Annotated in this window: 63 protein-coding genes and 1 pseudogene (2 of these 64 only partly in view); 32 read left to right on the top strand and 32 right to left on the bottom strand. The window is 72.7% G+C overall.

The features are described from left to right. Positions 1–1326 carry the 5' portion of a hypothetical protein gene (locus AB0N27_RS14595; RefSeq protein WP_364368574.1) on the bottom strand. 33 nt of this gene lie to the left of the window's left edge, so the window shows 1326 of its 1359 coding nt (coding positions 1–1326); its start codon is at positions 1324–1326; its stop codon lies beyond the left edge, outside the window. 191 nt (positions 1327–1517) lie between these two features. Here AB0N27_RS14595 and ndhC point away from each other — a divergent pair, with 191 nt between their 5' ends. Beyond that, positions 1518–1895: an NADH-quinone oxidoreductase subunit A gene (ndhC, locus tag AB0N27_RS14590; RefSeq protein ID WP_364368571.1), complete on the top strand. Its 378-nt coding sequence runs from the start codon at positions 1518–1520 to the stop codon at positions 1893–1895. A gap of 67 nt (positions 1896–1962) precedes the next feature. Here the strand turns inward: ndhC and folP are convergent, their stop codons facing one another. Further along, positions 1963–2832, bottom strand: a complete 870-nt coding sequence (gene folP, locus AB0N27_RS14585) for a dihydropteroate synthase (RefSeq protein WP_364368568.1) — start codon at positions 2830–2832, stop codon at positions 1963–1965. Positions 2833–2985: 153 nt separating this feature from the next. Between folP and AB0N27_RS14580 the strand changes: the two genes are divergently transcribed. Together AB0N27_RS14580 and AB0N27_RS14575 are read left to right on the top strand one after the other, a co-directional pair. Beyond that, positions 2986–3573 (top strand): DivIVA domain-containing protein, encoded by a 588-nt coding sequence (locus tag AB0N27_RS14580; RefSeq protein ID WP_364368565.1) that lies wholly within the window; start codon positions 2986–2988, stop codon positions 3571–3573. After that, positions 3570–4067: an SRPBCC family protein gene (locus tag AB0N27_RS14575; RefSeq protein WP_364368562.1), complete on the top strand. Its 498-nt coding sequence runs from the start codon at positions 3570–3572 to the stop codon at positions 4065–4067. The genes AB0N27_RS14580 and AB0N27_RS14575 overlap by 4 nt, the downstream gene beginning before the upstream one ends. On the opposite strand, the gene AB0N27_RS14570 is transcribed toward AB0N27_RS14575, so the two are convergent. Beyond that, positions 4012–4905: a sterol desaturase family protein gene (locus AB0N27_RS14570; protein ID WP_364368559.1), complete on the bottom strand. Its 894-nt coding sequence runs from the start codon at positions 4903–4905 to the stop codon at positions 4012–4014. The genes AB0N27_RS14575 and AB0N27_RS14570 overlap by 56 nt on opposite strands. A 135-nt stretch (positions 4906–5040) precedes the next feature. On the opposite strand from AB0N27_RS14570, the gene AB0N27_RS14565 reads away from it, so the two are divergent. Beyond that, complete coding sequence (locus AB0N27_RS14565) at positions 5041–5622, top strand: DNA-3-methyladenine glycosylase I (RefSeq protein WP_364368556.1); 582 nt, start codon at positions 5041–5043, stop codon at positions 5620–5622. Between the two features lie 13 nt (positions 5623–5635). After that, the gene (locus AB0N27_RS14560; RefSeq protein ID WP_364368552.1) at positions 5636–6259 is read left to right on the top strand and encodes a hypothetical protein; all 624 of its coding nucleotides are present in this window, start codon (positions 5636–5638) and stop codon (positions 6257–6259) included. Here the strand turns inward: AB0N27_RS14560 and AB0N27_RS14555 are convergent. The 4 genes from AB0N27_RS14555 to AB0N27_RS14540 are packed head-to-tail and all read right to left on the bottom strand — an operon-like array spanning position 6256 to position 10486. Next, positions 6256–7497 (bottom strand): DUF1501 domain-containing protein, encoded by a 1242-nt coding sequence (locus tag AB0N27_RS14555; protein WP_364368549.1) that lies wholly within the window; start codon positions 7495–7497, stop codon positions 6256–6258. The two genes, AB0N27_RS14560 and AB0N27_RS14555, sit on opposite strands and share 4 nt — an antisense overlap. Positions 7498–7513: 16 nt before the next feature. Beyond that, on the bottom strand, positions 7514–8812 hold the full coding sequence (locus AB0N27_RS14550) for a DUF1800 domain-containing protein (protein WP_364368546.1): 1299 nt from the start codon (positions 8810–8812) through the stop codon (positions 7514–7516). 59 nt (positions 8813–8871) lie between these two features. Next, positions 8872–9663: an enoyl-CoA hydratase-related protein gene (locus AB0N27_RS14545; RefSeq protein WP_364368544.1), complete on the bottom strand. Its 792-nt coding sequence runs from the start codon at positions 9661–9663 to the stop codon at positions 8872–8874. A gap of 4 nt (positions 9664–9667) precedes the next feature. Continuing rightward, positions 9668–10486 (bottom strand): PaaX family transcriptional regulator C-terminal domain-containing protein, encoded by an 819-nt coding sequence (locus AB0N27_RS14540; protein ID WP_364368541.1) that lies wholly within the window; start codon positions 10484–10486, stop codon positions 9668–9670. A gap of 190 nt (positions 10487–10676) precedes the next feature. Between AB0N27_RS14540 and AB0N27_RS14535 the strand changes: the two genes are divergently transcribed. After that, complete coding sequence (locus AB0N27_RS14535) at positions 10677–10844, top strand: DUF3117 domain-containing protein (protein WP_007455245.1); 168 nt, start codon at positions 10677–10679, stop codon at positions 10842–10844. 146 nt (positions 10845–10990) lie between these two features. Further along, complete coding sequence (locus AB0N27_RS14530) at positions 10991–12466, top strand: leucyl aminopeptidase family protein (protein WP_364368538.1); 1476 nt, start codon at positions 10991–10993, stop codon at positions 12464–12466. Between the two features lie 3 nt (positions 12467–12469). On the opposite strand, the gene AB0N27_RS14525 is transcribed toward AB0N27_RS14530, so the two are convergent. Beyond that, a complete protein-coding gene (locus tag AB0N27_RS14525; protein ID WP_364370719.1) occupies positions 12470–13120 on the bottom strand; it encodes an O-methyltransferase in 651 nt (216 codons plus the stop codon). A 235-nt stretch (positions 13121–13355) separates the two neighbouring features. Here AB0N27_RS14525 and AB0N27_RS14520 point away from each other — a divergent pair, with 235 nt between their 5' ends. Continuing rightward, a complete protein-coding gene (locus AB0N27_RS14520; RefSeq protein WP_364368535.1) occupies positions 13356–14771 on the top strand; it encodes a trypsin-like peptidase domain-containing protein in 1416 nt (471 codons plus the stop codon). Positions 14772–14847: 76 nt separating this feature from the next. Then, complete coding sequence (locus AB0N27_RS14515) at positions 14848–15270, top strand: preprotein translocase subunit TatB (protein ID WP_364368532.1); 423 nt, start codon at positions 14848–14850, stop codon at positions 15268–15270. 72 nt (positions 15271–15342) lie between these two features. Here the strand turns inward: AB0N27_RS14515 and AB0N27_RS14510 are convergent, their stop codons facing one another. The 3 genes from AB0N27_RS14510 to AB0N27_RS14500 all read right to left on the bottom strand — a co-directional run bounded on the left by AB0N27_RS14510 (position 15343) and on the right by AB0N27_RS14500 (position 18497). Further along, a complete protein-coding gene (locus tag AB0N27_RS14510; protein ID WP_364368529.1) occupies positions 15343–16491 on the bottom strand; it encodes an Mrp/NBP35 family ATP-binding protein in 1149 nt (382 codons plus the stop codon). 76 nt (positions 16492–16567) lie between these two features. After that, positions 16568–17218 carry a DUF1003 domain-containing protein gene (locus AB0N27_RS14505; RefSeq protein WP_364368526.1) on the bottom strand — a complete coding sequence of 217 codons (651 nt, stop codon included), beginning with the start codon at positions 17216–17218 and terminating at the stop codon, positions 16568–16570. Next, on the bottom strand, positions 17211–18497 hold the full coding sequence (locus AB0N27_RS14500; RefSeq protein ID WP_364368523.1) for a CBS domain-containing protein: 1287 nt from the start codon (positions 18495–18497) through the stop codon (positions 17211–17213). Before AB0N27_RS14500 ends, AB0N27_RS14505 begins: the two co-directional genes overlap by 8 nt. 33 nt (positions 18498–18530) lie before the next feature. Between AB0N27_RS14500 and AB0N27_RS14495 the strand changes: the two genes are divergently transcribed. Continuing rightward, positions 18531–19400 carry a PhzF family phenazine biosynthesis protein gene (locus tag AB0N27_RS14495; RefSeq protein WP_139587002.1) on the top strand — a complete coding sequence of 290 codons (870 nt, stop codon included), beginning with the start codon at positions 18531–18533 and terminating at the stop codon, positions 19398–19400. Between the two features lie 17 nt (positions 19401–19417). After that, positions 19418–19948: a hypothetical protein gene (locus AB0N27_RS14490; protein ID WP_364368519.1), complete on the top strand. Its 531-nt coding sequence runs from the start codon at positions 19418–19420 to the stop codon at positions 19946–19948. A gap of 17 nt (positions 19949–19965) precedes the next feature. Here the strand turns inward: AB0N27_RS14490 and AB0N27_RS14485 are convergent, their stop codons facing one another. Beyond that, a complete protein-coding gene (locus AB0N27_RS14485; RefSeq protein WP_364368516.1) occupies positions 19966–20673 on the bottom strand; it encodes an HAD family hydrolase in 708 nt (235 codons plus the stop codon). A gap of 95 nt (positions 20674–20768) precedes the next feature. Here AB0N27_RS14485 and AB0N27_RS14480 point away from each other — a divergent pair, with 95 nt between their 5' ends. Next, a complete protein-coding gene (locus AB0N27_RS14480) occupies positions 20769–21737 on the top strand; it encodes a DMT family transporter (RefSeq protein ID WP_364368513.1) in 969 nt (322 codons plus the stop codon). Positions 21738–21743: 6 nt separating this feature from the next. Here the strand turns inward: AB0N27_RS14480 and AB0N27_RS14475 are convergent, their stop codons facing one another. The 7 genes from AB0N27_RS14475 to AB0N27_RS14445 all read right to left on the bottom strand — a co-directional run bounded on the left by AB0N27_RS14475 (position 21744) and on the right by AB0N27_RS14445 (position 28000). Next, a complete protein-coding gene (locus tag AB0N27_RS14475; RefSeq protein WP_364368510.1) occupies positions 21744–22388 on the bottom strand; it encodes a hypothetical protein in 645 nt (214 codons plus the stop codon). 96 nt (positions 22389–22484) lie between these two features. Then, a complete protein-coding gene (locus tag AB0N27_RS14470) occupies positions 22485–22760 on the bottom strand; it encodes a hypothetical protein (protein ID WP_364368507.1) in 276 nt (91 codons plus the stop codon). A 116-nt stretch (positions 22761–22876) separates the two neighbouring features. After that, positions 22877–23620: a class I SAM-dependent methyltransferase gene (locus AB0N27_RS14465; protein WP_364368503.1), complete on the bottom strand. Its 744-nt coding sequence runs from the start codon at positions 23618–23620 to the stop codon at positions 22877–22879. Then, positions 23604–24881: an MFS transporter gene (locus AB0N27_RS14460; RefSeq protein ID WP_364368500.1), complete on the bottom strand. Its 1278-nt coding sequence runs from the start codon at positions 24879–24881 to the stop codon at positions 23604–23606. The genes AB0N27_RS14465 and AB0N27_RS14460 overlap by 17 nt, the downstream gene beginning before the upstream one ends. Then, a complete protein-coding gene (locus AB0N27_RS14455) occupies positions 24878–25897 on the bottom strand; it encodes an alanine racemase (RefSeq protein ID WP_364368497.1) in 1020 nt (339 codons plus the stop codon). The genes AB0N27_RS14460 and AB0N27_RS14455 overlap by 4 nt, the downstream gene beginning before the upstream one ends. Further along, positions 25894–26988 carry a SagB/ThcOx family dehydrogenase gene (locus AB0N27_RS14450; RefSeq protein WP_364368494.1) on the bottom strand — a complete coding sequence of 365 codons (1095 nt, stop codon included), beginning with the start codon at positions 26986–26988 and terminating at the stop codon, positions 25894–25896. The genes AB0N27_RS14455 and AB0N27_RS14450 overlap by 4 nt, the downstream gene beginning before the upstream one ends. A gap of 187 nt (positions 26989–27175) precedes the next feature. After that, positions 27176–28000 (bottom strand): SDR family NAD(P)-dependent oxidoreductase, encoded by an 825-nt coding sequence (locus AB0N27_RS14445; protein WP_364370716.1) that lies wholly within the window; start codon positions 27998–28000, stop codon positions 27176–27178. 129 nt (positions 28001–28129) lie between these two features. On the opposite strand from AB0N27_RS14445, the gene AB0N27_RS14440 reads away from it, so the two are divergent. Beyond that, the gene (locus AB0N27_RS14440) at positions 28130–29083 is read left to right on the top strand and encodes a CoA ester lyase (RefSeq protein ID WP_357984091.1); all 954 of its coding nucleotides are present in this window, start codon (positions 28130–28132) and stop codon (positions 29081–29083) included. A gap of 57 nt (positions 29084–29140) precedes the next feature. Here AB0N27_RS14440 and AB0N27_RS14435 read toward each other — a convergent pair whose 3' ends face one another. Beyond that, a complete protein-coding gene (locus AB0N27_RS14435) occupies positions 29141–29665 on the bottom strand; it encodes a DUF4190 domain-containing protein (protein ID WP_364368489.1) in 525 nt (174 codons plus the stop codon). Between the two features lie 187 nt (positions 29666–29852). On the opposite strand from AB0N27_RS14435, the gene AB0N27_RS14430 reads away from it, so the two are divergent. Beyond that, positions 29853–30689 carry an SDR family NAD(P)-dependent oxidoreductase gene (locus tag AB0N27_RS14430; RefSeq protein ID WP_208760839.1) on the top strand — a complete coding sequence of 279 codons (837 nt, stop codon included), beginning with the start codon at positions 29853–29855 and terminating at the stop codon, positions 30687–30689. A gap of 13 nt (positions 30690–30702) precedes the next feature. Here the strand turns inward: AB0N27_RS14430 and AB0N27_RS14425 are convergent, their stop codons facing one another. Further along, entirely contained in the window at positions 30703–31203 is a 501-nt protein-coding gene (locus AB0N27_RS14425) for a DUF4190 domain-containing protein (protein ID WP_364368486.1), read from the bottom strand. A gap of 175 nt (positions 31204–31378) precedes the next feature. Between AB0N27_RS14425 and AB0N27_RS14420 the strand changes: the two genes are divergently transcribed. Continuing rightward, positions 31379–32575, top strand: coding sequence for an acyl-CoA dehydrogenase family protein (locus AB0N27_RS14420; RefSeq protein WP_364368483.1), 1197 nt, complete (start codon positions 31379–31381; stop codon positions 32573–32575). Positions 32576–32679: 104 nt separating this feature from the next. On the opposite strand, the gene AB0N27_RS14415 is transcribed toward AB0N27_RS14420, so the two are convergent. Continuing rightward, entirely contained in the window at positions 32680–33087 is a 408-nt protein-coding gene (locus tag AB0N27_RS14415) for a CoA-binding protein (RefSeq protein ID WP_364368480.1), read from the bottom strand. A gap of 26 nt (positions 33088–33113) precedes the next feature. Beyond that, entirely contained in the window at positions 33114–35180 is a 2067-nt protein-coding gene (locus tag AB0N27_RS14410) for an intein-containing Rv2578c family radical SAM protein (RefSeq protein ID WP_364368477.1), read from the bottom strand. Between the two features lie 92 nt (positions 35181–35272). Here AB0N27_RS14410 and AB0N27_RS14405 point away from each other — a divergent pair, with 92 nt between their 5' ends. Continuing rightward, a complete protein-coding gene (locus AB0N27_RS14405; RefSeq protein WP_364368474.1) occupies positions 35273–35692 on the top strand; it encodes a DUF393 domain-containing protein in 420 nt (139 codons plus the stop codon). Here AB0N27_RS14405 and AB0N27_RS14400 read toward each other — a convergent pair. From AB0N27_RS14400 to trxA, 3 genes are all read right to left on the bottom strand, one after another. Next, complete coding sequence (locus AB0N27_RS14400) at positions 35656–36594, bottom strand: HTTM domain-containing protein (RefSeq protein ID WP_364368471.1); 939 nt, start codon at positions 36592–36594, stop codon at positions 35656–35658. The genes AB0N27_RS14405 and AB0N27_RS14400 overlap by 37 nt on opposite strands. Continuing rightward, positions 36591–37031, bottom strand: a complete 441-nt coding sequence (locus AB0N27_RS14395) for a hypothetical protein (protein ID WP_364368468.1) — start codon at positions 37029–37031, stop codon at positions 36591–36593. The genes AB0N27_RS14400 and AB0N27_RS14395 overlap by 4 nt, the downstream gene beginning before the upstream one ends. 154 nt (positions 37032–37185) lie before the next feature. After that, on the bottom strand, positions 37186–37548 hold the full coding sequence (trxA, locus tag AB0N27_RS14390) for a thioredoxin (protein WP_030329190.1): 363 nt from the start codon (positions 37546–37548) through the stop codon (positions 37186–37188). 549 nt (positions 37549–38097) lie between these two features. Here trxA and AB0N27_RS14385 point away from each other — a divergent pair. The 11 genes from AB0N27_RS14385 to AB0N27_RS14335 all read left to right on the top strand — a co-directional run bounded on the left by AB0N27_RS14385 (position 38098) and on the right by AB0N27_RS14335 (position 46469). Then, a complete protein-coding gene (locus AB0N27_RS14385) occupies positions 38098–38613 on the top strand; it encodes a MaoC family dehydratase (protein ID WP_139582462.1) in 516 nt (171 codons plus the stop codon). A gap of 91 nt (positions 38614–38704) precedes the next feature. After that, positions 38705–39229 (top strand): hypothetical protein, encoded by a 525-nt coding sequence (locus tag AB0N27_RS14380; protein WP_364368463.1) that lies wholly within the window; start codon positions 38705–38707, stop codon positions 39227–39229. A gap of 53 nt (positions 39230–39282) precedes the next feature. Further along, entirely contained in the window at positions 39283–39906 is a 624-nt protein-coding gene (locus tag AB0N27_RS14375; RefSeq protein ID WP_364368460.1) for an RNA methyltransferase, read from the top strand. Positions 39907–39976: 70 nt separating this feature from the next. After that, positions 39977–40666, top strand: coding sequence for a DUF6758 family protein (locus AB0N27_RS14370; RefSeq protein WP_364368457.1), 690 nt, complete (start codon positions 39977–39979; stop codon positions 40664–40666). 116 nt (positions 40667–40782) lie between these two features. After that, positions 40783–40941 carry a hypothetical protein gene (locus AB0N27_RS14365; RefSeq protein ID WP_165942702.1) on the top strand — a complete coding sequence of 53 codons (159 nt, stop codon included), beginning with the start codon at positions 40783–40785 and terminating at the stop codon, positions 40939–40941. A 6-nt stretch (positions 40942–40947) separates the two neighbouring features. Then, complete coding sequence (locus tag AB0N27_RS14360; protein WP_364368454.1) at positions 40948–41823, top strand: PH domain-containing protein; 876 nt, start codon at positions 40948–40950, stop codon at positions 41821–41823. 104 nt (positions 41824–41927) lie between these two features. Next, on the top strand, positions 41928–42683 hold the full coding sequence (locus AB0N27_RS14355) for a SigE family RNA polymerase sigma factor (protein ID WP_364368451.1): 756 nt from the start codon (positions 41928–41930) through the stop codon (positions 42681–42683). Then, positions 42680–43942 carry a hypothetical protein gene (locus AB0N27_RS14350; RefSeq protein ID WP_364368448.1) on the top strand — a complete coding sequence of 421 codons (1263 nt, stop codon included), beginning with the start codon at positions 42680–42682 and terminating at the stop codon, positions 43940–43942. The genes AB0N27_RS14355 and AB0N27_RS14350 overlap by 4 nt, the downstream gene beginning before the upstream one ends. A gap of 70 nt (positions 43943–44012) precedes the next feature. Next, complete coding sequence (locus tag AB0N27_RS14345) at positions 44013–44849, top strand: PHP domain-containing protein (protein WP_364370713.1); 837 nt, start codon at positions 44013–44015, stop codon at positions 44847–44849. 41 nt (positions 44850–44890) lie between these two features. Next, positions 44891–45505, top strand: coding sequence for a MarC family protein (locus AB0N27_RS14340; RefSeq protein ID WP_091394729.1), 615 nt, complete (start codon positions 44891–44893; stop codon positions 45503–45505). Between the two features lie 43 nt (positions 45506–45548). Further along, the gene (locus tag AB0N27_RS14335) at positions 45549–46469 is read left to right on the top strand and encodes a PD-(D/E)XK nuclease family protein (RefSeq protein ID WP_364368444.1); all 921 of its coding nucleotides are present in this window, start codon (positions 45549–45551) and stop codon (positions 46467–46469) included. Between the two features lie 21 nt (positions 46470–46490). On the opposite strand, the gene AB0N27_RS14330 is transcribed toward AB0N27_RS14335, so the two are convergent. Further along, a complete protein-coding gene (locus AB0N27_RS14330; RefSeq protein WP_364368442.1) occupies positions 46491–47408 on the bottom strand; it encodes an oxygenase MpaB family protein in 918 nt (305 codons plus the stop codon). A gap of 53 nt (positions 47409–47461) precedes the next feature. Continuing rightward, positions 47462–47890, bottom strand: coding sequence for a Fur family transcriptional regulator (locus AB0N27_RS14325; RefSeq protein ID WP_364368439.1), 429 nt, complete (start codon positions 47888–47890; stop codon positions 47462–47464). 193 nt (positions 47891–48083) lie between these two features. Here AB0N27_RS14325 and AB0N27_RS14320 point away from each other — a divergent pair, with 193 nt between their 5' ends. Further along, the gene (locus AB0N27_RS14320) at positions 48084–48566 is read left to right on the top strand and encodes a DUF2231 domain-containing protein (protein WP_364368436.1); all 483 of its coding nucleotides are present in this window, start codon (positions 48084–48086) and stop codon (positions 48564–48566) included. A gap of 10 nt (positions 48567–48576) precedes the next feature. On the opposite strand, the gene AB0N27_RS14315 is transcribed toward AB0N27_RS14320, so the two are convergent. Then, complete coding sequence (locus AB0N27_RS14315; protein ID WP_364368433.1) at positions 48577–48894, bottom strand: hypothetical protein; 318 nt, start codon at positions 48892–48894, stop codon at positions 48577–48579. 84 nt (positions 48895–48978) lie between these two features. Between AB0N27_RS14315 and AB0N27_RS14310 the strand changes: the two genes are divergently transcribed. Then, positions 48979–49161 carry a hypothetical protein gene (locus AB0N27_RS14310; RefSeq protein ID WP_364368430.1) on the top strand — a complete coding sequence of 61 codons (183 nt, stop codon included), beginning with the start codon at positions 48979–48981 and terminating at the stop codon, positions 49159–49161. Between the two features lie 6 nt (positions 49162–49167). Here the strand turns inward: AB0N27_RS14310 and AB0N27_RS14305 are convergent, their stop codons facing one another. Then, a complete protein-coding gene (locus AB0N27_RS14305; protein ID WP_364368427.1) occupies positions 49168–49722 on the bottom strand; it encodes a flagellar biosynthesis protein FlgA in 555 nt (184 codons plus the stop codon). Positions 49723–49931: 209 nt separating this feature from the next. Here AB0N27_RS14305 and AB0N27_RS14300 point away from each other — a divergent pair, with 209 nt between their 5' ends. After that, positions 49932–50147 carry a hypothetical protein gene (locus tag AB0N27_RS14300; RefSeq protein ID WP_364370856.1) on the top strand — a complete coding sequence of 72 codons (216 nt, stop codon included), beginning with the start codon at positions 49932–49934 and terminating at the stop codon, positions 50145–50147. A gap of 14 nt (positions 50148–50161) precedes the next feature. Here AB0N27_RS14300 and AB0N27_RS14295 read toward each other — a convergent pair. Together AB0N27_RS14295 and AB0N27_RS14290 are read right to left on the bottom strand one after the other, a co-directional pair. Further along, positions 50162–50302: pseudogene (locus AB0N27_RS14295) on the bottom strand (FmdB family zinc ribbon protein); the annotation flags it as partial. A gap of 62 nt (positions 50303–50364) precedes the next feature. Beyond that, on the bottom strand, positions 50365–51042 hold the full coding sequence (locus tag AB0N27_RS14290; RefSeq protein ID WP_364368424.1) for a 5-formyltetrahydrofolate cyclo-ligase: 678 nt from the start codon (positions 51040–51042) through the stop codon (positions 50365–50367). A gap of 85 nt (positions 51043–51127) precedes the next feature. Here AB0N27_RS14290 and AB0N27_RS14285 point away from each other — a divergent pair, with 85 nt between their 5' ends. Together AB0N27_RS14285 and AB0N27_RS14280 are read left to right on the top strand one after the other, a co-directional pair. Further along, the gene (locus AB0N27_RS14285) at positions 51128–53449 is read left to right on the top strand and encodes a diguanylate cyclase (protein ID WP_364368421.1); all 2322 of its coding nucleotides are present in this window, start codon (positions 51128–51130) and stop codon (positions 53447–53449) included. Between the two features lie 9 nt (positions 53450–53458). Continuing rightward, a protein-coding gene (locus AB0N27_RS14280) for a UTP--glucose-1-phosphate uridylyltransferase (protein ID WP_364368418.1) crosses the window boundary here: on the top strand, positions 53459–54296 show its 5' portion. 125 nt of this gene lie beyond the right edge of the window; only the first 838 of its 963 coding nucleotides appear in the window; the start codon lies at positions 53459–53461; its stop codon lies off the right edge, out of view.

Below are 54296 nucleotides of genomic sequence, written 5' to 3'. Positions count from 1 at the left end.
CGGGTCGCGCAGCCGGCGCCGCAGCGAGGCGGTGGCGAGCGTGAGGGCCAGCACCACGAGCAGCGCGGAGACCACGATCAGGATGATCGCGGTGCGCTGCACCGAGGACATCCCGCCGTCACCGGCGGCCCCTCCGGCCGGGAGTACGCCCTGGGAGCCGGTCGGTGCGGGCGGCGACACCACGGGGGTGGCCAGGGCCGCCGCGGCGGTGATCCGGAAGCTCATCTGCACCTGACGCGTCGGGCCGCTGCGCGGGTCGAGCTGGCCGATCACCGCGCCGGACAGCGGCGCCTCGCGCTGCGCCTCGGGCGTCGCCTCCACCGGGAGCCGCAGCTCGGTGGTCCCGTCCGCCGGCACCGTGCCGGCGTCGCAGCGGACCCGCGTGGGGCCGACCGCCACGCAGCCGGCAGGTGGGGCCGGAACGCTCACCCCGGCCGGCAGGACCACCTCGATCCGGCCGGCGGCGTCCACCGTGCCGGTGTTGCCGAGCTGGACCGCGAGGGTGCTCGCCGCGCCACTGATGTCGAAGGCCACCTCGTCGGCGTCGAGCGAGATCCCGGGGACCGGCGGGCCGGGCGGGAAGAGCACCGCGAAGCCCTGGTTGTCGGTCACCTCGCCGGTCACCCCCGGCGCGCTCGCGGTGACCCGAACGGTCCCGCTCAGCGGCATCTGCTTCCACGCGTCGCCGGTCACCCGGAGCCGCAGGAGGCTGCTGAACCGCGCGCCCACGCCTGCCGTCCAGGCCCCGCACCGGTAGGTGCCGCCACCGACTGCGGTGCATCCCTTCGTCCCGGCGTCGCTCAGGCCGGGGGGCACGGTGTAGGAGAGCCGTACCCGCTGCGCGGTGGTGCCGGTGTTCGTCACCGTGACGCGCAGCGTCGCGGTCGTGCTCGCCGCGTTCCAGTACGCCCTGGTCAAGGTGATGTCCCCGGTGGTGACCTGTACGCCCAGCGGGCTCGGCGGCGTTCCCGGGGGCGCTGGTGGGGCCGGCGGCCGGGGGGTGGACGGCCCGGTCGTGCCGCCTGGCGCGGGAGCGGTGGTCGTCTGCGCCGGGGGCACCTCCGGAGCGGTGGTCACCGCTGCCGGCGGGGTCGTCTCGGGCGGCGGCGCGGTGGTCTCCGGGGCCGGTTCGGTGGGCGACGGGTCGCCTCCCGGGTCCTCGGTCGGGGTGGGCTCCTGCGCCGGTGTGGTCTCGGGGTCCGTCTCCGGTTCGGTCGCCGGGTCGGTCGCCGCGGCGGCCACCGGGTACGCGTGCGGCACCGCCGCGCTGGCGAACGTCGGGGCCACGGCGAGCGCCGCCGCCAGGCCGAGCGCCAGCGAGGTCACCAGCAGAACTGTCGGGCGCGGCCCTGCGGCCCGGCGATCGGGCGAGACCTTCACGCGGGCCATCTGTCCTCCGGTGACATGAGTGGGATTCCAATATTCGGTAACAGTTGCCCCAGTGCACTAGTCCCGTCCGGAAACAAATCCGTAACGTGTTCGGATCGGCCGCCCCGCTTGGGCGCTAGGCTGCCCATGTGACCGGTTACCTGGGCTCTTACGCGACGCTCGGGCTTCTCCTGCTCGCGAGCGTCCTGTTCTTCGTAGTGGCGTTCTCGGCCAACCGGGTGTTACGTCCCGCGCGTCCGGCCGACCCGCCCGGCAAGCGGACCAGCTACGAGTGCGGGCTCGACCCGGTCGGCGCGGACTGGGCGCAGATGCAGATCCGCTACTACGTGTACGCGTACCTGTACGTGCTGTTCGCGGTCGAGGCGGTGTTCCTCTTCCCGTGGGCTGTGGTCTTCGACCGCCCGGAGTTCGGCCTGGTGACGGTGGTGGAGATGGCGGTGTTCGTGGCGGTGCTGGCGCTGGGCATCCTCTACGCCTGGCGTAGGAACATCCTGCGCTGGACGTGACCGCCGAGGGCACCGGCGATCGTGCCGGTCCGCCGGACCGTTCGCGGCCGGCTACGGCGACGACCGGTCAGGCCAGACCCCGACGGGTCGCCGCGGGCGGGCGGTCACCGCGGATCGAGGCCACCATGTCCAGCACCCGACGGGTGGGCGCCACCTGATGGGCCCGGAACACCCGGGCACCCAGCCAGGCGGAGACCGCAGTGGCGGCGAGCGTCCCCTCCAGCCGCTCGGTCACCGGCAGGTCGAGAGTCTCGCCGATGAAGTCCTTGTTGGAGAGCGCCACCAGCACCGGCCAACCCGTCCCGGTCAGCTCGTCCAGCCGACGGGTGATCTGCAGCGAGTGCCTGGTGTTCTTGCCGAAGTCGTGCGCCGGGTCGATGAGGATGCCGTCGGGGCGTACCCCCGCCGCCACCGCGCCCTCGGCGAGCCCGGTCACCGTCGCGACCACGTCGGCCACCACGTCGTCGAACGCGGCCCGGTGCGGACGGGTCCGCGGGACCAGCCCGCCCGCGTGTGAGCAGACCAGGCCCGCGCCGGTCTGCGCGGCCACCCGGGCCAGCGCCGGGTCGGCGCCCGACCAGGTGTCGTTGAGCAGGTCCGCGCCGGCGGCCACGGCCTCCGTCGCCACCTCGGCGCGCCAGGTGTCGATGGAGATCACCACCTCCGGGAACGCGGCCCGGACGGCGGCGATGGTGTCCACCGTGCGCCTGATCTCCTCGGCGACGTCCACCTCGGCGCCGGGGCCGGCCTTCACCCCGCCGATGTCGATGATGGCCGCGCCCTCGTCCACCGCTCGCTCGACGGCGCGCAGCGCGCTGTCGGCGGCGAAGGTGGCACCCCTGTCGAAGAACGAGTCCGGTGTGCGGTTGACGATCGCCATCACCACCAGATCGTCCGGGGCGAACGTCCGCCCGCCCAGCCGAAGCGCCCCGGCCATGCCCGCCTCCTGAGGATCCGCACCCGGCGCCGCCGCGTCGGTGCGTCCCGACGCTAGCCGGTCGGACTGCCGCGCCGCAGTGCGGCCGTGGGTGCCGATCGTGATCGGGGTGGTGGGGTCGCTACCGGCCGGCCGTCGTGCCACGATCAGTGCATGGGTCAGCTTCTGCTCCTCCTGGTCGTCGCGTTGACCGTCGCGGCTGTCGTCTTCGGTGTGACGGTGCTGGTCAGCGGTCGTGACCCCGGCCTGGTGCCGGTCGAGCCGGATTCCCAGGCCGTGCCGCTGCCCGGCACCCGGCCGCTGCGCGAATCCGATGTGGGAGCTGTCCGTTTCGACACAGGCCTGCGCGGGTACCGGATGGCCCAGGTCGACCAGGCGATGCGCCGCGCGGCGTACGACATCGGCTACAAGTCGGAGCTGATCGGCGTACTGGAGTCGGAGGTCATCGCGTTGCGTGAGGGCCGTACCGCCGACGCGGACGTGCTGCGCAAGGCCCGCGAGCAGTCGGCGAGCGCGGCCGAGCAGCCGGACGCCACCTCCTCCCCGGCGGACGCCGACGGCGTGGCTCCCGTCGACCTGGCGACTTCCGCCGACGACGCCGAGCCGGCGGCCCCGCTCGGCTCGCCCGAGGCCGACGAGCGGTCCGACGCCACCTCCTCGGCCGCGGACGCGGACGGCGTGGCCCCGGCCGACGACGACACCAGCAGGAACGACGCGGTGGTCCGGTCGGAGTCGGCGTGACCGGCCCGGAGGGCGCCGACGATCTGCGGGAGGCGGCCCAACCCGGTGCCGGCGAGGTGACCGCCACCGTGATCGTCGACGCCCCGGCGGAACGGGTCTTCGCCGCGTTGCTGGCCTGGGAGCGCCAGTCCGACTGGATCCCCTTCACCCGGGTGCGCGTCGTCGAGGGCGACGGTCGCGAGGGCAGCCGGATCGAGGCGGTGACCGCGATCGGCCGGGCGACCCTGCGGGACGAGATGCGGGTCGTCCGGGTCGACGAGCCGTACGAGATCGGCGTGGTGCACTACGGCCAGTTGCTGCGCGGCCCGGGTGTGCTGCGCTGCACCCAACTGGACCGGGCCCGCACCCAGGTCGTCTGGCACGAGTGGTTCCACCTGCCGGGCGGCCCGGCCGGCCGGCTGGCGTGGCCGGTGCTGTGGCCCGGCTCCAAGCTCGGCCTCACCCAGGCGCTGAAGAGGTTCGCCCGTCTGGTCGAGCAGGGCCGGCTGCCCTGAGCACGCCCGGCGTCGGCTGCCATCCCGGCGCCCGGAACAGGTGGCCGGCGCGGTGCCGCCAACTCGCCGCGGAACGCACGTCCCGGCCGATCGACGCGTACTCGTGGAAGGCCACCCGGACCGGGTTGTAGCTGCCGACGTTCTTGGTGAGCCCGTACACGCAGCGTTCCCGCTCCGGCGCGAACGAGCCGAACAGCCGGTCCCAGACGATCAGGATGCCGCCGAAGTTGCGGTCCAGGTAGCCGCCCTGCGAGGCGTGGTGCACCCGATGGTGCGACGGGGTGTTGAACACGAACTCGTACCAGCGCGGCATCTTGTCGATGCGCTCGGTGTGGATCCAGAACTGGTAGAGCAGGTTGACCGACCCGCAGAACGCCACCACCGCCGGGTGTACGCCCGCCAGGACCAGCGGGATGTAGAAGATCCAGCTGGTGAGGCCGGTCCACGGTTGGCGCAGCGCGGTGGAGAGGTTGAACCGCTGCGACGAGTGGTGCACCACGTGCGACGCCCAGAGGATCCGGATCACGTGGTGTCCCCGGTGCGACCAGTAGTAGAAGAAGTCCTGCGCGAGCAGGACCAGTGGCCAGGTCCACCAGACCTCGGCCACCCGCAGCGGGGTGAGCGCGTAGAGCAGCGCGTACGCGGCGGCGATCGGCACCTTCCAGAGCAGGTCGGTGAAGACGCTGCCGAGCCCCATCGCGAGGCTGGTGGCGGTGTCCGCGCCGCCGTAGCCGACCTCGTCGTCGTCACGGTGCAGCAGGTAGGACACCCGCTCCAGCACGATGAGCAGCAGGAAGGCCGGGATCGACCAGGCGATGACGTCCGGGAACTCCTTCATCGCGCCACCTCCAGTGCCGTCGGCGGTGGGGGAGCACCGGTGGGTGACCCGTCCTACCGGTCGGTAACAAGCACCATAGGCAGCCGGACGGCAGGTGGCAATGGGCTGTCGGTGCGATGCCCTAGCGTGGTCGAGGTGACTGACCTGGTGATCGGCGCCGACGGGCTGGCCCGCTGCGCCTGGGGGGCGAGCACCCCGGACTACGCCGTCTACCACGACACCGAGTGGGGGCGGCCGCTGCGCGGCGACGACGCCCTCTACGAGCGGATGACACTTGAGGCGTTCCAGTCCGGCCTGTCCTGGCTGACCATCCTGCGCAAGCGTCAGGCGTTCCGGCTCGCCTTCGACGACTTCCACATCCCGACCGTCGCCCGGTACGACGACGCCGACGTGACCCGACTGCTCGCCGACGCCGGCATCGTCCGCAACCGGGCCAAGATCGAGGCGGCGGTCGCCAACGCCCGCGCCGCGCTGGACTTGCCCGAGGGGCTGTCCACGCTGCTCTGGTCGTTCGCCCCGGAGCAGCGGCCGGCCCGTCCCTCCTCGTTCGCCGAGCTGGCGCCGATCACCCCGGAGTCGACGGCGATGGCCAAGGCACTCAAGAAGCGGGGCTTCCGGTTCGTCGGCCCCACCACCGCGTACGCGCTCATGCAGGCCACCGGAATGGTCGACGATCACATCGTCGGCTGTCACGTCACAGTCGGCCCGGCGGCGTGATGAGATGGCAGGCATGACGACCGAGACCGCACAGCGGGCCGGTGCGGCCGGCAACGCCGACGGGACGGGCACCTGGGCCGTGTTGCTGCCCGCCGAGCGGTACGAGGCCGAGCGGCTCGTGCACCACGACACGCTGGAGCTGACCGGGCTGACCGACGTCGGCAGGCCGAGGCCGGGTGACCGGGTGGCCGTGCTCGCCGACGCGCCGCCCCGGCTTGTCGCGCTCGGGCGGGTCAGCATGCCGGCGCAGCGGCACTCGGAAGACCCGGACGACCCGCAGGCCACGCTGGAGCCGGCGACGCTCGTCGTCGCGTACACCCGGCGGGCCTTCGACGAGCCGGTGCCGGCCGACCTGCTCACCCTCGACGGGCCGGTCACCGCCCTGGAGCCGGCGGCCTTCCGGGCGCTTGCCGACCAGCTCGGCCCGCCACCGGCGCGACGCACCTGGCTGGTCAGCCTCGACCTGCCCATCGAGGCCGACACCCCGGCCGAGGCGGTCCGCCTGTTCTGGTCCTACGTGCAGGAGCTGGGCCCGCGCGAGCTGCCCGCGTTCGTGTCACCGTCCGGCGACGAGCTGGCCATGCAGGCGTTCGTGCTGGGCGCCGAGGCCAACCAGGACCCGGAAGAGGACGACTAGAAGAGCTTGTCCAGGCGTCCCCGCCAGTCGGCGAGCACCGGGCCCGGGTCGGCGCCCAGCACCCGTTCCAGAAGCGTCGCGTAGACGTCCCGGAAGTCGGTTGTGTATTTCAGGTCGCCGTCGTCGAGGTCGGTGAGGCTGGGCGCCTCGCCGTGCCAGCCGCCGCGTACCCCGGCGCCGAGCAGCAGCATGTCCGACGCGGTGCCGTGGTCGGTGCCGTCCGAGGCGTTGGCCTTCACCCGGCGACCGAACTCGGAGTAGACCGCCACCACCACCCTGCGGCCCGCCTCGGTGCGGGCCATCCGGTCGGCGAACCCGGTCAACGCCCGGTCCACCTGTCCCAGCAGGACGGCCTGCAACTGCTTCTCGTCGGCGTGCGTGTCGAAGCCGCCAAGCGACACCGAGAAGACCCGGGTGGACACCCCCGCCTCGACGCACCGGCCCACCAGGTCCAGCTGCGCGTCGAGCGGTGTGCGGGCCCCGCCGGTGGCGGTGGCGGGCGCCTGCTCGCCGTCCGGGTCCGCCGCGTCCGGGTCGGCCGAGTCGCGTACCTGGCGGATCATCTCGTCCACCGAGCGCAGGTCGGCGAAGCAGGCGGCGGCGCGTCCCCGGGCCGCCGACTCGCCCGCCTCGGGGGCGGCGAACGCGGCAAGCGTCTCCGCCGACAACCCCTTGGCGGCCTTGCGGTCGGTCACCGGCACGGCGGCGCCGGCGCTACGCTCCCCGGCCAGCAGCGGCGGAAGCGCCGGCTCGAAGGAGACCGCCAGCCGGGGGTCGCCACCCGCCCGGTCCAGCCAACGGCCCAGCCAACCGGTGGTGCCCGGCCGGTCCGGTTGCGCCGTGTGCCAGATGTCCATCGAGCGGAAGTGGCTGCGGTCCGGCTTCGGGTAGCCGACGCCGCGCACGATCGCCAGCCCACCGTCGGACCAGCGCTGGTGCAGGCCCTCCAGGGCCGGGTTCAGGCCGAAGTCGTCGTCCAGGCGCCGCACCTCCGAGTCCGGGTACGCCAGCTCCGGGCGGGCCGCCCGGTAGGCCGGGTCGCCGTACGGGATGACCGTGTTCAGGCCGTCGTTGCCGCCGTACAGGGTGACCAGCACCAGCGTGTGTGACTGCGGATCGCGGTCGCCCGCGGTGTCCAGCAGGTCCCGCAGGCTGTACGCGCCGGCCCCGGCGGCCAGCGCGCCCGCGCCCATCACTGCGCTGGTGAGCAGGAACCTCCGTCGGGTCAGGGTGTCCATCTCTCGACTCCTCCGCTCAGCTGACTGTGTACTCGGGGCTGACCAGGCCGGCGGCCAGCAGCTTGCGGGGCTCGCCGGCCAGTGGGGTCAGGGCGGCCCGGGTGCGGGCGCCCCAGCCGTCGACGACGAGCAGCCGGGCCAGCGCGTCGGGTCGGCCGGTGGCGGGCGCGGCGGTCAGCCGGTCCAGCACCGCCGGTGCCGCGGCGGCGGCCAGCATCCCGGCCAGCCGCAGTCGGGCCTGCAACGACGAGGTGGTCAGCCAGGCCGCCCCGGCCGGCCAGCCGCCCACGCTGGGCGGGCGCAGCGGCACCTGGTCCAGTGCGTTCAGCCCGCCCAGCAGTTGTTTGCGCTGCTGCTCGGGCAGCGCGGACGGGCGCATGCCGAGCTGGCGCAGCGCGCCGACCAGCCACTCCACCGGCTGCTTCACCAGGGTGCCCCGGCTCTGGGCGAAGGCCGGCGCGGACAGGACCGCGCGCAGGGTCGCGTCGGTGTCCGCACCGGCCAGGCCGTCCGGCGCCGGGACGTCCGCGCCGGCGTAGCGGAACCACAGCCGCCCGGCCACGAACGTCGCGGCCGCGGGCTGAGCGGCCAGCAGTTCGGCGTACGCCTCGGCGTCGAACCGGCCGCTGCGCCCGAGGATCGTCTTCTCCCCGGGGTCGTGCCGGCGCGCCTCGAATCGGGCGGTGCCGGCCCGCCGGTCCACCACCCAGCCGGTCAGCGCCCGCGCGCCGGCCTTCACGTCGGCCTCGGTGTAGCCGCCGATGCCGAGGGTGAACAGCTCCATCAGCTCGCGGGCCAGGTTCTCGTTCGGCGCCTTCCGGGTGTTCTTCTGCCCGTCCAACCAGATGATCAGGGCCGGGTCGCGCACCATCGCGGCGACCAGTGGACCGAGCGGCCCCCGGCCGTGCCGGCGCAGCGTGGCCAACTGCCCGAGCATCATCGAGGCCGAGCGCACCTTCTGCGCGCTCGTGGCCCAGTGCCCGTGCCAGAAGAAGAGCAGCTTCTCGCTCAGCCCGTCCTCGGCGGCCACCATCCGGTCCAGCCACCACTCGGTGACCTGCTGGAGCTGCCTGCGGCGCTCCGCGTTGGCCTTCTGCCGCTGCTCGCGGGTGGACTCCCTGGTCAGCGCGGCGTACGGGTCGGCGGGCAGCGCCGGCGGCGGTGTGGCCGCCGCGCCCCGGTCGGCCCGACCCGGGGCGAGCAGCCGATCCAGCGTCGCCGCCGGCCCGGCGCGCTCGGCCGCGTCCACCTCGTCGGCGGTCGGCCCGAAGGTGGCCCGGCGCAGCAGGTGTGCCACCGCTTCACGATCGCTCATGGGAGCCGACGCTAGGCGGCAGGTGTTCGAGGACGGTAAGGCCGAGGTGCGAATCGCGTTCAGTGTCCCTCGAAGACCGGTTTCTGCTTGGCGACGAAGGCGAGGGTGGCCGCCCGGTGGTCGTCGGTGGCACCGCAGATCGCCTGCGCCTGCGCCTCGGCCGCGAGGGCGTCGGCGAGGGTGCCGGCGTCGGCGATGGAGAGCTGCCTCTTGATGGCCCCGTACGCGACAGTGGGGCCGGCCGCCAGTCGGGCGGCCAGCTCCTGCGCGACGGGCAGCACCTGCTCGTCGTCGTCCGTCAGCCGGTTGAGCAGGCCCAGCTGGCAGGCCTCCTGGGCGCGTACCGGCTCGGCGAGCAGCAGCAGTTCCACCGCCTTGGCGTGGCCGACGAGCCGGGGCAGCGTCCAGGACGCGCCGGTGTCGGCGGCGAGGCCGACCTTGGCGAAGGCCATCAGGAAGCTCGTGCTCGGGCCGCCGATCCGGATGTCGGCGAGGAACGCCAGGGAGGCCCCGGCTCCGGCGGCCATCCCCCGGACGGCGGCGACGACAGGCTTGGGCAGGTTGGCCAGCCGCGCGGCGATCGGGTTGTAGTGCGCCCGGACGGTGCCCAGCGGGTCGGCGGAGCTGTTCTCCAGGGTCGACACGTGCTCGCGCAGGTCCTGACCGGCGCTGAACGACCCGCCCGCCCCGGCCAGCACGACCGCCCGGCAGGACCTGTCGGTCTCCAGCTCCGCCAGCGTGTCCCGCAGCGCCTCTTTCAGCGCCACGTCGAGCGCGTTCATCGCGTTCGGCCGGTTCAGCGTGAGGGTGACGACGGCGTCGGTCCGGTCGACGAGCAACGGCTCGGTCACGTGTCTAACGACCCTTCTGTCTGACGATGCGGTTGCCGGCGTCGAGGCAGTGCTCGACGTACCGGTCGGCGGCCGGACGCAGGCGGGCCGCGTGCCGGTCGAAGAAGCTGGCCGCGGCGGTCCCGGGCCAGCGCTCGGGCAGCAGCGCCGGGGGCAGCTGCGGGTCCCGGAACAGGAAGGTACGCCACGCGTGCACGAGTCTGAACCGGGCCGCGTACGCCTCCTCGTCGCTGCTGCGCACGGTGACCGCGGCGAGCAGGGGGCGCTGGTCGGCGACGAAGCGTTCGTACGCGTGGCCGATCTCGGTGAGGTCCCACGCCCGGCGGACCACGCCCATCGCCCCGGGCGTGCCTGAGTAGTGCGAGGCGGTGAACCGCTCGAACCGGATGCCGGCCTCGGCGAGCAGCAGGTCGACGTCCTCGCCGGGCCGGGTGGCCACCCAGGTCTGCTCGTCGAGGGTGCCGTAGCCGAGGAAGCTCAGGGTGGCGGCGAGCCGCTGCCGGTCCCGGCGGGAGCCGGGCGCCTCCAGGACGAGCAGATCGAACCGTCCGTCCCACGTGACCCGGCCGGTCCGGTAGATCCGGGCGGCCGCCTCGTCGAGTCGGCGGGCGGCTTTTGGCGTGATCGAATATCCCGGTCCGGATGCCAGACGGAGCGGGTCGAGCCAGCCCTGTCGCACCATCCGGGACACGGCGGTGCGAACTGCCGGCGGTGCGATTCCCAACGGTGCCAGTAGCTTGACCAGGGCGGCGACGGGTGCCCGGCCACCCCGGGGCCTGAGGTGGTCGCCGTACAGGTCGAAGAGTGCCGACCGTGCCTGCATGACCGCACATTGTGACAGGCCTTCTCAAGATAAGCTAGATGCTGTTACATCAATGCTGCTCCGGTTTGGGTCCGGCGGTGTTTATCAGGGAAAATCGTTGGTCGACACCTCCGCGACGGTTGCGGGCGGTCGAGACGAAGTGGCTGTGGGGCAACCCACCGACCCTGGTGTAGGTCTGAGGGGAGACAACATGGCGGCGATGAAGCCGCGGACGGGCGACGGTCCGCTGGAAGTCACCAAGGAGGGTCGGGGCATCGTCATGCGGGTCCCGCTGGAGGGCGGTGGCCGGCTCGTCGTCGAGATGACTCCCGACGAGGCCAACGCGCTCGGTGACGCGTTGAAGGCGGCCGCCGGCTGAGTGAGGAGTGGCCCGGGCGGTGCACGCCGCCCGGATCGTTCCCCAGACCCTGAGCCACCGGTACCACCGGTGGCTCAGGGTCTTCATCGGTGCGGGCCGGCAGGTCCGGTCCCGCTCCGCGACAGTTCCTGGAGGTGCGGTTCCGCGTGCTCGACATCCGTCTCGTCGCCGAGTCCGATCGGCTCGACGTCCTCGTCCTGCCCGTCCGTCCAGCCGGCCAGGCCAGCGGGGGTGAGGCGTCGGCAGTGCCGGCGCCGACCGCCGTGGCACCCCCGGACGGCACCGCCGACGAGGCGGACGCACTGACGCCTGTGGCCCGGCTGACCGGTCGTGCCGGCGAGATCCGCACCCAGCTCCGACCCGGGCGTACCCCCGGACGACTGCTGCTGCTCGGCATCGGCGACGGCGACGAGGCGGCCTGGCGTACCGCCGGGGCCGCTCTGGCGCGCTCCTGCGCCGATGAGACGCACATCACCATCGCGCTGCCGACCGAGGTGACCCCGGCGGTCGTCCGTGGCCTGTCCGAGGGCCTGCTGCTCGCCTCGTACCGGTTCCGGCTCACCGAGGCCGGCGACACACCAGTGCTCGGCGGCGTCGACCTGCTGCTCACCGACCCGGCCGCGTACGAGTCGACGGTCGCCACCGCCCGGACCACAGCGGCGATGACCCGCCTCGCCCGCGACCTGACCAACATGCCGTCCTCGGAGAAGAACCCGCAGTGGTTCGCCGAGCAGGTGGCGGCCGCCGCAGCCGACCTTCCGGGCCTGGGACTGCGGGTCCGTGGCCCGGCCGAGCTGGCCGCCGAGGGCTTCGGTGGGATCCTCGCCGTGGGCGGCGGCTCGGCGAGCGGTCCCCGCCTCGTCGAGCTGGACTGGCACCCCGCCGGCGCGCGCACCCACGTGGTGCTGATCGGCAAGGGCATCACGTTCGACACCGGCGGCATCTCGATCAAGCCGGTCCCGGCGATGAAGCTCATGCGCAAGGACATGGCGGGCGCGGCTGCCGTCGTCGCGGCCACCCTCGGTGCCGCCGAGCTGGGACTGCCGATCCGGATCACCACGCTGGCCCCGCTCGCGGAGAACATGGTCAGCGGCTCGGCGTTCCGCCCCGGCGACATCGTCCGGCACTACGGCGGCATCACCAGCGAGACGACCAACTCCGACGCGGAGGGCCGGCTCGTCCTGGCCGACGCGATGGCGTACGCGGTGCAGCAGCTCAAGCCCGACCTGCTGCTCGACCTGGCGACGCTCACCGGCGCCAACGCCGTGGCGTTGGGCAAGCGCACCGCAGCCCTCTACAGCGACAACGACGAGCTGGCCGCCGACGTGCTGGCTGCCGTCGAGGCGGCCGGCGAGTCCGCGTGGCGGATGCCGCTGCACACCGACTACGTCGAGTACCTGGGCAGCGAGATCGCCGACCTGTACAGCGCGCCCGCCCAGGGCGCCGGCTCGGTGCTTGCCGCGCTCTACCTGCGCGAGTTCACAGGCGACCTGCGGGACCGCTGGCTGCACCTGGACATGTCGGCTCCGTCCTGGGCGGACGGCGACCAGGCCGAGGTCAGCCGCGGCGCCACCGGCTGGGGTGTGCGCTCGCTGCTGCGCTGGCTGGCCAGCGTCGCCTGACGGTCAGCACTTCACCGCGGCGAGCACCCCGTGCCCGACCGGGAGCAGCGCCGGAATCCAGTGCTCCGACTCCCGGACCGCCTTGATCGTCTCGCGGACCGTCACCGTCTCGGCGTCCCGGGCGGCCGGGTCACCGATCCGGCCGCCGGCCAGCATGCCGTTGAGCGCGAGCACGCCACCCGGGCGCAGCAGTCGCAAGGCGGCCTCCACGCAGGCGTGGAATCCCGTCGCCTCGGCGTCCACGAAGACCAGGTCGTACGCGCCGTCGGCGAGCCGGGGGAGCACGTCCAGAGCGCGACCGGTGATGATCCGGGTACGGCCGGCGGCGAAGCCCGCCTCGGCGAAGATCCGCCTGGCGATCCGCTGATGCTCCACCTCCAGGTCGATGGTGGTGAGCACACCGTCGGCGCGCATGCCGCGCAGCAACCACACACCGCTCACCCCGGTGCCGGTGCCGATCTCCACCACCGCCCGGGCGTTGCCGGCGGCGGCGAGCAGCCGCAGCGCCGCGCCGGCGCCGGGGGTGACCGCGTCGAGGCCCACCTCGTGGGCCAGGCTGCGGGCGGTACGCAGGACGAGATCCTCGGTGACGTACGACTCGGCGAACTGCTGAGCCTGGGTCGTCGAATTGCCGGAACCGGCGACCGTGGCGATGGGGCACCTCCGGGGGCGGTGCGTGGTGCGGGGGCGGGTTGGCACTGTGAGCGTAGAGGCGACCGTTCCGGGACGCAGCCGCGGCTTCCGTCGTACGCGATCACCGGGGGCAACCGCTGACTCCACCGCGCGCATCCGTGCAATCCTGGAGGCGGTATCCCGTCAGCCGCGCCCACACCGGACCGTGGCCGGGCGACGCGGCGTGGGATCCGGGGACGGACTGGGAGGCACCGACGTGACCGACGGCTGGGACTGGCGCCGGGGCGGTGAGACTCCGGCGCCGGTGCGACCGACCGGGGCAGGGGTCCCGCCTGCGTGGCCACCGGGCGCGCCGGGGGCCGGCAGCGCCCCTGTGGCGGCGCCGGGCGGCGTACCGGCGGCAGGGGGCCCGCCGCCGGCGGCTGCCCCGTACGCCGGGTCGCCGGCACCTGGTGGGTCCGGCGTCGGCCCGTCGCCCTGGTGGTCGGACGCGCTCGCCGATCCGTGGCGGGATCCGGCGGCACCTGCCGCGGTGGTGGTGCCCGCGGTGGTGGCCGCCGGCACCGAACCGGAGCCGGTCACCGATCCGGACGCGTCGCCGGGCCGCCCGGCGCTGCGTCATCTGCTGCTCATCCCGCTGATCACCGCTCTGCTCGCGGGCGCCCTCGGCGGCGCCCTGGGGTACGCGTTCGCGGTGCGTGGCGGGGCGGCCGCGACGGTCCTCGGTCAGGAGGCGGCGCAGCCGCCCGCGCTGGCCCAGCGCAAGCCGGAGTCGCTGGCCGGGGTCGCCGAACGGGTGCTGCCCAGCGTGGTCACGGTGCGGGTGAGCAGCCTCGGCGGCACGAGTGAGGGTTCCGGGTTCATCGCCAGCGCCGACGGCCACGTGATCACCAACGACCACGTGCTGGCCGGAGGCAGCGGCAAGGCCTCGGTGGTCTTCAACGACGGCAGCACCGCGCCGGCGACAGTGGTCGGTCAGGACCCGGAATCGGACATCGCGGTGATCAAGGTGAGTCGGACGGGACTGCGGCCTGTGGAGTTCGGCAACTCCGACGCGTTGGCCGTGGGCGACCCGGTGCTCGCCGTCGGCTCGCCGCTCTCGTTGGCAAACACGGTCACCGCGGGCATCGTGAGCGCCCTGGACCGCACGATGCAGGCCGGGGAGCCGGGTGGGCCGGTGCGCTACTACGCGGCGATCCAGACCGACGCGGCGGTCAACCACGGCAACTCGGGCGGCCCGCTTGTCGACGGGGCCGGGCGGGTGGTCGGGGTGAACTCGACGATCAAGTCGCTGGTCGCCGAGGGGCAGGAGGCCGGCAACATCGGCCTCGCGTTCGCCATCCCGATCAACCAGGCCAAGCGGGTGACCCAGGACATCATCGGCACCGGCAAGGCCCGGCGTACGGTGATCGGCGCCCAGGTGGGTGGCCCGGGCGCGGGTGCCGGCGGTGGCGTACGGCTGGCGGCGGTCGAGCCGTCCGGGCCGGCGGCCGGCGCCGGGCTGCGGGTCGGTGACGTGATCCTGAAGCTCAACGGCCGGCCGATGACCGAGCCGACCGATCTGATCGCCCTGGTTCGCAAGTTCGCGCCCGGTTCGGTGGTGACTGTCGAGTTCCGGCGTGGGTCCGATCGGCAGAACACGTCGGTCACCCTCGCCGCGGACGCCAAGTGAACAGCGGCGCACCCCCTGCCCGAAAGCGGCCTCACGTGCGTAGTCTTGCTGCTGACGCCGAGAGGAGGCCCGCGGGATGCTCGACAACCTGAACTGGTGGGAGATCGGTGCGCTGCTGCTCCTGGCGCTGTTGATCTTCGGCGACCGGTTGCCCGCCGTGATCACCGACGGCCTGCGGTTGGTGCGTAACCTGCGCAACATGGCGCGCAACGCCACCGGCGACCTCAGCCGCGAGCTGGGCACCGACATCCAGCTGGAAGACCTGCATCCCAAGGCGTTCATCCGCAAGCACCTCCTCAGCGAGGAGGACGAGGCGGCGATCCGCAAGCCGTTGCAGGGTGTCTACGACAACCTGCGCGCGGACGTCAGCGGCGTGCACAACGACCTGAAGGACGTGGCGAACGCCGCAGACATCAGGTCCACCGGCACGCGTCCCGGCACGGCCACCGGCACCCCCTCGGCGCCGGCCCCCCGGGTCAGCTACGACGACGCCACCTGACCGACAGGGCACCTCGACGAACGCGCCCCGCAGGCCCGAGTGGCCGGCGGGGCATCGTCGATCAGGGGGTGCTCAGCGCCCGGCGGGCTTGAGGCCGAGCGGCTTGCCGAGCAGCGACTCGCGGCGCAGCGCCAGCCGGTCGGCGACCGTGCCGAGCGCCCGCGCGGCAGGCGACTCCGGCTCGGCCAGCACGATCGGGTTACCGGCGTCGCCGGCCTCCCGCACGCGGGTGTCCAGCGGGATCTGCCCGAGCAGCGGCACCTGCGCGCCGATGGTCTTGGTCAGCGACTCGGCGACCTGCGCGCCACCGCCGGCGCCGAAGATCTCCATCCGGGAGCCGTCCGGCAGCTCCAGCCAGGACATGTTCTCGATGACGCCGACCACCCGCTGGTGGGTCTGCAGGGCGATCGCGCCGGCCCGCTCGGCCACCTCGGCGGCGGCGGCCTGCGGGGTGGTGACCACCAGGATCTCCGAGTTGGGCAGCAGCTGGGCAAGCGAGATGGCCACGTCACCGGTGCCCGGCGGCAGGTCGAGCAGGAGCACGTCCAGGTCGCCCCAGTAGACGTCGGCGAGGAACTGCTGCAACGCCCGGTGCAGCATCGGGCCACGCCACACCACAGCGGCGTTGCCGGAGGTGAACATGCCGATCGAGATCACCTTCACGCCGTGCGACTGCGGCGGCATGATCATGTCTTCGACCCGGGTCGGGCGGGCGTCCGCGCCCAGCATCCGGGGCACCGAGTGGCCGTAGATGTCGGCGTCGACCACACCGACGGAGAGCCCCCGGGCGGCGAGCGCAGCGGCCAGGTTGACAGTCACGCTGGACTTGCCGACGCCGCCCTTGCCGCTGGCCACCGCGTACACCCTGGTCCGTGAGCCGGGCTGGGCGAACGGGATGACCGGCTCCTCGCTGGCACCGCCACCGCGCAGCTGCGACTGCAACGACTGCCGCTGCTCAGGGGTCATCACACCGAAGTCGATCTCCACACCGGTCACCCCGGGCACCGCGGCGACCGCAGCGGTGATGTCCGTACGCAGCTTGTCCTTCAGCGGGCAGCCGGCGACGGTGAGCAGCAGCTCGACACGTACGACCCCGCTGTCGGCGATCGTGGCCGAGCGGACCATGCCCAGCTCGGTGATGGGCCGGCGGATCTCCGGGTCGTTGACGGTGGCCAGGGCGGCCTGGATCGCGTCCTCGACGGTGCTGACGGGTGCTGACATGCCCGCAATGCTACGTCGAGGGGCATCCGCTGCCGCCTCTGCCCGGCGCGGTGTGAGCCAATCGATTACCTGCCGGTCAGCCCTCCGACCGGCGCGGGCCGGTGCCGTCCGGCCGGGTGTCAGGGGCGAAGTCGCCGTCCAGGTCGTCGCGCGGCTCGTCCAGCCCCACGCCGTCGTCCGCCCGCTGGGCACGCCGCTCCTGCCGGCCGTCCCTCTCCTGCTGGCGGCGCTCCAGCCGCTGCCGGCGCTGCCCCGCCTCGTCCAGCTCCTCGGCGAGCCGGGTCAGCTCGGAGCGCAGGAAGTCGCGGGTGGCGACCTCGCCGAGCGCGATCCGCAGCGCGGCGATCTCCCGGGCCAGGTACTCGGTGTCCGCCTTCTGCGCGGTGGCCCGCCGCCGGTCCTCCTCCAGCGCCAGCCGGTCCCGGTCGGCCTGCCGGTTCTGCGCCAGCAGGATCAGCGGCGCCGCGTAGCTGGCCTGCAACGACAGCACCAGGGTGAGGAACGTGAAGGTGTACGGGTCGAAGCGCAGATCCGCCGGGGCCAGCGTGTTCCACAGGAACCAGATCGTGATGACCACTGTCATGATCACGATGAAGTTCGCGGTGCCCATGCCCCGGGCGATGCCCTCCGACCACCTGCCGAACGCCTCCGCGTCGAACCGGGGCAGCTTGACTCCCCGGGGCTCGCGCGGCTGGTCGAGCCGCTCGGCCCGCCGCTGCTCAGCCATCCGCGCCGTCCAACGCCGCGTCGGTGACGCCCGGCGCGGTCAAAGTGTCCCGGTCGCGCCAGTCCCGGGGCAGCGAGTGGTCCAGCACGTCGTCCACGGTCACGGCGCCGACCAGCCGGTTGTTCCTGTCGATCACCGGCATGGCGACCAGGTCGTACGTGGCCATCCGGCGGGTGATCTCCGGCAGTGGGGTGGTGGGCCGCAGCGGGTCGATGTCGTTGACCACCACCTTGCCGAGCAGGTCGGCAGGGGGTTCGCGCAGCAGCGCCTGGAAGTGCACCATGCCCAGGTAGCGGCCGGTAGGAGTGTTCTGCGGGGCGCGGGTCACGAAGACCTGCGCGGCGACGGCGGGGGAGAGCTGCGGTTCCCGGATCCGGGCGAGCGCCTCGGCGACAGTGGCGTCCGGCGGCATGATCACCGGTTCCGAGGTCATCACGCTGCCCGCCGTGCCAGGCGTGTACTTGAGCAGCTGACGCACCGGGTCGGCCTCGTCCGGCTCCATCAGGTCCAGCAGGACGTCCTGCTCCGGCGGGGGCAGTTCGTTGAGCAGGTCCGCCGCGTCGTCCGGGTCCATCTCCTCCAGGACGTCGGCGGCCCGTTCCCGGTCCAGCGCGGCGAGGATCTCCACCTGGTCGTGTTCCGGCAGCTCGCTGAGCACGTCTGCCAGCCGCTCGTCGTTGAGGGCCGCCGCTACCTCGTTCCGTCGCGAGTCGGGCAGGTCCTGAAGGGCGTTGGCCAGGTCGGCCGGGCGCATGTCCTCCAGGACGGCGAGCAGGTTCGCCGTACCCCTGTTGTCGGCGATGCCGCTGAGGCCGCGCACCCGGTCCCACTCGACCTGGTGCAGGTGGCCTCTGCGGCTGAGCCGGCTGGTCTGCTCGCGGACGGCGACCCGGCTCAGCGACCACTCACCGCCCCGGCTGCACTCCATCGCGACGTCCACCACCGCGCCGGGCTGGCCGCCCGGATCGAGGTTCACCCGCCGGTCCAGCAGCTCCTGGAGCACGAGCAGCTCGCTGGGACGCTTCTCGAACCGGCGCAGGTTGAGGGTGCCGGAGCCGAGCACCACGGCGTCCGCGTCGATGGACGTGATCCGGTTGATGGACAGGAAGATCCGTCGACGCATCGGCATCTCGGCGACGAGACCCACCACCTCCGGGGGACGTTTGGTCGCTCGAAGCCGCGCCACGGCGTCACGAATCCGGCCCACCTGGTCACCGTTCGGATCGAAGACGGCGACTCCGGCGAGGCGGGCGATGTAGACCCGGGTCGGCGTGCTCACGGGCACCAGCCTAAGCGCCTAGTGTTTATCAACATGTCGACCTTGGCGTACGAGATCGTGGACGTCTTCACCGACCGCCCCTTCGCCGGCAACCCGCTGGCCGTGGTGTTCGGCGCGGAGGCGCTGGCGACGGAGCAGATGCAGGCGCTGGCGCTGGAGTTCAACCTTTCCGAGACGGTGTTCGTGCTGCCCCCGACGCAGGTCGGCGCCACCTACCGGGCCCGGATCTTCACCCCGGTCGAGGAGTTGCCGTTCGCCGGGCATCCCAGCGTCGGCGCGGCGGTGACCGCGAGCCGGCGCGGAATGTTCGGTGTGGGGCGGATCACCCAGGAGTGCGGTGCCGGGGTGCTGCCGATCGAGGTGACGGCGTCCGGCGCGACGCTCACCGGTGGCACCCCCACCCTCGGCCCCGAGTTGGACGCCGAGCCGTTGCTGGAGATCGCCGGCCTGGACGCCGACGACCACGCCGGACCGGCACCTCGGGTGGCCGGCTGCGGGTTGGAGTTCCCCTATCTGCCGGTGCGGCCGGAGGCGCTGGCCCGGGCACGGGTGAACCCGGCTGCGGCGGAGCGGTACGGGGTGGCGCACGTCAGCGTCTTCTCCTGGGACGCCGCCGCGCAAACCGCGCACGCCCGGGTCTTCGTGCCGGGGCTCGGCGTACCGGAGGATCCGGCGACCGGTTCGGCGGCGCTCGGGCTCGGTGTCTGGTTGGTGGCGAGTGGCCTGCTGCCCGGTGAGGGCATGTCGGAGTACGCCGTCCGCCAGGGTGTGGAGATGAACCGTCCGTCCGCGCTGGCCTGCACGGTCACCGCCGCGGGTGGTGTGGTGGTCGGCGCGACGGTCTCCGGCCAGGTGATGCCCGTGGCCCGTGGCGAGATCGCCGTGCCGCCCTTCGTGGGCTGACCGGCGGGCAGCCGTCCATGCGGGAGAATGCCTGTGTGACGGACGAGGATGCCCACGGCGGCACGCCGCTGGTCGACGAGGCGATGAAGAAGGCCGCGGTGGCCTGGGTCAGCGTGGCCGGTGGGCCGGCGCTGGCGCTCTGGTGCGCCCCGCTGGAGGGGGCGCTCTTCGTGGTAAGCGGTCCCGGTGAGCAGGCCGCGCCGGGCCTCGCCGACGCGACCGAGGCGCAGGTGACGCTGCGCGGTGACCACGGTGGCCGGATCGTCACCTGGCCGGCCCGGGTTTCCCGGGTGCGCCCGGGCACCGAGGCGTGGGACACCACCGCGCCGCTGGTGGCGGCCAAGCGCCTGAACGCTCCGGGCCCGACCGCTGACCTGGTCGCACGGTGGGCCGCCGACGGCTGCGCGGTGAACCGGCTCGCCCCGGCCGGTACGCTGCTGGCCGGCGCGGACCTGCCGTCCGACGCGCAGTCGGAGTCGCCCCGCGCCACACCTGCGGTGCGGGCCACCCGCAAGCCGTTCCGCCTGCACCGGGTCCGCCGCCGCTGAGACCGGTGGCCGGGCCGTCAGGCCACACCCACCACCTCGACGTCGGAGTCGACGAGGTCGAGCACCTCGCGCAGGGTGCCGAGCACCGGCCCGCGCCAGTCCCGGTCGGCGTTGAACACCATGTGTTCGCCGAGGTCGGGCGCGGCGAGCCGGACGGCCGTCATCCCGGCCCGCTCGGCCCCGGTCAGCTCCTGACTGCCGCCGTCGCCGACGTAGAGGCAGTCCGCCGGCGCCAGCCCGAGCCGGCGACAGGCGGCCAGGTAGAGCGCCGGATCCGGTTTGCACTGTCCGACCTGCACGGAGAAGACCCGCACGTCGACAAGCGGGTCGACCGCGAGCTGCGGAAAGAACGCCGGCAGTTCGTGCGTACAGTCGCTGATCACCCCGGTGCCCAGGCCGCGCCCGCGCAGGGCCGTGAGCACCGGCACCGCGTCGGGGCGCAGCCGGGTGTCCGCGCGGACGGCCCGGTGCCGGGACGCCACGGCCGCGCGCAGCGCATGGTCGCTGGGGTGTACGCCCACCTGGGCGCACACCCACCGTAGGGTCGCCTCCGCGTCGCCGAGCCGGCCGGTGGCCCGCTCGTAGTAGGTGCGGTCCAGCACCTCGGTCAACGTGTCGGTGGGGCATCCGAGCAGTTCGGCGGTGCCGAGGTGGGCCACGCCGCGCTGCACCGAACGGGTGAGCGTGCCGAAGAAGTCGAACAGAACCGCCTGGTAGCTGGGCATGGGGGAACGCCTCCGGGCGGTCAGGGGTCGCCGACGGGACTGCGTGATCGTAACGGAGTGCTGACCGTCCGTGTTGGCGGTCATACGTGTGAGGATTGCTCCCCGTGGCCCCACAGTCATCCCGCCCGTCCCTGGACCCGCTGACCACGGGCGCGGTCGGCCTGGCCGTCGTCGCCGTGTCGTCGTCCGGGCCCCTGATCGCGTACGCCGCCGCTCCCGCGCTTGCCATCGCGTTCTGGCGCAACCTGCTCGCGGTCGCCGTGCTGAGCCCCTTCTCCCTGGCCCGGCGCCGGGCCGAGTTCCGCAGGCTGACCGTCGGCGCTGGCCGGCGCGAGGGCCTGTTCTGTGTCCTGTCCGGTGTCGCGTTGGCCGGGCACTTCGCCACCTGGGTGCCGAGCGCGCAGCTCACCTCGGTCGCCGCGGCCACCGCCCTGGGTGCCACCCAGCCCATCTGGCAGGGGTTGATCGCCCGCGCCCAGGGGCGGCGGCTGCCGCTGGTGGTGTGGATCGGCGTCGCGGTGGCGGCCGGTGGCGCGGTGATCGCCACCGGCGCCGACGTGGGCGTGTCCGGCAGGGCCGTCGTCGGTGACCTGCTGGCGGTGACCGGTGGCATCTTCGCCGCCGTCTACACCGCCTTCGGTGAACGCGCCCGGGCGAGCATCAGCACCACCACGTACACCACCATCTGCTACGGCATCTGCGCGCTCATCCTGCTGGTGGTCTGCCTTCTCGGTGGCGTACGACTTGTCGGCTTCGACCCGCGCACCTGGCTGGCCATCCTGGCCCTGGTGGCCGGCGCCCAACTACTCGGGCATTCGATGTTCAACTACGCCCTGCACAAGATCTCGGCGACCACCGTGAGCGTGCTGATCCTGCTGGAGGTGCCCGGCGCGGCGCTGCTCGGCTGGGCGTGGCTGGGCCAGTCGCCCCGCCCGTACGCGCTGCTGGGGATGGCGCTGCTGCTGGTCGGGGTGGCGGTGGTGGTGCTGGGTGGCGCCCGGGCCGGCCGTCGCGTCACACCACCCACCCCGCTGCCGGCCGACCCGGCCCCGCTGGACGGCTGACGACGTTCAGAGGTACGCGGCGAAGTGTTCGGCGACCAGGTCGGTCAACTGGTCGCCGTCGAGCGTCCCGTCGACCCGGATCACCCGTACGCCCAGCCGCTCGGCCTGGGCGACCGCGTCGGCCGTCACCAGTTCGTCCCGCGCCCAGCGGTTACGCAGGGCCCGTTCGGGATCACTGAGGCCCGGTACGGCGAAGCTGGCCCGTGGCAGCCGTGCCATCTGGTGGGCGCGGAACTCGGCGGTGGGTGTGAGCACCACCATCTGCCGTACCGAATCGACGACGGGTGCCACCAGCTCCGGCCGTAGTCCCCACCCCTCGGCCACCACGCGGCGGCCGGCCACCAGCGCGCTCAGGTCGTCCAGCACCCAGGTGAAGCGACTGGGGAAGGCCGCCACCGTGTCGGCCGCCATCCGGGCCGGATCGGTGCGGACCCAGGTGGTCTCCGGGTCGGGCCCTGCTGGCGGTTCGCCCCGCCGGACCCGGTCGGCGATGCGCCTGTCGTCGTGGCCGCGCGCGTCGTGCCTGTCGTACAGGTACGCGGTGAGCCCGTGCCGTAGGGCGAGCGTGACGGCGACAGTGGACTTGCCGGCCCACTGTCCGCCGCCGATCCACAGGGCCCGCCGGGCGGTGGCTGTCGCATCGAATTCCATGCACCGACCCTGGCCTCGGCACGACCCAAGATCAAGTCTCGTTTCTGCTGGTGAGCCGTGATGAAGTAGGGGAAGAGAGGCGACCTCGACCAGTGCCTAGACCTCGTGCGCCTCGATGACCCTGGTGTTCGGCGCGGCTTCTCCGAGGGCCGCGCGCAGGGCGGCCCGCTCCGGGTCGACGAGGAACGACTCGTACCCGGCCCGGTCCGCGAAACGGATCACGTGCACCTCGCACTGCCCGTCGACGCTGCGCAGCCGCCGCTCCAACCCGCCGCCGTGCCGGCCGAGCAGGGCCAGCACCGTGTCCTCGTAGCGTTGCCCGGCGGCCTCGGCCCCGGTGGGATACTCCACGACTGCGACGAGAGTGAGCATGGCGGTCACGCTACCCATCGATGCCGACGGGCCGTGGTGCCGTGGACGGGCCGTGCTGGTGGCGGCGGGCCGGGCTCGTGGCGGCGGGCCGTGCTGGTGGCGGCGGGGGCGGGGCGTCAGGCGCGCTGGGCCATCACCGCCACCCGGGGCAGCGCCTCCGGATCCGGCACGTCGGTGAGCAGGTCGTCGACGGCGGTGACGTGCTTCGGCACCCAGCCGGCGTCCGTCAGCGCGGCGAGCACGTCGGCGACCCGGTGTGCCGTGTTGGTGATCGTCGTGGCGAAGGGGGTCGTACGCCCGTCGTCGGTGCGCAGCTCACCTGTGATGTGCAGCGGGCGGCGCTCGCCGTCGAGCGGGCCACGGGCCGCCACGACGGATGCCGTGCCATCTTCCCGACTGACAGGTGGGACGTCGGCGCTGAGCCCTCTGATCGTGGACATGTCGAAGCCGAACCAGCCGCCCGGGGTGACCGCCGCGTGGACGCGACGCAGGTAGGCGCTGACCCGGTCGAGCTCACCAACGTGGTTGACGATGTCGTACGTGGAGAGCGCGAAAGCGCAGGGGCGCGGCACCTCGAAGTCCGTGGCGTCCGCGGTCAGCAGCACCGCGTCGGTGCCGGCCAGCCGCTCGCGGGCGCGGGCGATCATGGCCGCCGACACGTCGACCCCGACGACCCGGTAGCCGGCGGCGGCGAACCGGGCGGCCACGATGCCCGTGCCGCAGCCGACGTCGAGCAGGCTCCGTTCGGCTCCCGGTGCCAGGTGCGCGTGCAGGCGCAGCCACGCCTCGCCCATCCGCTCCGGGTACGGCGCCCAGAAGCGGTCGTACGCCGTGGCGAAGGCGTCAATGTACTCGGCCATCGGGTTGCCTTTCGTAGTGCCGGACGGAGGAACTGACCAACGGGACGAGCGCGGCTACGAAGATCACCCCGGCCAGGCAGAGCAGTGCCGGCCGTACGCCGATCTCGGGTACGACGAAGCCGGCGGCGATCATGACCGGTGGTCCGAGACCCACCGCCCCCAGCCACTCGTACGCGCTCACGCGGGACATCGCCTCGACCGGCACCTCGGACTGGACTGTCGTCTCCCACAGCACCCCGAAGACATCGAACGCCACGCCGGCCAGTACTGCGGCGAGCACCACGGCTGGCAGCGCGGCACCGGAGCCGAGCAACAGCGCCGGCAGTCCCAGCATCGACACGGCGAGCACTGCCACGCGCAGCGGCCGGGTCGTCCGGACCCGCATCGCGACAAGCACCCCGGCGAACATGCCCACCGCGTACCCGGCGAGGACTGCCGACCACGCGCCCGCGCCACCGAGGTGGGTCCGGGCGACCAGCGGGCCCGCGAGCCCGAAGGTGACCCCGACGGCGGCGTTGACCACCGCCGCGGCGAGCACGATCTGCCACAGCCAGCGCCGCCTGACGAACTCGCGCCAACCGTCCCGGAGCTGGGCGGGCAGGTTCCGGCCGGTCGTCCGGCGGGCCCGGTCGAGGCGGAGCCGCGCGAGGAGCCCGGCGGCGACGGCGAACGTCGCGGTGTCCAGGGCCAGCGCCCAGCCCGGCCCCAGCCAGGCGATCAGGGTGCCGCCGGCGGCGAAGCCCGCCACCGTCGCGGTGTTCGTGCCCAGCCGCAGCACGGCGTTGCCACGTTGCCGTGCCCCGGGCGCGACCAGTTCGGCGGTCAGCCCGTTCAGCGAGGGCAGCAGCAGCGCCGAGGCGGTGCCGGCGACGGCCGCGCAGAGGGCGAGGGTGGCGACGCCCGCCCGCCCGGTCAGGACGAGGACAGTCATCGCGGCGTACGCCGTGCCGCACATCAGCTCCGCCGCCACGAGTACGAGGTGGCGCGGCAGCCGGTCGCCGATGACGCCGCCGAGCAGCATCAACGCGATCCTGGGCACCGAGATCGCGGCGAGCACGAGGGACAGCGCCGGAGCCGACCCGTCGGGCAGGTCGAGCACGGCGAAGGTCAGCGCGAGCGGGCCCATGGCGTTGCCGAAGACGGAGATCGTCCGGGCGGCGGCGAACTGGACGAACCGGCGCTCGCGCAGGGGATCCGTGACCCCCACCGTGTCGGTCACGTCCGGTGCCGGCGGACCGGCGCCCGCCACCGTGTCGGTCATGCCCGGTCCGGGCGGACCAGCGCCTGCCACCGCGCCACCGGCTCGCCCGAGTCGAGCACGTGCAGCAGCGGCTGGCGGGCCACCACCGGGCAGACGTGCCCGGGCAGCACCCGCACCTCGTCGCCCACGCTCACCGAGTCGGCGTGGACCGGCGTGCCGTCCGGGCCCGTCATCACGACACCGCTCATCCAGGTCTGGTCGGCGCCCGTGAGCAGCTCGTCGGCGTCGGTGCGCGGCACCGGACCGTCGGTACCGGTGACGGTCGCGGTGACGGCTATCGCGACCGCCTCGCTGTCGCACTCGCCCAGCCGGGCGAGCCCGCCGTCGAGCAGGGCGTAAGCGCCGGCGCAGACCTCGGTCACGCCGGCGACGCCCAGCGCGCCGAGCAGGGTCGGTGTGCCGCCGACGCTCACCGTCGGGCAGGCCGCTCCGGTGGCCCGGATGCGTCGCGCGACCGACACCAGCAGTTGCGCCTGGTGGCGGCCCATGTCGAAGCGGTCGCGGGCGGCAGCGGGATCGGTGATCCCCACGTACCCGGTCACGCCCGTCAGGCGCAGCCCGTCGGTCCCCGCGATCGACTCGGCAAGCTTCCCGGCCGCCTCCGGGTCGACGCCGCCCCGGTGCAGGCCGGTGTCGACCTCGATCCGCACGTCGAGTGCGACTCCGTGCGCCACGGCGGACGCGCCGAGGCCGGCCACCGTGTCGGGGTGGTCGACGTGCACGGTCACCGCGCAGCGCCGCGCCAGCCGGGCGAACCTGTCCCACCGCCACGGGTCGCGCCACGGCCACGCCACCACGACGTCGGTCACGCCCACCGCCAGGTAGGCCTCGGCCTCGGCCGCGGAGTGGACGGCGACGCCCACCGCGCCGGCGGCCACCTGCCGGGCGGCGATCTCGGGCGTGCGGTGCCCCTTGACGTGTGCGCGCAGGGCGACGCCTGCCTCGTCGGCGAGGGCGCCGTACCGCGCGATGTTCGCGTCGAGCTGGGCCAGGTCGACTGTGATCCTCGGCGTCATTCGCCCCGTCCGTGCCAGGCGTCCGGGGGGAAGGAGAAGGCGGCCTCGCCGCCGTTGAGCATCGCCGCCTGCCGGTCCCGTTCGGCGGGGTGCGGCACGCCGACGCCTGACACCCCGAGGAAGATTTCCTCCGACCAGGACAGGCCGAGGGTGTCCTCGACGGGCTCGTCCCGGGTGGCGGCGGTGAAGAACGTCCCGAGACCGAGCGCGGTCGCGGTGAGGTAGACGGTCTGACTCAGGTGGCCGACGTCGAGCAGGAGCGCCCGGTACGCCCGCGCCGCCGGATATTTCCACACGGTCCGGTCGAGGACCGCCGCGTACATCAGCAGGAAGCCGGCCTGGGCGGCGTGTGGCTGCCCACCGCACCACTCGCGCAGCCGGTCCTCGCCGCTCGCGTCGGCGAGCCGCACCAGCTCGTGGCGGCGCACGGAGTAGTGGTAGACGCCGGGCTCCACCCCCGCCACGTCGCGGATCACCGGGTAGACCTCGACCGGATGGCGGGATCCGCCGGACGGCACTGTCTTCATCAACGCCGTCCCGACTCCCGCGACATCCACCTCGCGCCTGACCCCGGCCGTCCACCGCAGGAGGGCGGCGAACGCCGACAGCGGCACCGGGGTCTCGGAATCGAACCATCGCGTCGACCGCCGGGCGTCGAGGACCCTGGTGAAGTCGACGGCCGGCGGGTCGGTGTGGGGCAGCGCGGTGCGGGGCCCCTCGTATTCCTTGACCGGATCCGGCTGGGTGGTCTTGGCACGCAGCACGGCGGCGTCCTCGGCGGCGGAGCGGAAGACGTCCTTGCCGAGGGTCCGGCTGGCCAGGTGGTAGTAGGTGGCCGCCGGGCCCAGGTCACGCCAGGCGGCGAGACGTTCCTCCTGGGCGTGTTCCGACGAACCCTCGGCGACGAGGACGTGCGCGGCGAGCAGCTGCTGCGCGAGCTTGCCGGTGGGCTCAGCCCAGTCGGCGTAGTCGCGCAGCAGCCGCTCCGCCTCAACAGTCAGCGCGAACTGCCGGTGCCGCAGCGGATCGTCACAGACGAGCTGACCATCACGCCACAGAAAGACGACCAGCCGCGACACACGGACACGCACGACTGGTCAGGACTCGACCGGCGGCTCCAGGCAGGTCAGCTCCTGGTCGTAGTCGTCCGATGCCACGGGCTCGAAGGCCTCAACCTGCTCGGTCATGCGGGTCTCCCTCATCAATCGGCGTTGATCACTGGGCCGCATCGACCGTATCAGTAAGTCCACTGTGAACACACCCCCTGTGGGGGCTCGACTACGCGGGGATGCCGACCGCCTCGGCGCTGGCCGACCAGAGCCGGGCCGCGAGTCCGGGGTCGGCGGCCTTGCGGTACGGCCGGCGGGGTCGGCGGTTGTAGTAGTAGCCGCCGTGCACCAGCCGGGCCGGGTCCTGGTTGGCCAGCCAGACCAGCGTTCCGGCGGCGCTCTCCGGGCTGCGGAACGGCAGGACCCGCATGCCGAACGCGACGAGCCTGCTGTCGTTGGCGAACCGGGTGCGCACCACGCCCGGGTGGAAGCTGTACGCCGGGATGTGCGGCCAGCGGCGGGCCGCCTCGGCGGTGAACAGGATGTTCGCCTGCTTGCTGGTGCCGTACGCGCCCATCGGCCGGTAGCGGCGCAGCGGGCTGTTCAGGTCGTCCGGGTTGAGCCTGCCGAAGCGGTGCGCGCCGGAGGCGGTGACCACGATCCGGCCGATCCGGTCGGCGAGCAGGTTGGTCAGCAGGAACGGGGCCAGGTGGTTGGCCTGGATCGACATCTCGAAGCCGTCGACGGTGGTGAGCGGTTGCAGCGCGATCGCGCCCGCGTTGTTGGCGAGCACGTCGATGCGGTCGTACGCGTCGCGCAGCCGCTCGGCGAGCCCGCGTACGTCGTCGAGCGCCGCGAAGTCGGCCCGAAACAGCTCCGGACGCTCACCCGAGGCCTCCCGTACGCGTTCCGCGGCGGCCTGGAGGCGGGCCGGGTCGCGCCCGACCAGCACCACCTGGTCACCACGGCACGCCAGGTGCTCGGCGGCGGCCAGCCCGATGCCGGAGCTGGCCCCGGTCACCACCACCAGTCGACGCCCAGTGAGATCTTCCACAGGTCCATTCACCCCGGTCATGGCGCGAGGTTACCGTGGCGTCACTACGCCCTTTGGGATCGTTAAGTTTCTCGGATCTGTCGTCAGCTGGCGTCGGCGTGCCCGCCGGACGCTGGAAGGAGTGCACCCATGGCCGCAGTCGGTCGTCCCCGCCGGTCCTGCCTCGCCGTACCCGGTTCCAGCGTCAAGATGCTCGGCAAGGCGCAGGGTCTCCCGGCCGACCAGGTCTTCCTCGACCTGGAGGACGCCGTCGCCCCGCTGGCCAAGCCGGACGCGCGCAAGAACATCGTTGCCGCTCTCAACGAGGGCGACTGGGCCGGCAAGACCCGGGTGGTCCGGGTCAACGACCTGACCACCCCGTGGACCTACCGGGACGTCATCGAGGTCGTCGAGGGAGCCGGCGCGAACCTGGACTGCATCATGCTGCCCAAGGTGCAGAACGCCGAGCAGGTGCACTGGCTGGACCTGCTGCTCACCCAGATCGAGAAGACGCTCGGCCTGGAGGTCGGCCGGATCGGCATCGAGGCGCAGATCGAGAACGCCGCCGGCCTGGTCAACGTGGACGCCATCGCGGGCGCCTCGCCCCGGGTGGAGACCATCATCTTCGGCCCCGCCGACTTCATGGCCTCGATCAACATGAGGTCGTTGGTGGTGGGCGCGCTGATCCCCGACTACCCGGGTGACCCGTACCACTACATCCTCATGCGGATCCTGATGGCCGCCCGGATGCACGACAAGCAGGCCATCGACGGCCCGTTCCTGCAGATCCGCGACGTCGACGGCTTCCGCGAGGTGGCGAAGCGTTCCGCGGCGCTGGGCTTCGACGGCAAGTGGGTGCTGCACCCGGGCCAGATCGACGCCGCCAACGAGGTGTACCAGCCGGCGCAGGCCGACTACGACCACGCCGAGCTGATCCTCGACGCGTACGAGCACTACACCTCGGAGGCTGGCGGCAAGCTGGGCGCGGTGATGCTCGGCGACGAGATGATCGACGAGGCGTCGCGCAAGATGGCGCTCGTGATCGCCGCCAAGGGCCGGGCCGCCGGCATGAGCCGTACGTCGTCGTTCACCCCGCCGGAGTGACCGGCGGGGTCGGGGTGGCCGCCACTGGTGATCACCCCGACCCTCGGCGGTGCGCCGTCAGTAGCTGCTGTCGCTGCTGGCGCCGGTCGTGATCGCGAGGACGATCACCACGATGTAGAAGATGATGAGCAGCACCAGGAGCGCGGTGAGGATCCAGCCGATGATGATGGCCGCCTTCGCCATCCCCTCGCCGCCCTCACCGGTGAGCCGGATCTGCTTCTGAGCCACGTGGCCGAGGATCGCGCCGACCGGCGCGGTGATGCAGGACGCGAAGCCCACCAGGGCCAGCACCAGCGCCGCGATGGCCATCCCGTTGGTCTTCGGGGCCTGCGGGTAGCCGTAGCCGGGGTACTGCGGCGGATACCCAGCCGGGGCGTACCCGGGCGGGGGATATCCGGGCACCGGCTGGCCCGGTGGGGGCTGCGCGCCGGCGTACGGGTCGATCGGCGCGTACGGGCCCGCCGGGCCGGGCTGGGTGGGCACCGGCTGACCGGCCACGAGGGTCGGGTCCGGCGGCGCGCTGGACGGCTGCGCCGACCACGTGGGGTCGGTCCAGCCGCCGGGCGGTGGGGAATTGGTCATGCGAAGTCTCCGTCAGGTCGGGGTGCGCCGTCAGGGTAGCCAGCGTCGGGTAAACACGACGCCCCCGCTACCGGGTGCCGCGTTGCTCGGGCCGGTCGCAACGGGCAGGATCCCTGGCATGGCAATAGACGCGCGCGCTGCGGACCGCTCCGGCAGTCGACCGAGACGGGACGTCAGCCGGCCCGGCATGGCGCGACGGGCCCGCGCGGCCACGCCGGCCGGCGGTCCCGGCCCCGACGAGCCTGTCGCGCTCGCCGACCCGGTGACCATGCGGCTCGACGGGCGGGTCGCCCTCGTGACGGGGGCGGGCAGCGCGGACGGCATCGGGTACGCCACGGCCCGCCGTCTCGCCGACCTGGGCGCCCGGGTGGCCATCGTCTCGACCACGCGGCGCATCCACGACCGGGCCGGTGAGCTGGGCGTGACCGGCTTCGTCGCCGACCTGACCGACGAGTCCGAGGTCGGCGCCCTGGCGGACGCGGTCGCCGAGCAGTTGGGCGACGTGGAGGTGCTTGTCAACAACGCCGGCCTGGCGAGCCGGGCCAGCCCGGAGGTGCTGCGGCCGGTCGCGCAGTTGACCTACGACGAGTGGCGCGGCGAGATCGACCGCAACCTGACCACCGCCTTCTTGTGCAGCAGGGCGTTCATCGGCGGGATGGCGGAGCGCGGCTGGGGCCGGATCGTCAACCTGTCGGCCACGGCCGGTCCGGTCAACGCGCTGCCCACCGAGGCCGCGTACGCGGCGGCGAAGGCAGGGGTGGTCGGGCTGACCCGGGCGCTGGCCATGGAGATGATCGCCGACGGGGTGACCGTCAACGCGGTGGCGCCCGGCACCATCTACACAGCGGCGTCCACGATGGCCGAGATCAAGCAGGGGCTTGGCACACCGGTGGGTCGACCGGGCACTCCGGACGAGGTCGCCGCGGCGATCAGTTTTCTCTGCTCACCGGCCGCCTCGTACATCACAGGTCAGATGCTCGTGGTGGACGGCGGCAACAGCGTCCGGGAGGCCCGCTTCCGCTGACCGGCGTGGCCAATCAGTAGCCGCCGCTGTCGCCGGTGTTGCCGAAGATCACCAGGGCCAGCCAGCCACAGCAGGCCAGCACTGTGAGTCCGGTGAAGACGTACCCGAGGATCAGCCCCCACGTGGCGAGCTGGTCGCCCTCCTCGCCGCTGGTACGGATCTGCCGCTTGGCCACGTGACCGAGGACTGCGCCGGCCGGAGGGAACACGAAGGCGAACACCAGGGACAGGATCGCCAGCACGTTCGTGCCCCGCCCCGGGCCGGTTGACTGTGGGCCGTACTGGCCGTAGGGGCCCTGCGCGCCGTACGGCGGCTGTTGGCCCCAGTGCCCCGCCTGGTGCGGCCCGGGCTGCCCGTACGGCGACGGTTCGTCCGCCGGCGGCCCGTACGGCGAGCGCTCCGGGGGCGGCTCGTGGGACGGCTGGCCCGGCGCGTACGGCGACTGGTCCCGGGGTGGCTCGTAGGGTGACGGCGGTGGCTCGTCGCCAGGTCCTGATGGCGGCAGGTGGCTCACGGCGTCGTCCTCCTGCCGGTGTCGGAAACGTCCCTCTTGCCGGACGCTACCCGCAGCGGTGAACCTTTTCACAGCGGTTGTGTGGACTGGTCACCTTGGCCTCGCCGGCCCGGGAGCCGATACTGACCGAGCGTTCAGTTACCCATGAGTAGTGCGCTGATCCCCGGAGGCTGAGATGGCTCGACTCGCCCAGACACCCGGCCTGACCGACGTGCAGCAGTCGATTCTGGAGACCGTCCGGGAGTTCGCCGACAAGGAGATCATCCCGCACGCCCAGCGGCTGGAGCACGCCGACGAGTACCCGACCGACATCCTCGACGGGATGCGCGAGATGGGGCTGTTCGGCCTCACCATCGACGAGGAGTACGGCGGGCTCGGCGAGTCGCTGCTCACCTACGCGCTAGTGGTGGAGCAGCTGTCCCGGGGCTGGATGTCGATCTCCGGCATCGTCAACACGCACTTCATCGTGGCGTACCTCATCTCCCAGCACGGCTCCACCGAGCAGAAGTCCCGCCTGCTGCCCAGGATGGCCACCGGCGAGGTGCGCGGCGCCTTCTCGATGTCCGAGCCGGAGACCGGTTCCGACGTCTCCGCGATCAAGTCCCGCGCGGTCCGCGACGGCGACAGCTACGTGCTCAACGGGCAGAAGATGTGGCTGACCAACGGGGCGTACTCCTCGGTGGTGGCCACCCTGGTCAAGACCGACACCGGCGCCGAGTCGGTGTACGGCAACATGAGCACCTTCCTGCTGGAGAAGGAGCCGGGCTTCGGCGAGACCGCCCCCGGCCTCACCATCCCCGGCAAGATCGACAAGATGGGCTACAAGGGCGTCGAGACCACCGAGATGGTGCTCGACGGCGTGACGGTGCCCGACTCGGCCATCCTCGGCGGCGCCGACAAGGTGGGCCGCGGCTTCTACCAGATGATGGACGGCATCGAGGTGGGCCGCGTCAACGTGGCCGCCCGCGCCTGCGGCATCTCCATCCGCGCCTTCGAGCTGGCCGTCGCGTACGCCCAGCAGCGCAAGACCTTCGGCCAGCCGCTCGCCAAGCACCAGGCGATCGCGTTCAAGCTCGCCGAGATGGGCACGAAGATCGAGGCCGCGCACGCCCTGATGGTCAACGCCGCCCGGCTCAAGGACGCCGGCCAGCGCAACGACGTCGAGGCAGGCATGGCCAAGCTGCTCGCCTCCGAGTACTGCGCCGAGGTCGTCCAGGAGGCGTTCCGCATCCACGGCGGCTACGGCTACTCCAAGGAGTACGAGATCGAGCGCCTGATGCGCGAGGCACCCTTCCTGCTCATCGGCGAGGGCACCTCGGAGATCCAGAAGACAATCATCAGCCGAGGCCTCCTGAAGGAGTACAAGTTCTAACCCCGCCCTTATCCCGCGCGATCGTGCACTTTCTGTCGCGGCGTTCTCGGCATAAGGGGCAAATCCCGGACCAAAACTGCAAGATCGCGGGGTTGGGGGTGCTGTTACCCGAGCCGGGTCAGGCCGGCGGCGGCGCGTTCCACGAGGAGGCAGCAGTCCTCGACGTAGTCCATTCCCGCCTCCTCGGCGATCCGCCGCGCCTCGGCCGAGGCGATGCCCAGCTGCAACCAGACGGCCGGGGCGCCGATCGCCGCCGCGTCCCGGACCACCTGTACGGCGTCGGCGGCCGGCCGGAACACGTCCACCAGGTCGACGGGGTGCGGGATGTCGGCAAGCGTCGGATAGGCCCGCTCGCCGAAGAGTTCGTCGACAGTCGGGTTGACCGGGATGATGCGCCAGCCGTACCGCTGCATCTGCAACGGCACGCTGTGCGCGGCCTTGCGCGGGTCGCGGGACGCGCCCACGACGGCGATCACGGCGGAGTCGGCGAGGATCTGCTGAGCGGTACGCACCCGCCGACTGTAGCTCCGGCCTCGGCCTAGAGCAGGGTGAGCTGCTCGGCGTCCGGCGGTGGTGGCGGCTCGGGCAGGCTGCGGTTGTCACCCATCTCGGCGCGGTGCAGGCCGTGGCGGCGGGCCGCGATGCGCACCCGCGCGGTCAGCTCCCGCTGGTACGCCTGCGGCGCGTAGGAGCCGGCCCGGTACAGCTCGCGGTAGCGGGGCACGAGGTGCGGATACTCCCGGCCCAGCCAGTGCGCGTACCACTCGCGGGCGCCGGGACGCAGGTGCAGGGCCAGCGGCGTCACACTGCTCGCACCGGCGGCCGCGACCGCCGACACCGTCGCGTCGATGGACTCGTCGCTGTCGCTGAGGCCGGGCAGGATCGGTGCCATCAGCACCCCGACGGAGAAGCCGGCGTCGGCGAGCGCCCGGACCGCGTCCAGTCGGCGGCGCGGGTGCGGTGTGCCCGGCTCGACGCTGCGCCACAGCTGCTCGTCGACGAACCCCACAGAGAAGGAGATGCCGACCCTGGTCACCTGGGCGGCCTCGCGCAGCAGGGGCAGATCCCGCAGGATCAGCGTCCCCTTGGTCAGGATCGAGAACGGGTTGGCGAAGTCCCGCAGCGCCGCGATGATCTGCGGCATCAGCCGGTAACGACCCTCGGCCCGCTGGTAGCAGTCCACGTTGGTGCCCATCGCCACGTGCGCGCCCCGCCACCTCGGCGCGGCCAGCTCCCGCCGCACCAGCTCACCGGCGTTGACCTTGACGATCACCTTCCGGTCGAAGTCCGCTCCGGCGTCCAGGTCCAGGTAGGTGTGCGTGTTGCGGGCGAAGCAGTTGTGGCTGACGACTCCGTTGGCGATGAAGTCGCCGGTGCCGGTGGTGATGTCCCACAGCGGCAGCTCCAGCCCGAGTGATTGGATGCCCACCACCTTGAGCGCACTCTGATTCTTCAGTGCGGCACCCTCGATCGAGCGCTTGCGGATGATGGCCGGATCGGTCAGGTGGAAGAACCGGAGCCGGGCCGCCAGTCCGCCGGTCAGCCTGATGGTCCGCACACGCTTGGGCAGACCGCGATCTTCTCGTACGCAGGTGAACCCGAAATGGCGCAGTGCTGCCGTCGTCTGGTCGAGGATGGCGTCGTCGCTGTTGCTGATGCGCAGGATGCCTCTACTGCAACTGCCCTCGGCGTCGAAGATGCCTGCCAGGAAGCCAAGTCGCCACTCGTCGCTGGGACTGGACGGCCATTGGATCAGCTCGGTGATCCTCTCGACGTCCCGCCGCTTCGAGATGCGGATGGCCGACAGAGCACGGCGTGTGGCGTTGGCCGGCGTGAAAGAGAAGCGCCTTGTCTCGATCCCCTCCTGGGCAAGATAGCGCTCACTCCTGCTCAACGCCTCATCGTCGATCAGTGCCAGACGGAACCGATGCACGAGCCCGTAGGAGTACGAGAACGTGCCGAGGTGGGCGTCTCCCCGCACCATCCCGCACAGGTAGCCCCGGCGGTAGTCGAGTGATTCCTTGGGCATCGCTGCGAAACCGCCTGTGCCGATGAGGCGATTGTTGGTGGTCAGGTAGGGGCGCTGGCCGACGCCCTGCATCGCCCCGGTGACGTACTTCCAGCCACGATCCGAGAGGAACCGGTGGTCTCCACTGGCGATGAGCGTGGTGCCGTCCGACAGGGTGACTCGGTATGCGGGTTTCACGGTGGACCACTTGTCGACGACGGTGGTGACGACGTATCGGCGGTAGGCGCCGCGTCGCTCGGTCCCGTAGATGCGGTCGCCCGACTCCAGCTCGCTGATCGGTTTCGTGCGTCCGTCCGCCATGAGAATGGGGGTGTCGCCCGAGAGGCAGTACACACAAGCATGGGAACAGCCTCGGTACGGGTTGATCGTCCACTCGAACGGCACGCGGGACTGCCCGGGCACCCGGTTGAGGATGGACTTGGCCTGCACCTCGTAGAAGGTCATTCCGGCGAACTCGGGGGTGTCGAAGGTGCGGGCAACGGCGCCGGGCAGCGCCAGCGGCAGGGGTGGCGTCGCTGGCGCTGCCCGCTCGGGGTCTCCCTCAACCGGGGGAGCGGTGAGGTTGTCCCAGCGCATGGGCATTATTCGAACACGTGTACGAGGTCGACGCAAGTGACCCGCCGGACATCGGTGACTGATCCACGGTGCGGCGGGGGAGGATGGACGGCATGGAGACGTCGACCTTCGTCTACGACGGTGACTGCGCGTTCTGCACGACCTGCGCGGAGTTCATCGAACGCCGGATCCCCACCACCGCGCGGGTGGTGCCCTGGCAGTTCGCCGACCTCGACGCGCTCGGCCTCACGACGGCCGAGTGCGAGGAGGCCGTGCAGTGGGTCGGCGCTGACGGTTCCCGCGCCGCCGGACCGGACGCCATCGCGAAGCTGCTCGCCGCGAGCGGCCCGTTGTGGCGGGTCGCCGGGGCCGGCCTGCGGTTTCCACCGGCCCGCGCGGCGGCCTGGCCTCTGTACCGCTGGGTGGCGCGCAACAGGCATCGCCTGCCGGGCGGTACGGCCGCCTGCTCGCTGCCGCAGGAGGCCCGGGAACGGCTCTACGGCCCGGCCGGTCGCCCGACCACCGGCGCCTGATCGCCGAGGGACACGGATGCCGGGTCCGGCTCCGTGCCGGGCTCGGCCTGGTCGTCGACCGCGTCCGTCACGGGCGCGGGGCGGCCGGCGAGGCGGCGGGCCCAGACGATCGGGCGGACCCGCTCCAGCGGCAGGAAGCTGGTCATCGCGGCCAGGTGCGGCGCGAACGAGATGGTGATGGTCGCGATGGTGACCGCGTGGAACGAGTAGAAGAAGCCGACCATGGCGAGTCGCCAGCGGGGTGGCAGGAAGAAGACCACAGGGCTGAGCAGCTCGAACGCCACGATGCCGAACTGGGCGACGATCAGCAGGTACGGCACCTGGGCGATGAGGTCCGCCAGGTCGGTGCCGCGCCTGATGATCGCCCGGGCCAGCACCGAACCGGTCAGCCAGTCCAGCCCGCCGAAGCGCAGCTTGGCGAAGGCGGCCAGGAAGTACGTGCAGATCACCGCTATCTGGGTCACGCGTAGGGCCCAGCCGCCGGCCTCGGTGCGTGTGGTGTCGCCGTGCCGGGCCCGACCGGCGGTGGGCAGGACGGCGAGTGCGACGAGCAGCCCGAACCGGTCGTGGTCGACCTTCCCGTAGCTCATCGCGATGATCATCCACTCCAGGTACAGCGCGCAGACCGTCCAGCCGAGCAGTCGCGGTGCCCGTCCGGTGGCGGCGAGGAGCGCGAGCACCAGCAGGGACCAGAAGATCACCGCGACCACCGCCGCGGTAGGCGTCGGCAGGTGGAGCAGGCGGCCGATCAGCAGTGGTTGGTAGAGGTCGCCGGGCACGCTGACCCGGGTGCGTACCCAGGGGGTGAAGATCACCAGGTCGGCGGCCACGAAGAGGTAGATCACGGTCCGGAACGCGGCCACCCGCCCCCGGGGCACGGCCTCGGTCAGCCAGCGGGTCATCGGGATGCCTGCCAGCGCACGACCGTCTCGTCGGTGTGCTGCCCGGTCGGCCGGCCGGCGCGGATGCCGTGCCAGCGGATCACGATGCGGACCTCGACCAGCGCGGGGGCGTCCGGGTGGCGTTCGGCGTACGCGTCGGCGACCTCGGTGAGCAGCGTCGGGTCGGCGGCGTACCGGGCCTGCTGGCCCTCGATCTCGGCGCGGCGGATGCCTGTCGCGGTCTGATCGAGGTCGATCACGGCCCCGGCGGCGTTCACGCCTTCGACCCGGGTGTCCGGAGCGGGTGCGTCCGGCGGGTTCGAGGTGGAGTACATCCGGAACGGGCCGAACGGGAAGTCGTCGTCGCTGCCCCAGAAGGTGCCGACGACCAGCAGGGCGAGGCCGAGTGCGGTCGCGCCGAGCCGGGTCACGCGCCCGCGGGTGGTCAGGGTCTCCATCGGGTCGTGACGATACGGGATGTACCGACCGTGTCGGGTCCCACCGACGGTCACTTCGGTCTGCCCGGGAAGCTGATCATGCGCGTTTCCTCCGCGTACGACGAAGGCCGGGCCCGCACCGGGCCCGGCCTGCGCATGTCGTCGTGGGGACGACTCAGTGGTTGTGCTCGGCCAACTGCTTGCGGACGTCGTCCATGTCCAGTGCCTCGACCTGCTCGATCAGGTTCTCCAGGGCGGACTCGGGAAGCGCGCCCGGCTGGGCGAAGACGATGACGCCGTCGCGGATCGCCATGATCGTCGGGATCGACCGGATGTCGAACTTGGCGCCCAACTCCTGCTGGGCCTCGGTGTCGACCTTGCCGAAGACGATGTTCTGGTGCTTCTCCGAGGAGCGCTCGTAGACCGGGGCGAACCGCTTGCACGGGCCACACCAGTCGGCCCAGAAGTCGACCAGGACGATGCCGTCGTTGCCGGTCACCTCGTCGAAGTTCGCCGAGGTCAGCTCAACGGTTGCCATTGCACTCTCCGATCACCGCGGTTTACCTACGTCCCGTAGAACCAGGGCTGACCGTATCGAATTCCCGGGCGGTGGGGCGCGAAACGTGCCCCGGGCTGCCCGAGGCCCCTGCGAGTCATCGATCCGCGTCTGTCCGTGCCGGTCGTGCGGAACGCAAGTGCACGACGCACTTGCGTGACCAGCCGTGATGGGAGCGTTTCCAGGGAGATCCACGCGATTGAGCAGTACGAATCGGTAACTTGAGCCCTGACAAGGAGGTATCCGGCCTGCGGAGATCGCCGATCAACTCGTGTCTCGTCACGCACAGTAGTGTTACAAAAAGATAAATGTGACCTCGATCTCTGTCGAACCTACGCCGCCGTAGGGCAGAATTCCTCGCATCAGAGCGTGGGCGGCGGGTGCCGGGGAGGGCCCCGCCGCTCATTGCGTCTCCCCCCGTGCGAGTGACAGGTGTGACATTTCCGCCGTGGTCACGCCCCGCCGATCGCCTTAACCACCGGTAAGGCATGCTGTGCCGAACTCCATCGCCGCCCGTCGAAGGGGACCAGGATGCAGTTCGGCCGCTACTACGAGGAGTTCGAGGTCGGCGCGGTCTACCGGCACTGGCCGGGCAAGACCGTCACCGAGTACGACGACCACCTCTTCTGTCTGCTCACCATGAACCACCACCCGTTGCACATGGACGCGCACTACGCCGAATCGGCCAGCCAGTTCAAGCGCAACGTCGTGGTCGGCAACTACATCTACTCCCTGCTGCTCGGCATGTCCGTGCCGGACGTCAGCGGCAAGGCGATCGCCAACCTGGAGGTCGAGTCGCTGCGGCACGTGGCGCCCACCTTCCACGGCGACACCATCTACGGCGAGACCACGGTGCTGGACAAGCGGGAGTCCGGCTCCAAGCCGGACCGGGGCGTGGTGTCGGTGGAGACCCGCGGCTACAACCAGGACGGCACCATGGTCTGCGTCTTCCGCCGCAAGGTCATGGTCCCCAAGCGGGAGTACGCGGCAAGCGCCGTCCCGGACGGGGTGGACCCGGAGCGCCCGAGCTTCCCCACCCCGCGCTGAACGCACGTGGCGTCCCGGACGCCGCACCACCAGGGCTCCTTCCCCTCAGCAGGTTCTGCCGGGGTCGGGCCCTGGTCCCGTTTCGGGGCATATGCTGACGCCGGAGGTTCCGATGAGCCACTCCGTCGCCGGAGAGCCGTCCTCTGCCGGCCGCCGTGCCGCACCGCTGACCACCGCTGCCTACTCCGCCGCCGAATGGGACCTGCTCACGAGCCTTCCCGGTCGGGTGCTCGTGGCCGCCGCCGCTCCCGGGCCAGGCCGTCCCGAGCGGGGCTTCCCGGCGGGCCTCGCCGGCCTGGACGCGGTGGCGGCCGGGCGAGCCTTCGACAGTGACCTCGTCCGTGCCGTCGTCGCCGCGATCTACGCCCGCCACGACGGCGCCCCACAGCCCGGCGAGCGACTCACCGACCTGGTGGATCTCCTGGCCGCCTGCCGGGCGGCGGTCCGGGTCCTGCGCCGACGCGCCGACCCCGCCGACTCTGCCGCGTACCGCCAGTGGGTGCAGTCGGTCGCGGCGCGGGTCTGTCGGGCGGCACCAGGCGCTGCCGGTCAGCCGCCGAGCCCGGCCGACAGGCGTTTCCTGGATCGGCTCGGCCGCGCGCTCGGGTTGGGCTGACATCGGCGGGCCGTCGCGGCGGGCGCCGCGGTGGTCCGTACCCTCTGATGACCGTGACCGACGACCAGCTTGAGGTGGGTGTGGGCCCCTGGCCGGGGGACCCGCCGGACGACAGTCGCTACGACCCGCGGTTGCTGGCCGAGGGCGACAGGCGCAACGTGGTCGACCGCTACCGCTACTGGCGGCACGAGGCGATCGTCGCCGACCTGGACCGGCGCCGGCACGGCTTCCACGTCGCCATCGAGAACTGGCAGCACGACTTCAACATCGGCACGGTGGTCCGCAACGCCAACGCGTTCATGGCCGCCGAGGTGCACATCGTCGGACGTCGGCGGTGGAACCGGCGCGGCGCCATGGTGACCGACCGGTACCAGCACGTCCGTCACCACGAGACGATCGAGGAGTTCGTCGACTGGGCTGCCGGGCGGGGGCTGCCGGTCTTCGGTATCGACAATCTGCCCGGCTCGCTCCCGCTGGAGACCGGCACTCTGCCGCGGGACTGCGTGCTGTTGTTCGGCCAGGAGGGGCCCGGTCTCTCCGAGCCGGCCCGCGCGGCCTGCGACCAGCTTTACTCCATCGCCCAGTACGGCTCCACCAGGTCGATCAACGCGGGCGTTGCCAGCGGGATCGCCATGCACGCGTGGCTCCGTACCCACGCCGGTCCGCCGCCGGACTGACCCCGCGCCGCGCCGGCGCGATCGGACGGTCCGGCTTGACGCGCGGGCGGTACGGGGCGACGGTGGGGATGTGAGTGTCGCGGTGAGTTGTCCGAGATGCGGGGGCCCGGTACGGGCGCCGGATCTGATGCACACCGAGTCGAGGTGCCTGGGTTGCGGGCCGGTCCCGCCCCTGCACGTGCCCGAACACATCGGACCGGAGATCGTGGCGAGCGTGGTGGACCGCATCACCGCGACCGCGGACGCGCCTGTGACGCCGCTCTGGTGTCCGTGGCCGCTGCCGCCCGGCTGGACCCTCACCGGCGTGGCGTACGCGGGGGACGAGCGGACCGGTGTGCGGGCGACCGCCGTGGCCTGCGCGGGCCCGGCGCCGCTCGGTGGAGGCCCGGCCGACCTGGTCTTCGTGGCCGAGGAGCCGGGTGTCGGCCTGGGTACGCGACTCGCCGGACTGTCCGGTCCGGACCCGGGACCGCAGCTGGTCGACGCGCTCACCGACCCCGGCCCGGGTCATCCGGAGCACGTGGGGCAGGCCCGGATCAGGGTCGGCGGGCACCCGACTCCACTGTGGTTGGTGAATTCACGAACGGATCGAAGCGCGTACGCCGGCGAGGCTCGGGGAATGTGGCTGCATGCGATAGCCTGGCCGGCGAGTGCGGGACATCTGCTCGCGGAAGACGTCGTGCTACACGACCTGACCGAGTGGACTCCGCCCGAACTCGTGTACGGCGCACCATCTCCGCACCTATCAGGTAAGGCTTGACAACCCACCCTGATTGACGGAGAACGGACGCAGATATTCACTGTACGACACCACACTGATACTCTGGGTGCCGCTGCGGTAATGGGACCCGGCGCCGCGCGAGAGGATGGCCCGCCATGGTCAAGAAGGTCCTCACCTGGGCCGGAATCGCATTCTTGATCTTCTTCGTCGCCTACCGGCCAAACTCGGCGGCGGATGTGTTCAAGTCTCTCGGTGGTGGCATCGTCGACATCGCCCAGGGTTTCGGCGACTTCTTCACCAGCCTCGTCGCCTAGCCGTCGATGGGCAGCCCCTCCGGTCCACCGTTCGACCCGGACGACCCCGACCGGGAACGTCGCGAACGGGACACCGAGCCGATTCCGCGGATCGGGCCGGATGACGGCCCGGGCTACGGTGCTGGTCCGGGCCTTTCCGACGGGCCGTCCCTGTCGGACGACGTCGGCTACGGCGACGGGCCCGGCTACGCCGGGGAGGGTCGGTCCGGGCGCGCCTGGATCCGTGATCCCGAGGCCAGCTACCAGCCACCGCAGATCTCCGAGGACGAGCTGGCCGGGCTGCGCGCGGACGCGACGGGCGCGACTCCTCGGCGGGTGCTGCCGCTGGAGGACGAGCCCAGTTCACTCGTCGCCCGTTACCTCTTCCCCACCGAGCGCTACCGGGGCGAGTGGAAGCGGCACTGGGTCCACCTCACCACCCCGCTGCTGATCGGCGTCGCGGCGACCTTCGTGCTCGGCTACCTCTCCGGCTTCCTCGCCGGGCAGAACGTGGGCGCGTTGACGACAATCGCCGTGCTGCTGTGGTTCGCCGTGATGGGCTGGGTGGCGTGGAAGGTCGCCGACTGGTGGTATGACCGGTTCATCCTGACCAACAAGCGGGTCATGGTGGTCAACGGCATCGTCACCCGCAAGGTGGCAATGATGCCGCTGGTCCGGGTCACCGACATGAAGTACGAGCAGACTCCGACCGGCCGGGCGCTCAACTACGGCACGTTCGTGCTGGAGTCGGCCGGCCAGGAGCAGGCCCTCCGCGAGATCAAGAACCTGCCCAACCCGAACGAGCTCTACCTGCGAGTGGTGGAAGAGATGTACGAGCCGCAGGCGGTGGAGGCCCGGTTGGGCAAGGAGGCCGACGAGGCCAAGGCCGACGACGGGGCGTGAAGGTTTTCGTCCGAACATCGGAGCAAGTGCGCACCTTTCGTCATGGACCAGGCGGCCTCTGACGTGGCACTCTGCCAGGACGGCCGGGTGGCGGGAGGTGGGCGGTGGCGAGCAGGGACTCGTTGGAGGAGGAGTTTCGCGACTTCGTCGCGGCTCGTTCCGCCGCGCTGCTGCGCACCGCGTACCTGCTCACCGGTGACTGGGCCACGGCCGAGGATCTGCTCCAGACGGCGCTCACCAAGACCTACCTGGCGTGGAAGCGCCTCGGCGGGATCGAGGCCGTCGAGCCGTACGCCCGACGGGTGATGGTCAACACCTCCACGAGCTGGTGGCGGCGGCGCTGGCACGGTGAGCGCCCCACCGAGGTGCTTCCCGAACGGGCCGGTATCGACGAGATCGAGCAACAACTGGACCGTGACCTGCTCTGGCGGCATCTCAAAGAGCTGCCCACGCGCCAGCGGGCGGTGCTGGTGCTGCGCTACTACGAGGACATGTCGGAGGCGCAGACCGCCGCGATGCTGGACATCTCCCCGGGCACCGTGAAGAGCCAGGCGTCCCGGGCGCTTGCCACCCTGCGCCGCCGGATGGGATCCGCCCTGCCGGACCTGGACGGCGAAGCCGCCACGCCGGCCGAGGCGAACCGCACCCGCCGGGCTGCCACCGCCGGTGGCGCGGGCAGTCCGAGCCGGAGGGGCACCGCAGTCGGCGGTACGCCTCGACCCCGGCCGGTGCCGGACCGGTCCGTACCCAACCCGTCCGCTCCCCGTCCGGCCACCCCACGCCCGATCGGTCCGTCGATCGAGCTGCCCTCCGCTCCGGCGGCCGTGCCCGTTGGCACCGGTCCCGGAGAGAAGAAGTGAGCGGGTACCGGGGCCGGTCCGACAACCTGACGGGCCGGCCGGCGCGTCCATACGACGTGCGGCCCGACGAGATCGAAGGCGCGGTGCGGGAGACCCTCTCGCGCCAGGTCGCTGTCGCCCGTCCGCTGAGCGCCGACCCCGCCGGCCAGGCCATCCGCCGCGGGAACCGGATCCGCCGCAGGCGTACCGCGGCCGGCCTCTCGCTCGCGGCGATCGCCACAGTCCTGGTCAGCACCGGCATGGCCCAACTCGGTCAGGACTCCGGGCGGGAGGGCTCACCCATCGTCGTCATCGGTGACCCCGACCCGTCGGCCCGACCGATCCCCACGGCCACCGTGCCCGCCCCCCTGCCCTCGCCCGGCATGTCCGCCGACCTGCTCGTCGGCGGGACGTTGATCAGCGCCGACGGGAAACGACTCGAACTGCCCAGCGTCGGGCCGGCCGAGAGCGCCCGACCTCTGCCCGCCGGCGGAGGGTTGCTTGTGGTCGGCGCGCAGACCACGGCCGGCCGATCCCTCTGGGTCACCCAGGACGACGGGCTGGTGCAGGTGCTGCTGGCCGGGGCGGGCGGGATCGTCGTGGCACCCGACGGCCGTCAGGTCGCCTGGCGCGACGGCACCGACCTGGTGGTTGCGGGAGTGATCGGCACCCAGCTCATCGGCTCGGCGCGTACGCCGGTGCCGGCGGGGGCGGAACCGGTCCGGTTCGTCGGCGACAGCGTGCTGGTCCGGCTCGATCCGGACGCGCCGGGGCACGCCCTGTGGCGGCCGGGTGCCGGGCAGCTGACCCCGGACGGCGGCCGGCACACCCTAAACGTCTACGGCACTCTGCCGGACGGGCGTCTGGTCGGTCAGGTCGCCACGGGCGAGCCGGGCGACACCTGCCTGGCCGTGCTCGACCCCACGCCCGCGCTGAAGACGGTGGGCACCGGCTGCGGCCCGGAACTGAGCACGGACGGTGCCGGCGGGATCTCCCCCGACGGGCGGTGGCTCCTGGTGAACGGGAGGGCAGGCAAGGCCGACCGGTCCCTGCTTGTCGACCTGCGCCGGCTCGGTCCGGCCCTGAGCGCCCTGCCGGCCGGCCCGCCGGTGACCGGCGCGGTCGCCTGGACGACCGGATCGGCGGCCTCGTACGTCGACGGCGCCGGCCAGCTGGTCCGGGTCGACGTCGACCAGGTACGGGCCGGGAAGCCGGCCGAGCCGTCCCCCGTCGCCGACCTGCGACCGGGGGACCGTCCAATCCTGGTGACCGGCTCCTGACGGTGGCGCCGACCTCCTGGGTACCGTCGGGGCCGTGATCTCGCGTACCGGACCCGCAGCACGGATCGACATGCACACCCACTCGACGGCAAGCGACGGCACGCTCAGCCCGGCCGAGCTGGTCCGGGCGGCCTCCCGAGCCGGGCTGGACGTCCTGGCGATCACCGATCACGACACCACCGCCGGCTGGGAGCCGGCGGTGCGGGCGCTGCCGCCGGGGCTGCGCCTGATCCGGGGGGCGGAGCTGTCCTGCCGCTGGTCCGGCACCGACCCGGCGGTGCCGCTGCACCTGCTGGCGTACCTGTTCGACCCGGACCACCAGGAACTCGTGGCCGAGCTGGCCCGGGTGCGCGCGGCCCGCGAGCAGCGCGGCGAACGCATCGTCGCGCTGCTGCGCGCCGACGGCATCGACGTGAGCTGGCCGGACATCCTGGCCGGCGCTGGCGGTGGCACGGTGGGCCGACCGCACATCGCGCAGGCGCTGATCCGGGCGGGTCTGGTCGGCAGCACCGGGGAGGCGTTCGGTCCGGACTGGCTGGGCGAGCGGTACCGGCTGCCCAAGGAGGACATCGACGTGTTCCGGGCCGTCCGGCTGGTCCGGGCGGCCGGCGGTGTGCCGGTCTTCGCCCATCCCCGGGCCACCAGACGCGGACGGGTGGTGCCCGACGAGCTGATCGCCGATCTGGCCGCCGTCGGGTTGGCCGGGCTGGAAGCCGACCACGAGGACCACAGCCCGGCCGAGCAGGCGCACGTACGCGCCCTCGCCGCCGAGCTGGGCCTGCTGGTCACCGGTTCGTCCGACTTCCACGGCACCCACAAGACCGTCCAGCTCGGCGCGTTCACCACGGGCGTCGAGGTGTACGAGCGGATCGTCGATGCCGGGGTGACCGAGGTCGCTTCGGGCTGATCCGAGCATTTCGTCCACCGTGCCACAGCTAGGTTGATCACGTGGATCTGAAGCTGTTCGGCGAGGTTTTCGTGACCCTGCTGGTGATCACCGACCCGCCGGGCATGATGCCGATCTTCCTGGCGCTGACCGGGCCGCTGCCGGCCCGGGACCGTAACCGTGCCGCCTGGCAGGCGGTGGCGCTGGCGCTGGGCGTCATCGTGATCTTCGCGGTGGCCGGCCAGACCCTGCTCGACTACCTGCACGTCGACCTGCCGGCCCTCCAGGCCGCAGGCGGACTGCTGCTCGTACTTGTCGCCCTGGAACTGCTCACCGGCAAGGCCGACGACCCGAGCCAGCAGGTCACCTCGAACATCGCGCTGGTGCCGCTGGGCACCCCGCTGCTCGCCGGCCCGGGCGCCATCGTGGCCACCATGCTCTTCGTCCAGCAGGCCGACGGGCTGGGCGAGTTCAGCGCCATCGCCGTGGCGATCCTCGCCGTGATGGTCGCCGTCTGGATCGTCCTGCGCTTCTCCGGCGGCATCGTGAAGATCCTCCGGCCCGGTGGCATCGAGGTGCTGACCCGGATCGCCGGGCTGCTGCTGGCCGCGATCGCCGTGCAGCTCATCGCTGACGCGGTCGCCGCCTTCGTGACGCAGTACGTGAACATGGCCTGACCGGGGCACCGCGCTGTCGGGGGTGGATGGCAGGATCGCAGGCGTGCGACGAGCCTCACCAGCCGGACGACCCGCCGCCGGCGGCCGGCCGCCTCACCAGCGCGCCGGTGCCCTCGAGCAGCTCGGCTTCGAGGGCATGCCGGAGCGGCTGTTCGTCTGCACCCCGAGCAAGCTCGGCGCGTACGCGGACTGCCCACGCCGCTACCGCTACTCCTACGTCGACCGGCCGACCCCGCCGAAGGGGCCGCCGTGGGCGCACAACTCCCTCGGCGCCAGCGTGCACACCGCCCTGAAGAACTGGTACGCGCTGCCCACTGAGCGGCGCCGGCCCGAGGCGCTGGCCACCCTGCTCAAGGGCACCTGGGTGCGCGAGGGCTACCGCGACGACGAGCAGGAGCGCGCCGCGTTCCGGCGGGCGTTGGGCTGGCTGGAGGCGTACGTCGAGACGCTGGATCCGGACACCGACCCGCTGGGTGTGGAGCGGGTGGTGGCGGTCAAGACGGCGGTGCTCGCCTTCAACGGTCGGGCCGACCGCATCGACTCCCGCCCCGGGCCGGACGGTCCTGAGCTGGTCATCGTCGACTACAAGACCGGCCGCACGGGGCTGGACACCGACGACGCGCGGGGTTCGCAGGCGTTGGCGCTCTACGCGTACGCGGCCGAGCGGGTGTTCCGCCGGCCCTGTCGCCATGTGGAGCTGCACCACCTGCCGACCGGCACCGTCGCCGGTCACGCCCACACGGTCGAGTCGCTGACCCGGCAGGTGACCCGTGCCGAGGAGACGGCCCGCGACATCATGGCCGCCGAACGGGCGGTGGCCGACGGTGGCGACGCGGATGAGGCGTTCCCGACGGCGCCCGGCCCGCGCTGCGGCTGGTGCGACTTCCGGCGGCACTGCCCGACCGGCTCCCAGACTCCCGGCAAGGAGCCGTGGGCTGCCGTGGACCGTCCCGCCGACGGCTGACCGGGGCCGGAGCGGCCCTGGTCAGTCGGCCAGCAGCGCCGCGACGCCCTGCCGCCCGTCCTGCGCCGACGGCGATGTCGCTGCCTGCCGCGCGGCGGCGTGCCGTTCGGCCCGCTGCTTCGCGGCCTGCGTCAACGGGCCCTCCAGGTAGCGGCGGGGCACCGCGGTGAGCGCGAGACGCAGGGCGCGCACGCTCAGGTCCGCCGTCAGCGCGGTCGTGGGCAGCCCGAGCCCGCCGTACATCCGGCGGGCCCACGCCGGCAGCAGCCCGAGCGCGGTGCCGGCGATTCCCAGGTACGCCCAGCGTGGCGGGCCGAGGGTGAGCCCGAGCCGGGCGGGCAGGCTGAGCTTCCACGGCAGCGGCGGAGCGGTGAGGAACAGCGCCGTCTCGGCGGCCTCCCGGGTCATCCGCAGCCGGGGCCGTACGGCCCGGTAGTAGTCGTCCACCTCGGCGGCGGTGCCGGGGACGGTGGCCGGGTCCAGGCCGACGAGCGCGGCGGAGCGGCGCTGCTCGGTGTAGTAGCGGTCCACCTCGTCGTCGGTCAGCGGCAGGCCGGCCCGCCGGGCGGTGTCGAGGAAGGACTCGACCTCGGCGACGTGCACCCAGCGCAGCAGGTCGGGATCGTCGATCCGGAACTCCTCACCGGTGCGCGGATCGGTGGCTCGCAGCCGGGCGTGCAGCCGGCGCAGTCGGGCACCGGCCGCCTCCGCCTCGGCGGTGGTGCCGTAGACGGTGGTTCCCACGAAGGTGGCGGTGCGCACCAGCCGCCCCCAGGCGTCGGTGCGGTAGTCGCTGTTCTGCGCGACCCCGGCCATCGCCCTGGGGTGCAACGCCTGGAGGTAGAGCGAGCGCAGGCCGGCGACGATCAGGATCGGCTCGTCGTGCACCTTCCACGTGACCGAACCCGGACCGAAGAGGCCGAGGTCATCGGAGTCCACCGCCCAAGAGTGCCACGCCCGTGCGGACCTCGCCGCTCGCCGGCGGGTGCCGGTCAGCGGTCGGCGGACCGGCGGGACCGGCAGCCCGGGCAGAGACCCCAGAAGGTCACTTCCGCCTCGTCCACCTCGAAGCCGTGCGAGATGCTCGGCTCCAGGCAGGGTGCGCTGCCGATCGCGCAGTCGATGTCGGCGATCTCGCCACAGCCCCGGCAGACCACGTGGTGGTGGTTGTCGCCGACCCGCGCCTCGTACCGGGCGGGACTGCCGGCGGGTTCGATACGGCGGGACAACCCGGCCCGGGACAGCGCGCCGAGCACGTCGTACACCGCCTGGGTGGAGACCGAGTCGAGGCGTTCCCGGACCCGCCTGGTGATCTCGTCGACCTCCAGGTGGCCACCACTGGCCAGCACGTCGAGCACCGCGAGGCGCGGTCGGGTGACCCGCAGCCCTCTCGATCGCAGCAGCTCCTCGGCACCGGACATGCGCCAATGACAGCACGGACGACAGGCATCGACAACCGGCGTCTCGCCGGGGTGGCCACCGACACAGCCGACGGACCGAACCGATCGATGAACCCGAGCGCGCCGCCGTGCGTGTCTGAGAGCGAGAGCTCGGAGGCGGGCCGGCCGCCCGTAGGCTGGCGGTCCTGCGACCGTTGATCCACCTGGAGGTTCGATGTTCGAGGAGATCCTGGGTCTACCGGTCCACGTGCTGGTGATCCACGCGGTGGTCCTGTTCGTGCCGCTGCTGGCGGCGCTTGCCATCGCGTACGTGGGTCTGCCCCGGTGGCGGCACCGGCTGGACTGGGCGCTGGGTCTGCTCGCCGTGGCCGCCCCGGTGACCACCTTCGTGGCCGTCGAGTCGGGTGAGGCGTTCACCGACGCGCTTGTCGCCAAGGGTTTCCAGGGGCCGATCCTCAACCAGATCTTCGAGCACTCCCGGTACGGCGACATCCTGTTCCGGATCGTGGTGCCACTCGGGATCGTGGCGATCCTGCTGTTGGTGGCGACCAGCGGGCATCCGCGGGTGCCGCGGCTGCCGGCGTTGGTCACCCCGGTGCTGGCGGTGGCCGTCGTCGCGCTCTCCATCGCCTCGCTGGTCTACGTCTACCTGACCGGTCACTCCGGCGCCGAGGCGGTCTGGGGCACCACCCTCTGACCCGTGGCGGTCAGAAGATGATCCGCGAGCAGAGCAGGCAGACCAGCACCACCAGCACCACACCGACTGCCGCGCCGAAACCGTAGGTGACCCGCTGCGAACGCTGCTCGGCCGTGTCCAGGGCGGCCATGTCCTGCGCGGGCAGCCGGCGGGGCGCTGTCGGCTCCAGGTGTACGGGTGGACGCCAGCCGGCCGGCGGCGGCGTGCTCGCCGGGGGGCCCGCGTACCCACCGGTCGGTGTGGCGGCGGGCTCCGCGGCGCCGCCGTCGCCGGGGCCGGGCCGCCGCCAGTAGTCGTCGGGGGTGCTGGCACCGCTGGGGGTCGTCACGCCGTCCGACGCTACCAATCAGGTCGTCCGCCCGGCCGCTTCTGGCCGGCGCGGCCACCCTCGGCTGCGCTAGTCTTGCCGCTCGTGAGCACCGAGGACCCCGGCAGGCGGGGAGCGCGCGGCGACGACGACCGCACCGTCGACCTGAGCGACGACTTCGTGGTGCTGCCCGAGCAGACGTCCGACGACACCGATCACGGTTGGGGCGAACGGGCCGGCGACAACGACGACTGGCTGCTGTCCCAGCGCCCCCCGCACTGGGACTGACCGGCGCTAGCCGCGGACGACTATGGCGAAGCGGCTGCCCTCGGGCAGCCCGACGGCCCGTTGTGCCTGGTCGGGGCGGAGCGCCAGGTAGAGCGCCGCCGACCCGTCGGTCGCGCCGCCGCCCAGCACGTCGAGCACCAGCGCTCCGGCGGCGAGCAGGATCGCCTCGGCGCCCGCCTCACTGGGGGGCGCCGCGAGCAGGTCGACGCGGGCGCCGGGGCGGACCACCGCCAGCGCGGCGGGCTCGGCCAACCGGACCGGCACCCCTACCGACCCGCTGGGCAGCGGCAGCGGCACGGGGCTGGACGACGGCCCGCTCCGGTCGCCCGCCTCGGTGGGTCCCGTGCCGGGGACGGGCATCTGCCCGTCCGTTGCCGCTGGTGCGCGGTCCGGGGACGGCGTGCTGCCGGTGGCCGCAGGGCAGCCGGTCGGGGTGTGCAGGACGGCGGCGGCCAGGCCGAGCAGTGCGGCGACCAGGCCCGCCCGCAGCAGGGTGCGACCGCCGGGTAGGGAGGGTCGGCGCAGCGGTCGCAACGCCCGCGTCGAATCCGGATCGACCATCGCCCCGCCGCCTCCCGTCGGGGCGTCGCGGCGACGCCCGTGGACGGCAGGTTAGGCCTGTCGGGGACCGGTCGGTCGGCCATCCGGGCGTGCCTGTGGACAACCGGCCGGCCTGTGGACAACCGCCCACCGGCAGGCTCGACCTGCTAAGAGGCCACCGTCAGCCGGCCCGACGTCACGACATCGGGGGTGCCCGACGGGGTCAGGACGTGGAGCTGGCCGCCGGCGCCTTGCCGCCGCTCGACCCACCCGAGGACGAACCGCCGGACGAGGCCGACGACGACCCGGACGTCGAGGACGACCCGGACGAGGAGGACGTCGAGGACGACCCGGAATCCCCACCCGATGACGACTCGGACTTCGGCTTGCTTGCCGTGCCGCCGGCCGAGGTCTCAGACCCGGAGGCGCGCGAGTCGGTGCGGTAGAAGCCGGAGCCCTTGAAGACGATGCCTACCGAGTTGAAGACCTTGCGCAGCCGCCCCTGACACGCCGGGCACTCGGTCAACGGCTCGTCAGAGAAGGACTGCACCGCCTCGAGCTGGTGACCGCACGCGGTGCAGGCGTACTGGTACGTGGGCACGTTCTCCTCCGGATCTGGGCTCGGCTAGTTGGCACTCGACGTATTCGAGTGCCAATGGTGCGTCATTCGCCCCGGGTTCGTCCAGCGGACGTGTGGGGCGCGACACCACGCGACAAACCCGGGCCGCCGTCAAGCGTACGCATCCCGTCGGAGGGGGTGAGCACCGCGCGGACCTGACGGTCGTGTGGTTCGGCGGGCAACGCCTCGACCAGCTCCCCGTCGTGCAGCGGGACCACTGTCAGCGTGCCGGCCGGCACCCGGGCCAGCGCGCGGTCGTACGAGCCGCCGCCGCGACCCAACCGCCGGCCGTTCCTGTCGACGGCGAGCGCCGGTACGACCACCAGGTCGGCGTCGGCCACCGCACCCACCCCGAGCCGGGGCCCGTCCGGCTCCCGGAGACCCCGGCCGGCGGCGACCAGGCCCTCCGGCCCGGTGTACGCGGCCCAGTCCAGATCCAGGTCGGGCAGGAGCACCGGCAGCAGCAACTCGGCGTCGGCAGGCAGCGCCGCCCGCAGCACCGCCGGCAGGTCGGGGCCGCCCGGCTCGGAGCCGACCGGCACGTACGCCGTCATCCGGCGGGGTCGCAGCCGGCTTACCAGGGCTACCAGCTCGGCCTGGACGCGCCCGGCGGCTTCGGCCCGGGCCGGCGCGGACAGCGCCCGGCGGCGGGCGAGCAGCTCGGCGCGGGCGTCCCGCTTCGCCACAGCTGCCGCTTCCGCTTCATAAGAAAATTCCGGCACGCAACACTCCTGACGCAACGCCTCCACCAGGGTTGCTCTGTGTCAGCATCGCAAGCAACGGAGGCGGAACTTCCGGGGGGACCGAGTGACGCTACGCGGGCGGTTGACGGCAGCCTTCCTCGTGGTGGTGCTCGGCCCCGTCCTGCTCGGCGCGCTCTTCGTGGCGTCCACCGCCGCCGCGGTGGACCGCAGCCGCTCCACCGAGCGTCTCGCCGTGGCGGCATCCACAGTGCGCACCTCCGTCGACGCGCTCTGCCAGCAGCTCCGGGCCACCGCCGACGCGGTGGCCCTCAACGGTGACCCGTCCGCCGCCGCCAACCAACTGGTCAGCCGGGGCCTGGCCGCCGCCGTACTGATCACCGACGTGACAGGCCGGGTCACGTACGCCTCGGCCGGCGCGCCGTCGACCCCCTGGCGGGACTGCTCCGGCACCGGGGAGACGCAGCCCGGGCCGGTGCGCGCGCTCGCCGCCCGGGTGGACCTGCGCGACCGGGCCGGCGCCCTGCTCGGCACTGTGGCCGCCGCACAACTCGTCGACCCGGCGTTCGTGACCCGGCTCGCGGCGGTCACCGGCGTGGCGGTCACCCTGCTCGGCGGCGCGGGCAGCGACCGGGTCACCCACACCACCGAGTCCCGGGAGGTCCGCGACGCGGTGCTCGCCGCCGCCGGCGCCGTCGACAGCGAGCGGGTCACCGAAACCCACGACGGCCGGTACGTGCGCAGGATCGGCCCGTCCAGCGGGCAGCCGCTGCCGCTGGTCCTGTCCGTGCCCAGCGAACGACCGCCCGGGCTGCACGTCACGCTGCTCGGCGCGGTCGTGCTGGCCGGCCTGCTCGCCGTGCTCACCGCCTGGCGGCTGGCCCGGGTGACCACCCGGCCGCTCGTGGAGCTGGCCAGCGCCGTCGACCGGGTGGCGTACGGCGACCTGACCGCCCGGGTGCCGGTGCGCAGCCGCGACGAACTGGGCCGGCTGGCCGCCGCGTTCAACCGGATGACCCGGGAGACCGGGTCGTACGTCGCGGCGCTCACCAGCAGCCGCGACCAGTTGCGCGGCCATCTCGCGGTGCTCGGCGACACCCTGGCCAGCACGCACGACCTGCAACGCATCCTGCGGGTGATCCTGCACAGCGCCATCGCCGCCACCGGCGCCCGAGCCGGCGCGGTGCTGCTCGTCGAGGCCGGCGGTGTGCTCGCCGCGCAGTGCAGCGAGGGGCTTGACGGGCGCTGGCCCGACGGCGACCCGGACGAGCCGCAGACCCTGCGGGTGCCGGTGGGCGTCGGCGTGGTCGGCGCGGTGGCCGCCACCGGCGAGCCGCAGCGGGGGCGGATGGAGCCGACCGAGGTCCCCGACGGTGAGCCGCGCTGCCGCACGTACGTCGCCGTGCCGTTCGCCACCCCGGGCGGGCCCGCCGCGCCGACCGGCACCCCCGCCGCCGACGAGGCAGGTACGCCGGCGTCGGCACTGGGCGTCCTGGCCCTCTACGACCGGGTGGGCGCGGACGAGTTCGACGACGACGACCTGGTCACCCTGCGCACCTTCGCCGGGCACGCCGCCGTGGCCGTGGAGAACGTCCGGGTGCACGAGGAGGCCCAGCGGCTGTCGCTCACCGACCCGCTCACCGGCCTGTGGAACTACCGCTACCTGCGCGAGTCGATCCGGCGGGAGGTGGAGCGGGCCAGCCGGTTCGGCCGGATGCTCAGCGTCCTCGCGCTGGACCTGGACCGGTTCAAGGACGTCAACGACACGTACGGGCACGCGGCGGGGGACACCGTGCTCGCCGAGTTCGCCAGGCGGGTACGCGGCGAGATCCGCGAGGTCGACCTGGCCTTCCGGCAGGGCGGCGAGGAATTCGTCCTGCTGTTACCGGAGACCGACGCCCGGGGCGCGGCGATAGTGGCCGAACGGCTGGGCGCCGCTGTGCGCGAGGCACCAATCGCCGTCGAGGCGTACGCCGGGCCGGTCATGGTGACCGTGTCGGTGGGCATCGCCGTCTACCCGGACCACGGCAGCACCGGACGGGAGGTGCTGGAGGCCGCCGACGACGCGCTCTACGCCGCGAAGGCGGCCGGCCGGGACACCTACCGGGTCGCCGAGGTACGCCCCGACGTGCCGACCCGGGAGTTGCAGGTGCTGGCCGGCGCCCTCAGCCCACCGGACGGGCTGCCGCGTGCCGGCCGACAGGTGCAGGCCCACCGGGAGCCGGGCGGCCACGCCCGGTCGGAGCCGGCGGTGGGCGTACCCGAATCGTCGCCGCCGGGGTCGGCGCACGCCCGGCCGGAGGGGGCAGACGACCCGGCGGCCGATGCCGTGGAGGGCGCCCGGGCCGGTCCGGACGCCGCGCGGCCGGGACCGGGCGGCGGCGCGTCTTCTGGGCCACACCCGCCGCGGCAGAGCCGTGGCCGATAGTCTCGCGGCATGTCGGAGCACTCAGCGAACCCCTCATCGACGGTCGCCGCAACCGGCCGTCCCCTGGCGGTCAAGGCCGTAATCCCGGCCGCCGGACTGGCCACCCGCTTCCTGCCGGCCACCAAGGCGGTGCCCAAGGAGCTGTTGCCGGTGGTGGACCGGCCGGTGCTGCAGTACATCGTCGAGGAGGCCACCCAGGCCGGCATCGGCGACGTGTTGCTGATCACCGGTCGGGGTAAGACGTCGATGGTGGATCACTTTGACCGTCGCCCCGACCTGGAGACCAGGCTGGAGGAGAAGGGTGACGCCGAGCGGCTGGCCGCCGTGCGCCGGCCCAGCGAGCTGGCCGAGATCTACACGGTCCGCCAGCCCGAGCAGCTCGGCCTCGGCCACGCCGTCGGGTACGCCGAGTCGCACGTCGGTGACCAGCCCTTCGCGGTGCTGCTCGGCGACGAGTTCGTCAAGCCGTCCGAGCCGCTGCTGCCGGCGATGCTGGAGTTGCAGGCCCGCACCGGCGGTGTGGTGCTCGCCTTCTTCGAGGTCGACCCGGCCGACACCAAGCGGTACGGCATCGCCTCCGTCGAGCCCGCCGAGTCGGAGCTGACCGAGATCGGCGAGGTCGTCAAGGTGACCGGGATGGTGGAGAAGCCGCAGCCCGAGGACGCGCCGAGCAACCTCGCGGTGCTCGGCAGGTACGTGCTGCCCGGCAAGATCTTCGACGCGATCCGGCGGACCAAGCCGGGCAGCGGCGGCGAGATCCAGCTGACCGACGCCATGGAGCTGCTGCGCACCGAGGGCGTGCCTGTGCACGCGATCGTCTACCGGGGCACCCGCTACGACACGGGTA

The sequence above is a fragment of the Micromonospora sp. NPDC093244 genome, from assembly GCF_040683695.1.
Lineage (GTDB): Bacteria > Actinomycetota > Actinomycetes > Mycobacteriales > Micromonosporaceae > Micromonospora.
The sequence above is the reverse complement of the archived record's forward strand: the minus strand, read 5'-3'. Positions and strand labels throughout refer to the sequence as shown.

Bases quoted from the DNA above. Each gene is read 5' to 3' on its own strand.
- folP (WP_364368568.1), bottom strand. From the start codon at position 2,832: ATGGCCGGGGCGCTTCGGCTGGGCGGGCGGACGTTCGCCCCGGACGAT.
- AB0N27_RS14580 (WP_364368565.1), top strand. From the start codon at position 2,986: ATGGGTCAGCTTCTGCTCCTCCTGGTCGTCGCGTTGACCGTCGCGGCT.
- AB0N27_RS14570 (WP_364368559.1), bottom strand. From the start codon at position 4,905: ATGAAGGAGTTCCCGGACGTCATCGCCTGGTCGATCCCGGCCTTCCTG.
- AB0N27_RS14560 (WP_364368552.1), top strand. From the start codon at position 5,636: ATGACGACCGAGACCGCACAGCGGGCCGGTGCGGCCGGCAACGCCGAC.
- AB0N27_RS14555 (WP_364368549.1), bottom strand. From the start codon at position 7,497: ATGGACACCCTGACCCGACGGAGGTTCCTGCTCACCAGCGCAGTGATG.
- AB0N27_RS14550 (WP_364368546.1), bottom strand. From the start codon at position 8,812: ATGAGCGATCGTGAAGCGGTGGCACACCTGCTGCGCCGGGCCACCTTC.
- AB0N27_RS14540 (WP_364368541.1), bottom strand. From the start codon at position 10,486: ATGCAGGCACGGTCGGCACTCTTCGACCTGTACGGCGACCACCTCAGG.
- AB0N27_RS14535 (WP_007455245.1), top strand. From the start codon at position 10,677: ATGGCGGCGATGAAGCCGCGGACGGGCGACGGTCCGCTGGAAGTCACC.
- AB0N27_RS14515 (WP_364368532.1), top strand. From the start codon at position 14,848: ATGCTCGACAACCTGAACTGGTGGGAGATCGGTGCGCTGCTGCTCCTG.
- AB0N27_RS14510 (WP_364368529.1), bottom strand. From the start codon at position 16,491: ATGTCAGCACCCGTCAGCACCGTCGAGGACGCGATCCAGGCCGCCCTG.
- AB0N27_RS14505 (WP_364368526.1), bottom strand. From the start codon at position 17,218: ATGGCTGAGCAGCGGCGGGCCGAGCGGCTCGACCAGCCGCGCGAGCCC.
- AB0N27_RS14495 (WP_139587002.1), top strand. From the start codon at position 18,531: ATGTCGACCTTGGCGTACGAGATCGTGGACGTCTTCACCGACCGCCCC.
- AB0N27_RS14490 (WP_364368519.1), top strand. From the start codon at position 19,418: ATGCGGGAGAATGCCTGTGTGACGGACGAGGATGCCCACGGCGGCACG.
- AB0N27_RS14485 (WP_364368516.1), bottom strand. From the start codon at position 20,673: ATGCCCAGCTACCAGGCGGTTCTGTTCGACTTCTTCGGCACGCTCACC.
- AB0N27_RS14475 (WP_364368510.1), bottom strand. From the start codon at position 22,388: ATGGAATTCGATGCGACAGCCACCGCCCGGCGGGCCCTGTGGATCGGC.
- AB0N27_RS14470 (WP_364368507.1), bottom strand. From the start codon at position 22,760: ATGCTCACTCTCGTCGCAGTCGTGGAGTATCCCACCGGGGCCGAGGCC.
- AB0N27_RS14465 (WP_364368503.1), bottom strand. From the start codon at position 23,620: ATGGCCGAGTACATTGACGCCTTCGCCACGGCGTACGACCGCTTCTGG.
- AB0N27_RS14460 (WP_364368500.1), bottom strand. From the start codon at position 24,881: ATGACCGACACGGTGGCGGGCGCCGGTCCGCCGGCACCGGACGTGACC.
- AB0N27_RS14455 (WP_364368497.1), bottom strand. From the start codon at position 25,897: ATGACGCCGAGGATCACAGTCGACCTGGCCCAGCTCGACGCGAACATC.
- AB0N27_RS14440 (WP_357984091.1), top strand. From the start codon at position 28,130: ATGGCCGCAGTCGGTCGTCCCCGCCGGTCCTGCCTCGCCGTACCCGGT.
- AB0N27_RS14435 (WP_364368489.1), bottom strand. From the start codon at position 29,665: ATGACCAATTCCCCACCGCCCGGCGGCTGGACCGACCCCACGTGGTCG.
- AB0N27_RS14430 (WP_208760839.1), top strand. From the start codon at position 29,853: ATGGCGCGACGGGCCCGCGCGGCCACGCCGGCCGGCGGTCCCGGCCCC.
- AB0N27_RS14420 (WP_364368483.1), top strand. From the start codon at position 31,379: ATGGCTCGACTCGCCCAGACACCCGGCCTGACCGACGTGCAGCAGTCG.
- AB0N27_RS14410 (WP_364368477.1), bottom strand. From the start codon at position 35,180: ATGCGCTGGGACAACCTCACCGCTCCCCCGGTTGAGGGAGACCCCGAG.
- AB0N27_RS14405 (WP_364368474.1), top strand. From the start codon at position 35,273: ATGGAGACGTCGACCTTCGTCTACGACGGTGACTGCGCGTTCTGCACG.
- AB0N27_RS14400 (WP_364368471.1), bottom strand. From the start codon at position 36,594: ATGACCCGCTGGCTGACCGAGGCCGTGCCCCGGGGGCGGGTGGCCGCG.
- AB0N27_RS14395 (WP_364368468.1), bottom strand. From the start codon at position 37,031: ATGGAGACCCTGACCACCCGCGGGCGCGTGACCCGGCTCGGCGCGACC.
- trxA (WP_030329190.1), bottom strand. From the start codon at position 37,548: ATGGCAACCGTTGAGCTGACCTCGGCGAACTTCGACGAGGTGACCGGC.
- AB0N27_RS14385 (WP_139582462.1), top strand. From the start codon at position 38,098: ATGCAGTTCGGCCGCTACTACGAGGAGTTCGAGGTCGGCGCGGTCTAC.
- AB0N27_RS14380 (WP_364368463.1), top strand. From the start codon at position 38,705: ATGCTGACGCCGGAGGTTCCGATGAGCCACTCCGTCGCCGGAGAGCCG.
- AB0N27_RS14365 (WP_165942702.1), top strand. From the start codon at position 40,783: ATGGTCAAGAAGGTCCTCACCTGGGCCGGAATCGCATTCTTGATCTTC.
- AB0N27_RS14360 (WP_364368454.1), top strand. From the start codon at position 40,948: ATGGGCAGCCCCTCCGGTCCACCGTTCGACCCGGACGACCCCGACCGG.
- AB0N27_RS14345 (WP_364370713.1), top strand. From the start codon at position 44,013: ATGCACACCCACTCGACGGCAAGCGACGGCACGCTCAGCCCGGCCGAG.
- AB0N27_RS14325 (WP_364368439.1), bottom strand. From the start codon at position 47,890: ATGTCCGGTGCCGAGGAGCTGCTGCGATCGAGAGGGCTGCGGGTCACC.
- AB0N27_RS14320 (WP_364368436.1), top strand. From the start codon at position 48,084: ATGTTCGAGGAGATCCTGGGTCTACCGGTCCACGTGCTGGTGATCCAC.
- AB0N27_RS14305 (WP_364368427.1), bottom strand. From the start codon at position 49,722: ATGGTCGATCCGGATTCGACGCGGGCGTTGCGACCGCTGCGCCGACCC.